The organism is Halomonas bluephagenesis (assembly GCF_054790765.1).
Window position 1 is genome coordinate 1,729,029 of sequence record NZ_CP133631.1, and the last position, 57,671, is coordinate 1,786,699.

Annotated in this window: 50 protein-coding genes and 1 pseudogene (2 of these 51 cut by a window edge); 31 read left to right on the forward strand and 20 right to left on the reverse strand. The window is 53.6% G+C overall.

What is annotated here, in order from left to right; genetic code table 11:
- Positions 1–2,055, reverse strand: partial view of a D-2-hydroxyglutarate dehydrogenase YdiJ gene (gene ydiJ, locus REH51_RS07580; protein ID WP_498937426.1) — the 5' portion only. 1,074 nt of this gene lie to the left of the window's left edge; the window shows 2,055 of its 3,129 coding nt (coding positions 1–2,055); the start codon lies at positions 2,053–2,055; the stop codon falls past the left edge of the window.
- Positions 2,052–3,332, reverse strand: a complete 1,281-nt coding sequence (locus REH51_RS07585) for a 2-aminoadipate transaminase (RefSeq protein WP_498937428.1) — start codon at positions 3,330–3,332, stop codon at positions 2,052–2,054. Before REH51_RS07585 ends, ydiJ begins: the two co-directional genes overlap by 4 nt.
- A 414-nt stretch (positions 3,333–3,746) precedes the next feature.
- Here REH51_RS07585 and REH51_RS07590 point away from each other — a divergent pair, with 414 nt between their 5' ends.
- The 3 genes from REH51_RS07590 (at position 3,747) to REH51_RS07600 (ending at position 7,747) form a co-directional block, all read left to right on the forward strand.
- Positions 3,747–4,772 carry a TAXI family TRAP transporter solute-binding subunit gene (locus REH51_RS07590; RefSeq protein WP_009723051.1) on the forward strand — a complete coding sequence of 342 codons (1,026 nt, stop codon included), beginning with the start codon at positions 3,747–3,749 and terminating at the stop codon, positions 4,770–4,772.
- A gap of 156 nt (positions 4,773–4,928) precedes the next feature.
- The gene (locus REH51_RS07595; protein ID WP_498937731.1) at positions 4,929–6,782 is read left to right on the forward strand and encodes a TRAP transporter permease; all 1,854 of its coding nucleotides are present in this window, start codon (positions 4,929–4,931) and stop codon (positions 6,780–6,782) included.
- 77 nt (positions 6,783–6,859) lie between these two features.
- On the forward strand, positions 6,860–7,747 hold the full coding sequence (locus REH51_RS07600; protein ID WP_009723053.1) for a LysR substrate-binding domain-containing protein: 888 nt from the start codon (positions 6,860–6,862) through the stop codon (positions 7,745–7,747).
- Between the two features lie 224 nt (positions 7,748–7,971).
- On the opposite strand, the gene REH51_RS07605 is transcribed toward REH51_RS07600, so the two are convergent.
- The 3 genes from REH51_RS07605 to REH51_RS07615 are packed head-to-tail and all read right to left on the reverse strand — an operon-like array spanning position 7,972 to position 11,695.
- A complete protein-coding gene (locus REH51_RS07605) occupies positions 7,972–9,078 on the reverse strand; it encodes a mandelate racemase/muconate lactonizing enzyme family protein (protein WP_498937430.1) in 1,107 nt (368 codons plus the stop codon).
- A 14-nt stretch (positions 9,079–9,092) separates the two neighbouring features.
- Complete coding sequence (locus REH51_RS07610) at positions 9,093–10,517, reverse strand: YfcC family protein (RefSeq protein WP_498937432.1); 1,425 nt, start codon at positions 10,515–10,517, stop codon at positions 9,093–9,095.
- A gap of 14 nt (positions 10,518–10,531) precedes the next feature.
- On the reverse strand, positions 10,532–11,695 hold the full coding sequence (locus REH51_RS07615) for a M20 metallopeptidase family protein (protein ID WP_498937434.1): 1,164 nt from the start codon (positions 11,693–11,695) through the stop codon (positions 10,532–10,534).
- Positions 11,696–11,942: 247 nt separating this feature from the next.
- Between REH51_RS07615 and REH51_RS07620 the strand changes: the two genes are divergently transcribed.
- The 3 genes from REH51_RS07620 to REH51_RS07630 all read left to right on the forward strand — a co-directional run bounded on the left by REH51_RS07620 (position 11,943) and on the right by REH51_RS07630 (position 13,332).
- Positions 11,943–12,209, forward strand: coding sequence for a LysR family transcriptional regulator (locus tag REH51_RS07620; protein WP_498937436.1), 267 nt, complete (start codon positions 11,943–11,945; stop codon positions 12,207–12,209).
- 63 nt (positions 12,210–12,272) lie between these two features.
- Entirely contained in the window at positions 12,273–12,824 is a 552-nt protein-coding gene (locus REH51_RS07625) for a LysR family substrate-binding domain-containing protein (RefSeq protein WP_498937733.1), read from the forward strand.
- A gap of 31 nt (positions 12,825–12,855) precedes the next feature.
- Positions 12,856–13,332, forward strand: a complete 477-nt coding sequence (locus tag REH51_RS07630; RefSeq protein WP_009723058.1) for an NYN domain-containing protein — start codon at positions 12,856–12,858, stop codon at positions 13,330–13,332.
- Positions 13,333–13,384: 52 nt separating this feature from the next.
- Here the strand turns inward: REH51_RS07630 and REH51_RS07635 are convergent, their stop codons facing one another.
- Entirely contained in the window at positions 13,385–13,738 is a 354-nt protein-coding gene (locus REH51_RS07635) for a hypothetical protein (protein ID WP_009723059.1), read from the reverse strand.
- A 213-nt stretch (positions 13,739–13,951) separates the two neighbouring features.
- Here REH51_RS07635 and REH51_RS07640 point away from each other — a divergent pair, with 213 nt between their 5' ends.
- Positions 13,952–15,031 carry an ADP-ribosylglycohydrolase family protein gene (locus REH51_RS07640; RefSeq protein WP_009723060.1) on the forward strand — a complete coding sequence of 360 codons (1,080 nt, stop codon included), beginning with the start codon at positions 13,952–13,954 and terminating at the stop codon, positions 15,029–15,031.
- A 6-nt stretch (positions 15,032–15,037) separates the two neighbouring features.
- On the opposite strand, the gene ovoA is transcribed toward REH51_RS07640, so the two are convergent.
- The 4 genes from ovoA to REH51_RS07660 all read right to left on the reverse strand — a co-directional run bounded on the left by ovoA (position 15,038) and on the right by REH51_RS07660 (position 19,322).
- A complete protein-coding gene (ovoA, locus tag REH51_RS07645) occupies positions 15,038–17,185 on the reverse strand; it encodes a 5-histidylcysteine sulfoxide synthase (RefSeq protein ID WP_498937438.1) in 2,148 nt (715 codons plus the stop codon).
- Between the two features lie 490 nt (positions 17,186–17,675).
- The gene (locus REH51_RS07650) at positions 17,676–18,089 is read right to left on the reverse strand and encodes a DUF1090 domain-containing protein (protein WP_498937440.1); all 414 of its coding nucleotides are present in this window, start codon (positions 18,087–18,089) and stop codon (positions 17,676–17,678) included.
- Positions 18,090–18,224: 135 nt separating this feature from the next.
- Positions 18,225–18,608 carry a histone-like nucleoid-structuring protein, MvaT/MvaU family gene (locus REH51_RS07655; protein ID WP_009723063.1) on the reverse strand — a complete coding sequence of 128 codons (384 nt, stop codon included), beginning with the start codon at positions 18,606–18,608 and terminating at the stop codon, positions 18,225–18,227.
- Between the two features lie 195 nt (positions 18,609–18,803).
- Positions 18,804–19,322: an AmiS/UreI family transporter gene (locus REH51_RS07660; protein WP_498937442.1), complete on the reverse strand. Its 519-nt coding sequence runs from the start codon at positions 19,320–19,322 to the stop codon at positions 18,804–18,806.
- 538 nt (positions 19,323–19,860) lie between these two features.
- On the opposite strand from REH51_RS07660, the gene paaX reads away from it, so the two are divergent.
- Positions 19,861–20,787 carry a phenylacetic acid degradation operon negative regulatory protein PaaX gene (paaX, locus tag REH51_RS07665; protein ID WP_498937444.1) on the forward strand — a complete coding sequence of 309 codons (927 nt, stop codon included), beginning with the start codon at positions 19,861–19,863 and terminating at the stop codon, positions 20,785–20,787.
- 1 nt (position 20,788) lies between these two features.
- Here paaX and paaY read toward each other — a convergent pair whose 3' ends face one another.
- Together paaY and paaN are read right to left on the reverse strand one after the other, a co-directional pair.
- Positions 20,789–21,403 carry a phenylacetic acid degradation protein PaaY gene (gene paaY / locus REH51_RS07670; protein WP_009723067.1) on the reverse strand — a complete coding sequence of 205 codons (615 nt, stop codon included), beginning with the start codon at positions 21,401–21,403 and terminating at the stop codon, positions 20,789–20,791.
- Positions 21,404–21,414: 11 nt separating this feature from the next.
- The gene (paaN, locus tag REH51_RS07675; protein WP_498937446.1) at positions 21,415–23,091 is read right to left on the reverse strand and encodes a phenylacetic acid degradation protein PaaN; all 1,677 of its coding nucleotides are present in this window, start codon (positions 23,089–23,091) and stop codon (positions 21,415–21,417) included.
- Between the two features lie 368 nt (positions 23,092–23,459).
- On the opposite strand from paaN, the gene paaF reads away from it, so the two are divergent.
- The 12 genes and pseudogenes from paaF (at position 23,460) to paaZ (ending at position 35,936) form a co-directional block, all read left to right on the forward strand.
- Positions 23,460–24,233, forward strand: coding sequence for a 2,3-dehydroadipyl-CoA hydratase PaaF (gene paaF / locus REH51_RS07680; protein WP_009723070.1), 774 nt, complete (start codon positions 23,460–23,462; stop codon positions 24,231–24,233).
- Positions 24,234–24,249: 16 nt separating this feature from the next.
- Positions 24,250–25,041: a 2-(1,2-epoxy-1,2-dihydrophenyl)acetyl-CoA isomerase PaaG gene (gene paaG / locus REH51_RS07685; RefSeq protein WP_009723071.1), complete on the forward strand. Its 792-nt coding sequence runs from the start codon at positions 24,250–24,252 to the stop codon at positions 25,039–25,041.
- Between the two features lies 1 nt (position 25,042).
- Positions 25,043–26,581 carry a 3-hydroxyacyl-CoA dehydrogenase PaaH gene (gene paaH / locus REH51_RS07690; RefSeq protein ID WP_009723072.1) on the forward strand — a complete coding sequence of 513 codons (1,539 nt, stop codon included), beginning with the start codon at positions 25,043–25,045 and terminating at the stop codon, positions 26,579–26,581.
- A complete protein-coding gene (gene paaI, locus REH51_RS07695; RefSeq protein WP_009723073.1) occupies positions 26,574–27,056 on the forward strand; it encodes a hydroxyphenylacetyl-CoA thioesterase PaaI in 483 nt (160 codons plus the stop codon). Before paaH ends, paaI begins: the two co-directional genes overlap by 8 nt.
- The gene (gene pcaF, locus REH51_RS07700) at positions 27,053–28,258 is read left to right on the forward strand and encodes a 3-oxoadipyl-CoA thiolase (protein WP_498937448.1); all 1,206 of its coding nucleotides are present in this window, start codon (positions 27,053–27,055) and stop codon (positions 28,256–28,258) included. The genes paaI and pcaF overlap by 4 nt, the downstream gene beginning before the upstream one ends.
- Positions 28,259–28,325: 67 nt before the next feature.
- A complete protein-coding gene (gene paaK, locus REH51_RS07705) occupies positions 28,326–29,639 on the forward strand; it encodes a phenylacetate--CoA ligase PaaK (protein WP_498937450.1) in 1,314 nt (437 codons plus the stop codon).
- 304 nt (positions 29,640–29,943) lie between these two features.
- Positions 29,944–30,930, forward strand: a complete 987-nt coding sequence (gene paaA, locus REH51_RS07710; RefSeq protein ID WP_009723076.1) for a 1,2-phenylacetyl-CoA epoxidase subunit PaaA — start codon at positions 29,944–29,946, stop codon at positions 30,928–30,930.
- A gap of 103 nt (positions 30,931–31,033) precedes the next feature.
- Positions 31,034–31,315, forward strand: a complete 282-nt coding sequence (gene paaB / locus REH51_RS07715) for a 1,2-phenylacetyl-CoA epoxidase subunit PaaB (protein WP_009723077.1) — start codon at positions 31,034–31,036, stop codon at positions 31,313–31,315.
- Positions 31,316–31,329: 14 nt separating this feature from the next.
- Entirely contained in the window at positions 31,330–32,139 is an 810-nt protein-coding gene (gene paaC, locus REH51_RS07720; protein WP_009723078.1) for a 1,2-phenylacetyl-CoA epoxidase subunit PaaC, read from the forward strand.
- Positions 32,123–32,722: a 1,2-phenylacetyl-CoA epoxidase subunit PaaD gene (gene paaD, locus REH51_RS07725; protein WP_009723079.1), complete on the forward strand. Its 600-nt coding sequence runs from the start codon at positions 32,123–32,125 to the stop codon at positions 32,720–32,722. The genes paaC and paaD overlap by 17 nt, the downstream gene beginning before the upstream one ends.
- A 19-nt stretch (positions 32,723–32,741) precedes the next feature.
- Positions 32,742–33,824, forward strand: coding sequence for a 1,2-phenylacetyl-CoA epoxidase subunit PaaE (gene paaE / locus REH51_RS07730; RefSeq protein ID WP_498937452.1), 1,083 nt, complete (start codon positions 32,742–32,744; stop codon positions 33,822–33,824).
- 69 nt (positions 33,825–33,893) lie between these two features.
- Positions 33,894–35,936: pseudogene (gene paaZ / locus REH51_RS07735) on the forward strand (phenylacetic acid degradation bifunctional protein PaaZ).
- A 320-nt stretch (positions 35,937–36,256) separates the two neighbouring features.
- On the opposite strand, the gene REH51_RS07740 reads toward paaZ, so the two are convergent.
- From REH51_RS07740 to REH51_RS07755, 4 genes are all read right to left on the reverse strand, one after another.
- On the reverse strand, positions 36,257–37,552 hold the full coding sequence (locus tag REH51_RS07740) for a TRAP transporter large permease (protein WP_498937454.1): 1,296 nt from the start codon (positions 37,550–37,552) through the stop codon (positions 36,257–36,259).
- A complete protein-coding gene (locus REH51_RS07745; protein WP_009723083.1) occupies positions 37,545–38,087 on the reverse strand; it encodes a TRAP transporter small permease in 543 nt (180 codons plus the stop codon). The genes REH51_RS07740 and REH51_RS07745 overlap by 8 nt, the downstream gene beginning before the upstream one ends.
- 30 nt (positions 38,088–38,117) lie before the next feature.
- The gene (locus REH51_RS07750) at positions 38,118–39,191 is read right to left on the reverse strand and encodes a TRAP transporter substrate-binding protein (protein ID WP_498937455.1); all 1,074 of its coding nucleotides are present in this window, start codon (positions 39,189–39,191) and stop codon (positions 38,118–38,120) included.
- A gap of 358 nt (positions 39,192–39,549) precedes the next feature.
- Positions 39,550–40,038 carry a MarR family winged helix-turn-helix transcriptional regulator gene (locus REH51_RS07755; protein ID WP_009723085.1) on the reverse strand — a complete coding sequence of 163 codons (489 nt, stop codon included), beginning with the start codon at positions 40,036–40,038 and terminating at the stop codon, positions 39,550–39,552.
- A gap of 493 nt (positions 40,039–40,531) precedes the next feature.
- Here REH51_RS07755 and REH51_RS07760 point away from each other — a divergent pair, with 493 nt between their 5' ends.
- The 7 genes from REH51_RS07760 to REH51_RS07790 all read left to right on the forward strand — a co-directional run bounded on the left by REH51_RS07760 (position 40,532) and on the right by REH51_RS07790 (position 47,959).
- On the forward strand, positions 40,532–41,500 hold the full coding sequence (locus REH51_RS07760) for an MBL fold metallo-hydrolase (protein ID WP_009723086.1): 969 nt from the start codon (positions 40,532–40,534) through the stop codon (positions 41,498–41,500).
- 75 nt (positions 41,501–41,575) lie between these two features.
- The gene (locus tag REH51_RS07765; RefSeq protein ID WP_498937457.1) at positions 41,576–43,306 is read left to right on the forward strand and encodes an FAD-dependent oxidoreductase; all 1,731 of its coding nucleotides are present in this window, start codon (positions 41,576–41,578) and stop codon (positions 43,304–43,306) included.
- Positions 43,293–43,490: a DUF2783 domain-containing protein gene (locus REH51_RS07770; protein WP_009723088.1), complete on the forward strand. Its 198-nt coding sequence runs from the start codon at positions 43,293–43,295 to the stop codon at positions 43,488–43,490. The genes REH51_RS07765 and REH51_RS07770 overlap by 14 nt, the downstream gene beginning before the upstream one ends.
- Before the next feature lie 117 nt (positions 43,491–43,607).
- On the forward strand, positions 43,608–44,915 hold the full coding sequence (gene hmgA / locus REH51_RS07775) for a homogentisate 1,2-dioxygenase (protein WP_009723089.1): 1,308 nt from the start codon (positions 43,608–43,610) through the stop codon (positions 44,913–44,915).
- Positions 44,916–44,951: 36 nt separating this feature from the next.
- A complete protein-coding gene (locus REH51_RS07780) occupies positions 44,952–45,971 on the forward strand; it encodes a fumarylacetoacetate hydrolase family protein (protein WP_498937459.1) in 1,020 nt (339 codons plus the stop codon).
- Between the two features lie 36 nt (positions 45,972–46,007).
- Positions 46,008–46,652 carry a maleylacetoacetate isomerase gene (gene maiA / locus REH51_RS07785; RefSeq protein WP_498937461.1) on the forward strand — a complete coding sequence of 215 codons (645 nt, stop codon included), beginning with the start codon at positions 46,008–46,010 and terminating at the stop codon, positions 46,650–46,652.
- A 116-nt stretch (positions 46,653–46,768) separates the two neighbouring features.
- Positions 46,769–47,959, forward strand: coding sequence for a multidrug effflux MFS transporter (locus tag REH51_RS07790; RefSeq protein ID WP_498937463.1), 1,191 nt, complete (start codon positions 46,769–46,771; stop codon positions 47,957–47,959).
- Between the two features lie 72 nt (positions 47,960–48,031).
- On the opposite strand, the gene REH51_RS07795 is transcribed toward REH51_RS07790, so the two are convergent.
- A complete protein-coding gene (locus REH51_RS07795; RefSeq protein WP_498937465.1) occupies positions 48,032–51,562 on the reverse strand; it encodes an indolepyruvate ferredoxin oxidoreductase family protein in 3,531 nt (1,176 codons plus the stop codon).
- A gap of 177 nt (positions 51,563–51,739) precedes the next feature.
- Here REH51_RS07795 and REH51_RS07800 point away from each other — a divergent pair, with 177 nt between their 5' ends.
- Together REH51_RS07800 and REH51_RS07805 are read left to right on the forward strand one after the other, a co-directional pair.
- Positions 51,740–52,222: an Lrp/AsnC family transcriptional regulator gene (locus tag REH51_RS07800; RefSeq protein ID WP_009723095.1), complete on the forward strand. Its 483-nt coding sequence runs from the start codon at positions 51,740–51,742 to the stop codon at positions 52,220–52,222.
- Between the two features lie 266 nt (positions 52,223–52,488).
- Positions 52,489–53,544: a TRAP transporter substrate-binding protein gene (locus tag REH51_RS07805; RefSeq protein ID WP_498937466.1), complete on the forward strand. Its 1,056-nt coding sequence runs from the start codon at positions 52,489–52,491 to the stop codon at positions 53,542–53,544.
- 116 nt (positions 53,545–53,660) lie between these two features.
- Here REH51_RS07805 and REH51_RS07810 read toward each other — a convergent pair whose 3' ends face one another.
- Complete coding sequence (locus tag REH51_RS07810) at positions 53,661–53,888, reverse strand: hypothetical protein (RefSeq protein WP_143759727.1); 228 nt, start codon at positions 53,886–53,888, stop codon at positions 53,661–53,663.
- 5 nt (positions 53,889–53,893) lie between these two features.
- Entirely contained in the window at positions 53,894–55,573 is a 1,680-nt protein-coding gene (locus REH51_RS07815; protein ID WP_498937468.1) for an FAD-dependent monooxygenase, read from the reverse strand.
- A 170-nt stretch (positions 55,574–55,743) separates the two neighbouring features.
- Between REH51_RS07815 and REH51_RS07820 the strand changes: the two genes are divergently transcribed.
- Positions 55,744–56,529 (forward strand): helix-turn-helix transcriptional regulator, encoded by a 786-nt coding sequence (locus REH51_RS07820; RefSeq protein WP_009723099.1) that lies wholly within the window; start codon positions 55,744–55,746, stop codon positions 56,527–56,529.
- Positions 56,530–56,683: 154 nt separating this feature from the next.
- A complete protein-coding gene (locus REH51_RS07825) occupies positions 56,684–57,130 on the forward strand; it encodes a DUF6455 family protein (RefSeq protein WP_498937470.1) in 447 nt (148 codons plus the stop codon).
- 105 nt (positions 57,131–57,235) lie between these two features.
- On the opposite strand, the gene REH51_RS07830 is transcribed toward REH51_RS07825, so the two are convergent.
- On the reverse strand, positions 57,236–57,671 hold the end of the coding sequence (locus REH51_RS07830) for a sodium-dependent transporter (protein WP_009723101.1). Its footprint extends 1,025 nt past the window's final position; only the last 436 of its 1,461 coding nucleotides appear in the window; its start codon lies beyond the right edge, outside the window; the stop codon is at positions 57,236–57,238.

The following is a 57,671-nucleotide window of genomic DNA, read 5'->3' on the forward strand; positions in this document are numbered from 1 at the left end:
GCAGGATTTACACGCTAAACAGCCCGCCATGGCATCGTAAACTTCGTGAGAATAGTCGTGGTGTTGCTGCTTGCTAACGGTGTTCATGACCCGGCGGGGAAAGCTTTTAACAAAGCCCCAGCCGTTTTCGGCTTTTTTCTTGCGCGACTCTTCCACCACATCGATACCCGCCTGGGTTTGTAGGCGTAGCCACTCACGCATCAAGCTGGCGCGGCCTTTGGGCGAATGACGACGATCGCGGGTAGCCTTCCAGGAAGGGCACATGGGGTCATCAAGGTCGTAGTTATAACAGGCACCGTTGCCGTTGCAATACACCGCCGCGTCGTAGGCCTGCCAGGCGCGTTCGTCGATGGTGCGATCCAACTGGCCGCGCATAGTGACGCCATCGATCGTTAACAGTTCAGGATCGCTGTCTTTGGCAATCAGGTTATTGCTTTCGGCGGGCGACGCAATTTTTCCTGGGTTTAGCTGGTTATGCGGATCAAACGCGGCTTTAACGCGCTGCAGGCTGGGGTATAACTCACCAAAGAACTTGGGGCCGTACTCCGAGCGCACGCCTTTGCCGTGTTCTCCCCACAACAACCCGCCGTACTTCTGGGTCAGGGCTGCCACTTCATCGGAAATCTCACGAATCAGTTTTTCCTGCTCGGGATCTTTCATGTCCAGCGCCGGGCGCACGTGCAGCACTCCCGCATCCACATGGCCAAACATCCCGTATGCAAGTTGCCTAGCATCCAACGCGGCACGAAACTCAGTAATAAAGTCAGCCAAGTGCTCCGGTGGTACGGCAGTATCTTCCACAAACGCAATCGGGCGCTTTTCGCCCTGCACATTGCCCAGCAAACCCACCGAGCGCTTGCGCATGGCGTAAACTTTTTGGATCTGCGGGCGACCTTCGGCCAGGGTGTAGCCTAAACGCTCGACGGTAGCGTCTTGGCTCAAATGGTCAGTGAACGCCTGTACCCGTTCCGCCAAGCGCTCAGGATCATCGTCATTAAATTCGATCAGATTAATGCCACGAATCGGCGTACTACCGGTGGCGGGGAAAAACTCAGCTACGCTGTCCCAGACAAAGTCTTCCATGGCCAACTGCAACACGGTGTCGTCAATGGTTTCAATCGAGGTGGGCCGAGCGCTGCTGGCCATCAATGCCTTAGCATCACGCAGGGCGCCCATAAAGCCTGGGTAGCGCACATTAACCAAGGTGGCGTGCTTGGGAATCGGCAGCACGTTCAATACCGCTTCATTCAAAAAGCCCAACGAGCCTTCCGAACCACACAGCAGGCTGTTCAGGTTCAGTTGGCCTTGCGCCTCCCGCAGGTGCGCCAGATCGTAGCCGGTTAAGCAGCGGTTGAGCGGCGGAAATTTCGCCTCAATCAGCTCACGCTGCTGGTCGATAATCTCAGCGGCAGGGGTATGCACCTGGCCGAGAATGCCGGAGTGGGCAGCGGCCTGCTGCTCTTCGTCAGCGCTAAGCGCGCGGCTATGCAGATGCTGGCCTCCCAGCAGAACCGTGTCCAGTTCCAGCACATGGTCACGGGTTTTGCCGTACTCGCAGCTGCCCTGGCCGCTGGCATCGGTGGAGATCATGCCGCCGATGGTGGCGCGGTTAGAAGTAGACAGCTCCGGGGCAAAAAACAACCCATGGGGCTTCAGCGCCGCGTTGAGTTGATCCTTCACCACGCCCGCCTGAACGCGCACCCGCCGCGCCTCTACATCAATCGATAGGATCTGGTTCATATGGCGGGAAACATCCACCACGATACCGTCGGTCAACGACTGGCCGTTAGTGCCCGTGCCGCCGCCCCGAGGCGTTAGCACGATATCGCGGTGGGGCAGCTCAGCGGCTAGCTTGGTAAGGCGTTCAAGATCTTCCGCGTGCTTAGGAAACACCGCCGCCTGGGGCAGACGCTGGTAAATCGAGTTATCCGTCGCCAGCACCGTGCGGTTGGCGTAGTCAGGGGCAATCTCGCCTTCAAAGCCGCGAGCGCGCAAGGCGTCGAGAAACGCCACATAGCCACTTCGCACTGCCACTTCGCTGACCATTGCGATCATGCCTTGAGCGTCTCCAGCGCCTGCTCGATAAGCCCTAGCCCTTCTGCCATGACGTCTGCTTCAGTGGTCAGCGGCGGTAATAAGCGTAAGACATTACGTTTGCGGCCACTGGGCATTAACAAAACGCCAGCATCACGTCCGGCGGATAACAGGTTAGCTAAGTGCTCCGCCCCCCTGGCGTTTTCAGTGTCTTCAAAGACGATACCGCGCATTGCACCAATACCGGTCATGGCCCCTAGCATGGGAAAACGCTCGCTTGTCTTCCAGCGTTGGTAAGCACTCACAATCGCCGCTTCCTGGGCATCTCCCCATGCACTTAGCGCGTCATCCTGCATGATATCCATGACTGCCAACGCGGCTGAGCAAGCCACCGCATTACCTGAATAGGTGCCTCCCAACGCGCCTTTGGGTAAGGCATCCATTAACTCTTTACGCCCGACCAGGGCAGCAAGCGGAAGACCTGAGGCAATACTTTTTCCTAACAGAAGCAGGTCGGGCTCGATGCCGAGGTGACTGAAACCAAAGCGCTTACCGGTTCGTCCGAAACCTGATTGGATTTCGTCACAAATCAATAAAATACCGTGCTGATCGCAGATTTCCCGCAGCGCTTTGGCAAACTGGGGGCAAAGTAAACGAAAGCCGCCTTCCCCTTGAATGGGTTCAACGACGACACACGCTACTTCACTGGGGGCAATCTCGACGTCAAATACGCGCTCTAACGCAGCCAGCGATTGCTCAGCGGATACCCCACTGTCCTGACTAGGAAACGGCACGTGATACACCGGGCCAGGCAACGCGCCCAAGCCTGCTTTATAGGGCTTAACTTTGCCGTTCAAATTGAGTGCTGCCAACGTGCGGCCATGGAAAGCATCGTCAAAGGCAATCACGCCTTGGCGACCCGTAACGCCACGGGCGACTTTCAGGGCATTTTCGGTCGCTTCCGCACCGCTATTTGTCAGCATACAGCCCAACGGATAAGAAACCGGCACAAACTGATCAAGACGCTCTACGACAGAAAGGTAGCCACGGTGAGGCAAGGCATTAAACGCTGAATGCATGAGGGTATCGACCTGGGCCTTGACGGCCTCGACCACCGCTGGATGGCCATGCCCCAGGTTAAGCACACCAATACCGCCAATAAAGTCGATATAACGCTGCCCCGCCTCATCCCATACCTCTGCATTCCGCCCTTTAGTAATACAAACGGGATGAAGGATGCCTAATGCACTGCTGACGTAGGGAAGGTCCATCGTCGTAAACGCTCCTGAAATTGCCATGTGTTCCCTTATCAAACAGGTTCATATGGCAGATCACAAACGAAAAAAAAAGCTAAATACATGCCAAGCAGGAATGCATTGGGTGTGAACACTTAATCAGAAGCAGAAGCCCAGCATAGCCCACTCATTGCTAGCACATATTCCACTAGGCAGACTATAAAAAGAAAACGTCGTGCTGGGCATGCAGATAAAAAGAACAAATTATTGATTACATAAGGGATTTCTTAAAAGCTTTTGGCATGACAAAATGGAATGCGTACGCAACTTAATTTCTTTTGTCTGTCGAGCTGCATACGTGAACAATAGCCAGCTATCTTTTTCGCGACATTTTTACTGATCGATCCCCAGACGGTCGGATTGCGAAAATTGCTAAACATAATTTTATTATAAATAATTTAATTAGCAGGAGTTAACATGAAAAACATTCCCTCTAACGTGTTTCCAACAAAAGTGCTATCACCAAAAGTGCTATGCGGCGTAGGTGCCACTCTTTTGTTGGCAGGCTGTGGTGGCGAGAGCAAACCTAATATCGCTATTGGCCCCCCTGCCAGTACCACTCAAAGCGTTTCTCAACTACTTTTTGATGCCTACGGGATTGGTAGCGATAAGTACAATACCTATCAGGAAGGGTTTGGTGCTGCACTCGATGGCGTACAAGATGGCAACATCGATATTTCTATCGGCATTCTTGGTTTGCCTTCTGGTAGCATCGAGAACTTACAAGCCTCGAGTGGCGATGCACGCTTGATTAGTTTAAGCGATGACGCTATTGACTATATTGAAGAAAATAGCGCTTATCAGCGCTTTACGATTCCTGCTAATAGCTATGCTTTCCAAAGTGAAGATGTAAATACTATTACTGCTTATGCCATTTTAGTTGGCAACACGAATACTATTGATGAAGAGCTAGGTTATGAACTAGCGCGTTTAATGCATGAATATGCTGAAGAAAACACGCACTCTCAGTCTGCGTTTATTACCCTTGAAAATGCACTGAATGGCTCAGAAGGTCTGCCCATTCACCCCGGTGCTAAAAAGTATTACGAAGAGCAAGGCCTCACCGTAGACAACCCTGTCGCTGAGCTTAGCGAAACAGACGCCAAAGAAGAGTTTATTTTAGGTACCGGTAGCCAAGGGGGTACTTACTACCCACTGGGTGGTGAGATGGCCACTATTTGGAACCGGTATCTGGAAAATCAAAACTTCACCAATATTGAAACTGGCGCCTCAATCGAAAACTTAGTGAGCATCCGTGATAACAATATGGATCTCGGGATGACCGTGCACGCACCGGCGCAAGATGCCGTTGCAGGAAGCGGAGAGTTCGAAAGCGGTGCTATTGATAACGTCGCCTTTATCGGACACATCTACCCTGAAGTCATTCAGATTGTCACTCGTGAACGCTCCAACATTGACAGCCTAAGTGATCTAACCGATTGATGTTCCCTTTTCGCCGCTGGCTAAGCCAGCGGCGTTATATGTATGAGGTTTAATCGTGGATAAAAAAAAACTCCTGACGAAGCGGCGCTGTTAGAAAAGTATGATCGTGAGTCACAAGTACGTTCGGCACTTCAGCTAGGCAAGTGGGGATGGCTGATCACCCTAATGGGTGTATCACTGACGTGTTTTCATCTCTACACCGCTTATTTTGGTACGCTACCGTCACAGCAGCAAGGCGCCGTCCACTTAGGGCTTGCTTTGGGGATGATCTTTATTCTATTCCCTGCAACGCGAGGCGCAGGCAGGCGCAATGGAGTGCCGTGGTACGACGTACTACTCGCCTTCGCAGCAACCTTTGCTGCCTACTATAAAATCCTGTTTTATGAAGAAGTCCTGCGTGCAAGGGTCACGGGCTATTCAGCCTTTGATCTAACGATTGCCGCACTCGGCGTGCTGTTTGTACTAGAAGCAACTCGCCGTACCGTTGGTATGCCAATCGTTGTCATGGCCACGCTGGCAATTCTTTATGCGCTGTTTGGCAATCTAATACCCAGCCCTTTGCTTTCCCATCCTGGCTTCTCTCTTGAGCAGGTGTCTCCCTACTTATGGTTCAGGGAAAGCGGCGTTTTTGGTACGCCTCTGCAAATATCGGCGCGCTTTATCTTCTTGTTCTTGTTTTTCGGCGTTGTCCTGATGCATACCGGAGTAGGTCGATTCTTTAATGACTTAGCCTTTGCACTAACTGGGCGCTTTACTGGTGGTGCCGGCAAAGCCGCTGTCATAGCAAGTTCGCTGCAGGGCATGATTTCGGGAAGCTCTATCGGCAACACCGTGGCCTCTGGCTCTTTCACCATTCCTATGATGAAAAATGCCCGTTTTAAACCCGAGGTAGCGGGAGCAGTCGAAGCGTCAGCCTCTACGGGTGGTCAGATCATGCCCCCCTTAATGGGCGCAGCGGCCTTTATCATGGTGGAGTATGTAGGCGTTTCTTATCGCGAAATCATGTTCTCGGCGCTGATTCCCGCCATTCTCTATTTTGCGGGTATTTTTATGGGGGTTCATTTCGAAGCCAAACGTCATCGCATTCTCGGCCTTCCTAAAGATCAATTGCCCAGCAAGCGTAAGCTCATGCTGTCAAAAGGCTACATGCTACTGCCTTTGCTCGTCATTATTACGACCATTAGCGTTGGCTTTACCGCTCAACGAGCAGCACTACTGGGGATAGCATGTGCGTTTGCTGTCAGTTTGGCGCGCAAAGAAACACGCCCCTCATTAAAAGATATATTGGTTATTTTTGAAAAAGGCGCGCGCGTGGCACTGCCAGTGATCGCTGCAGTCGCTTGCGCAGGTATTATCGCTGGCGTGGTAGGCATGACAGGAATGGGGTCAAAATTTGCCGCCGGCATTATTAGCTTGGCTGATGGCGTTTTGATACTTGCCCTGTTATTCACGATGATTGCCTGCATTGTTCTGGGCATGGGATTACCCACAACAGCAAACTATGTCGTCACTGCCACAATTGCCGCACCGGCGCTTATTAATGAGTTTGGCCTTCCGCCAATGGCAGTGCATTTGTTTGTCTTTTATTTCGGCATCATCGCCGATATTACGCCTCCCGTTTGCTTAGCCGCCTTTGCGGGTGCGGGTATTGCGCAAGCCAACCCAATGAAGACCGGCTTTACGGCGGGTAAATTGGCGATTGGTGCGTTTATTATTCCTTATGCCTTCATTTATAATCCCATGCTGGTACTAGTCGAACCTACGCTGCTGGGTCTTTTAAGCGCGTTGTTCTTTTCACTCGTAGGGATTATGGGCGTCAGCAGTGCGCTACTCGGCTACTTTGTGCGCGATTCCTTCTTCTGGGAGCGTCTGGTACTGTTAGTTGCAGGGCTTGCCATGGTGGTTCCTGAGTTGCTAACCAGCGGCTTAGGCTTACTTGCCATGGTGACGGTGGGCTGGCTTCAGTCGCGCCGTCCTGACAAATATCAGGAAGCCGCGTCGCTCGCCTAATGAGCCATTATAAAAGCCTAGCTTCCCCCCGGCGCTTAGTCGCCGGGGCGGCTTTCAGGTCATCAGGAGCGCCAGGTTTGGCATCACGTAATCTTCCTTCTACGGCGGCTATGCAGTGCTTTGAAGCGGCCGCACGTCATATGAGTTTTACTCGGGCAGCAGACGAGCTAAACCTCACGCAAAGCGCTGTCAGCAAACAAGTTGCACACCTCGAAACCACCTTGCAACACAAGCTATTTCGTCGCGTGCGTCGCAGCCTGCTGCTAACCCCAGAAGGAGCTATTTTTTTAAGTGACGTACGTAAAGTGCTCACTCAAATTGAGATGTCGACGCAAGCGATAATGACCTACAGCGGTAATAGCGAGGTTCTTAAAATCGCCACATTACCTAGCTTCGGTAGCCGCTGGTTAGCCAATAAGTTACCTACCTTTCTGGCCGCGAATCCCGGCATTAGTTTGGAGTTTCATGACCGCGTAAAAGATTTTGATCTTGAGCAGCAAGATATCGATATTGCTCTGTTTTATGGACATGGAAGTTGGCCAAGCCTAGCTTGTCATAAGCTTATTGATGAGGATATGGTCGCGGTTGCTTCTCCAGAATTACTGGCTCAGCACCCCATTCATTCAGTGGATGACTTAACACGACTGCCGCTGCTTCACCTCTCGACACGCCCTGACGCTTGGCACCACTGGTTTGCAAACCAAGAGATCATCACTGACCGTAGCTATCATGGCACTCGCTTCGAGACATTTCCTATGCTGGTACGAACGGCAATGGCAGGGGGAGGTGTCGCACTGGTTCCTCACTTTACCGTCGATGAAGAGTTGGAAGGTGGCCGACTGACAGTTGCTTGGCCATATAGATTACTCAGCGAGAGTGCTTATTATCTTGTTTACCCTGAACACCTAGGGGAGCTCGCCAAGGTGCGACGTTTTGTAGAGCATATCATCCAGTTCAGTGATTGATACTGGCACAGTACTACGCTCTGCTATGTGATAGCTAAACAACTAGCCATTGCTTTGTGCCAAATAATTACCTCATTTAATCCCTATTAAAAGCTTAGCGCTATTAATATGTTTATATGTTCATACGCTTGAGATTTTATAACAGCATTGATAACTATCGGGCAGAAGCACCAAAGAAGAAAACATCTTTTTTACGTCACTCCCACCCGAGAGTACACCTTAGGTCAGTCAATGGTGTCGACAAATTCGCTGAGATCCCGCACTCGACTCTTGTCGATAGTCACGCCAAGTCCAGGTGAATCGTCCAACACAATATGCGTTTCATCTCCCGGCATCTGGGCAACATCTTCCCCAATCATGGCAGGCCCCACCAAGTCATTCGCAATAATATTGGGATGCGCCAGCGCTAAGTGGGCACCCGCGAGCGTCGCGATCGAGGACTCCACCATAGAGCCTATCTGGCAGGGTATATCAGCCGCCATCCCGACCTCTGCCATCGCCATAGCAGGACGTAGGCCAGAGGATTTCATTAACTTGATGTTAACCATGTCAGCAGCGTTTAGTTGAATCACATCCAGCATCTCTTTAACACCGTGAATAGGCTCACCAGCCATAATCATGGCATCAGTTGCCTGAGTCACACGGGCCATGGCTGCGAGATTCTCCATAGCGACGGGTTGCTCAAACCAATCCACTTGATAGGGCGCTGCATGCCGAATGACCTGAAGCGCTTGCTTAGCACTCCATCCTTGATTGGCATCCACGCGCAACGCAATCGATCGGTCTAGCGTCTCTCTAACGCGCGCAATCCGCTCAACATCATGCTCCGGCGTATCTCCCAGTTTGATTTTGATGGACTGATACCCGCGCCGAGCAGCCTCTTTCGCCTGACGTGCCATCTCCTCCGGCGCTAACATGCTGATAACGTATGGAAGTTCCAATCTAGCATGGCTACGCCCTCCTAGCAGCGCATAAAGCGGCTTTCCGCACTCACGCGCCACTAGGTCGTGAAGCGCAATATCGAGAGCTGCTTTAGCCGAGGGATTATGGCGAATTTTACGGTTGGCGGCATGATGGAATTGCGCAATATCACTGGCGTTGGAGCCCATTAGTAAGGGCGCTAGCTCACAGGTTATGATTTCTCGTGCGCCAAGATACGTTTCTCCAGACACATGCTGATCTACCACGGCTTCCCCCCAGCCAATCTGGCCAGAAGCAGTCTCGATACTGACGATCAGGCTGGCGATATCGTGATAAGTGTCATAAGCAATTTTAAACGGTTGCTTAAGTGGAAGACGCACACCATATACCGTGATTTTGTTAATACGCATTATTGATGCCTTATTTATGTCCAGGAAAAGATCTGAGCCAGAGTAATCATGAGACTTGCCATACCCAGTTGAAGAATCGCTAATGGCAGTATCCATTTGATCCACTTACTCCACGACACACCTGCCACCGCAAGCCCTGCCATGAAATATCCCGACGTTGGGGTAAGAATATTGGAGATGCCATCACCAAACTGAAACGCAAGAACAGCCGTCTGACGGGTGACTCCCACAAGATCTGCAAGAGGCACCATCAAAGGCATGGTCAGTGCTGCTTGGCCACTGCCAGAAGGGACTAAGAAGTTCAGGATAAGTTGAACAAAAAACATACATACAGCAGTAACCACCGCGGGCATTCCACTCAGCAGCCCTTCGAGATGATAAAGAATGGTATCTAGGATTTCCCCATTTCTCAGAATCACCAGGATGCCAAAGGCAAAGCCCACTACCAGTGCCCCCATCGCAATTTCCTGAATGCCTTCAACAAAGTGGTCGGCAATTTTATTCGGGTTCATACGCGCGAATGCACCGATTAAAATAGCCATCAAGAGAAAGGCGCCGGACATCTCACCGATATCCCAGCCGTGACGTATCACCCCATAAGCAATAACAAGAATAGTGCCTACGAAAGCAGCGAGGACGAGTTTGTCGGCAACTGATAACGCACCTGGATCTTCATTGGCTTGCGGTTTGCCAAATTGACGGCGGTCACTATTAAAGACAGGACTTGCCTCGGGGTGAGCTTTGACTTTGGCCGCATAGCGAGTGACGAAAGCAATACTGACGCTGACAAATATTAGCCAGTAACAGGCCCGCAGAGTCATTCCAGAAAACATCGGGAGTTCAGCGATATCCTGGGCAACGCCAACGGTAAAAGGATTCATAAACGCTGCAGAGAAACCGGCACCAGCACCTACCAGTGGCACCGCTGCGGCCGTAATAGAGTCATACCCCAGCATACGCAGTAACGGTGCGAGGATAATGATAAAGGCGATTGTTTCTTCTGCGAGCCCGAAGGTTGCTCCCCCCATTGCAAATAAAAGCATCAGTAAAGGGATGAGGATGAGATCACGCCCAGTAAGCGCATTACTGATACTGGCAACGACTTTTTGTAAGACCCCGGTTGCTTTAAGAACGCCAAACGCGCCGCCTGAGATGAAAATAAAGAAGATGATGCTACTGCCTTCCCCCATCCCCTCAAAGACCGCCATGAAAGGACTTAACCAGCCAGCCTCCTGAGCTTCAACCGCCGCATAACTGTCTGGCACCACGACCGTACGCCCTTGCTCATTTGTTACACGCTCATAGCTACCCGCCTGAAGAAAGTAGGTTGATAAAGCAGCGAGACAGATAAAACTAAATAACACGACAAAAATATGCGGGAAGCGAAACGTTGCTCGTGAACTCTTCTCGCGTGTCATTGTTTTTTCGAGAGGTGTCATGGGGTATCCCCAGTTTATTGATGGTTATCGAGAAACTGCATTGCCACACTTGTCAGGAAGTCGCTTCCAATCGACAGAATGGCATCGTTAAAGTCATAGTCAGGCTGGGGAAGTTTCGGTGTTTGTGGCCCTGAACCATTGCCAATCCATGCATAGGCACCAGGAATATGCGTAAGAAAAGCCCCCATATCATCAGCTCCCATGCTGACTGGGTGCTCTACCAGCTGTTCATGCCCCCAACGCTGCACCACCACATCGCGGCACAGTTGGGCGCAACCGTGGTCATTGGCAACCGCCGGTGTTGAAGGAACATAATCGAGTGTGACGTCGCATCCTGTTGTCTTGGAAATCCCTTCTGCAACGTCGGTAATCCGCCTCTCAAGACGTTTACGTAGCTCGGGTTTAAAGCAGCGCGCGGTGCCCGTCAGCCGAGCAGTCGCCGGAATAATGTTGCTAGCATGGCCGCTTTGCAGGCTGCCGAGACTAATAACAGCGATGTCCTGGGGATCAATATTACGACTGACAATCTGTTGAATGGCGGTTGTAAATAGACTGGCCGCGACGATGGGGTCTGTCGTGAGGTGAGGCATCGCTCCATGCCCCCCTGTGGAGTGGAATGTCACCTCAAAATCATCGCTTGATGCCATGTGAGGGACGTCATGGATGACAAAACGCCCGGCGTCTACACCTGGCCAATTGTGTAGTCCAAATATCGCGTCGAGGGCGAATCGCTCTTGAAGTCCCTCCGCAAGCATCGCTTCAGCACCAGTACCAATTTCCTCTGCAGGTTGAAAAATCAACACGACAGTTCCCTGAGCTGGGCGCTGGTTAACCAACTGTGCAGCAGCAGCCATCAGCATTGCCGTATGTCCGTCATGTCCACATGCATGCATTACATTTGACTGGCTGGAGCGATGCGAAAACTGATTAGCTTCCTCGAGTGGCAAAGCATCGAAGTCGGCTCGAAGCCCAACGGTTGCACCAGTGCTAGCGCCTTTGATAACGCCGACCACACCGTTGCCTCCTATCCCCTCATGCACCTCATCTACCCCCAGGTCACGTAGCGTCATTGCAATACGCTCAGCTGTCATAAACTCCTGGCCAGATAACTCTGGGTGCTGGTGGAGATCCCTACGAAACGTGATCATTTTCTCAAGCTCAATGGCTGATAACGTCATGAGAGGTAGAACCTTGTTGTAAAGTGGTAAATAACGCACTACCTAGGCGGTCTGCGATAACACATGCTTATGCAACATGAATCGCATACGCCGTTATGCGCTTAGCCAAGTTGTTTTTGAGTATGTTGTAACGCTTAACGCGAATAAAATACTTCTTCCCGATAGCGTCATACCTTTATGGGATGAGGCTTTAGTTGTATTTTCTGTACAAAATGAGACGCGCATCGTGACGTCATCGGGAGCAGACATGAACACAAAAAAATTGAGGTACTTCATGGCAGTGGTCGAAGCGGGTTCGATATCGTCTGCTGCAAAGCAGATACCGATCGCTCACCCCGCCTTGACGCGACAGATACATCAACTTGAAGCCGATATCGGGGCAGTCCTGTTTCATCGTGACCGCAAAGGGGTATCTCTGACCCAAGCGGGGCATTACCTATATGCCAACGGGCAGCGTCTACTGTCAGAACTCGAAAGTGTCGCGAAAAAAACACGCGATATCGCCAATGGCTAACGCGAAAGCCTCTCGCTCGGGATTAGCACCATACATCCCTATATTCCCAGCATTACAGCACTCATCAGCAGGTTTAGATCACGTTACCCATCGACGCAGTTAACGCTGGAATCAATGTTGTCGGGTCCTCAGACGGCAGCGATTCTGGCGGGTCGGCTCGATGCAGGCATTTTGTTCATTGAACGAGAAGATGAGCCACGGCTCGATTACTATCCGTTAGCCAGTTTTCGTATGGCGGTCTTCACCAGTAGATGCCACCCTCTCATTGCAACCGCCCCGACTTCGCTTAAGGATTTTCACGGCGCACCGTTCATTCGGTTTAGTCGAACCTCAACGCCTGGGAGCTTCGACCGCTTAGATAGATGCTTCCAGAAGGTAGGCTTCATACCTAATACCGTTCAGGAATGTCGCGATGACATAACTATTCGCAGTTTGGTCGCTACAGGGATGGGGTATGCGATTATGCCAAGCATTATGGCACTGGGGGACAAAGACATTGTCGCCTATGAATTAGAAGACTTGCCACTAGCCACAGACCTCATGCTTGCTTGGCAAAAAGGTCGCCAGCCAGAGGCAGTAAAAACACTATGCCAGCTCGCCGAAGAATCAAACTAACTTCATTATTAATGAAAAAAGATTACATCTTATGACAAAAGTTGCGATATTTATTGATATCCAAAATATATATTACACCGTGCGTGAAGTGTATGGTAAAAATTTTGATTACAACAAATTTTGGTCGCAAGTAACTGCTAATAGAGACGTTGTGGCCGCTTTTTGCTATGCCATCGATAGAGGTGACCAAAAGCAACGGGAGTTTCAAAATATACTCAGAGCGATTGGTTTTAAAGTAAAGCTAAAACCTTTTATTCAACGTTCAGATGGTTCTGCGAAAGGCGACTGGGATGTTGGCATTGCACTCGATGCAATGGAATACGCTGAACAGGCAGATGTTATCGTATTAGTGTCAGGCGACGGAGACTTCGATATTTTGGTAAATAAAATTCGTACTGTGCATGGCAAAAAAGTTGAGGTATATGGTGTCCCTCAGTTAACTGCAGCGTCATTAATAAATGAAGCCAGTGAATTTATAGCGATAGATCGATCACTTTTGCTACGTTAGCTTTATAATAAAGTCGCTTAACTGCAGAAACAGTTAGCATAGTGCCTTTCCACTATTCGCGTTGTAACTGATCGACCCGCGCTAGGATCAGCCGTCGCCCCTCATGTGGAGAGAAGTGAAACTGGCCTTCTACCTCCACAGTTTCACCTAGGTACGGGGCTATCTCCTGATGGGGAAATATCTCAACTCGATTAAGATATTCGTCTTCTATCCAATAATGAAGAGGGTCATTAAAATGCCGCACAACGCCCTGGGTAACGATTTTTCTGTCGTCGAAATCAGCAGGATTGTTCACCAACATGGGCAGTGGCACCGTCACTGTTAGTTGCCCGCGACATCCGCTGATCAGGGTTACCAATAGCAGCATGACTGCCATAAGACCGATGCGTTTTTGGAGTGACTCCATTGCATTGCTCCCATTCATTATTGATTGTTATTGGATCTCTTTGGGCGTCGCTAGTATTAGTTTCGCACGCATCCCGCATCCCCGCCATTCTCTCAATTTCTTATACATCCTTTATATCCCTGAAGGCTCACGGTAATGTAAATACTCAGCTTTTTCCTTGGGTTACTTGATATTGCATTTCCACAGCGATACATAACGTTAGAGGGCCTACCCATGACCAATAATGTTCCAGCAAGAGCGACTGCCGCGCTTAAAAATCTGTTTATTGGCGATGCACTGGCTATGCCTGTGCACTGGTTCTATAACGTTCACGATATCGATCGTGCTTTTCCAGGTGGGATAAAAACGTTTGAAGCGCCTCCCGAATTTCACCCTTCATCCATCATGTCGGTGCACTCTACCAGTGGCGGTGGTCGCAAACGGGCGGCTAGTAGCCAACAGCCTGAGATTGTCGGCGGTGTCATTCTGAAAGGAAAACAGTCGTACTGGAATCGCCCAAACGTACACTATCACCAAGGCATGGCTCCTGGAGATAACACGCTCAATGCGCATTGCGCGTTAACGCTCATGGAAACCATGGCAGAGCCAGACCAGCACTATAATAGCGACACCTTCCTCCAGGCTTATATCCGCTTAATGACGGCGGATACGCCAGCCCACCCAGATACCTACGCCGAATCTTACCACCGCGGCTTTTTTGCTAATTTTGAAAAGGGTTTGCCGCCCAAACAGTGTGGTGCGGTGACTCACGATACGCCTTCCATCGGTGGCTTGGTGACAATTGCCCCACTTGTGATTGGCGAACGTTTGAAGGGGCTTTCGTTGTCGGATACCCGCAAGTGTTGCCGTCAGCACCTCGCCCTGACCCACCCTGACAACTTTCTCGCCGAGGTTTGCGACGCCTACGTCGAACTAATCGACGGGTTACTGTTTCGCGATCATGAAAGCTCGGTTCAGGAACTTTTGCTACAGGCCACTCGTGGCCTATCGAAGCGTGACCTGAAAAAACTAGTTGCCAGTCAATACAAAGAGCGCGAGGTGATCGGAAGTGTTTTATCCACAGCCTGTTACATTACTGACGCCTGGCCAGCGGTGCTATACCTTGCCTGCAAACACCAACAGAATCCTCTGAAGGCCTTACAGATCAACGCGGAAGTTGGCGGTGACAACGTTCATAGAGGTGCCGTGCTGGGCGTATTGCTAGGGTTGATCAATGGTGAAGCCGACGAGGGCTTGTTCACCCGGTTAACCGAACATGCGTCGATTAACCGGGCCATTGAGGGTCTTTTTTAAACCTCGCTAGGAGCGACGCTCCCATAGCGTGACTTCCGAGAGGCTATGCTGGTATTTATGCATGGTCTCACGGATCACAAAGGGTACCTTTTCAGGGGCGCTAATCATCCGGAAATTGGGTTCAAGCAGCGCTTTAAGGCCATCCAACGTGCTAACGTTTTCACCATCTTTCTTGACCCCACCAATCCACTCTTCCTTGGGCGTGTACTCTTCCAGCCAAGTATAAGGCGAGGCGATCATCAAGATGCCGCCTGCATTGATGCGCTGATGGACCGTTTGCAGAAACTGTGCAGGTTTATAGAGCCGGTCGATCAAATTGGCGGCCAGCACTAGGTCGTAATTGCTGAACTGCGGCTTGAGATTGCACGCATCACCTTGATGAAAGCTAACGCGGCTCGCCGACTTTTCCAGCCCCAGGCTCGCCAGCGTACGCTCCTGATAACTGACCAGCTCACCCTCCTCCACTCGGGTATATCGCAGCACTTTCTGTTCGGCCATCTCCACGCCCTGGCGAATAAAATTGGCTGAGAAATCTACGCCGTCAACGTGCTCAAACTCACGGGCCAGCTCAAAACTGGAGCGTCCGCTGGCACATCCTAGATCCAGGGCGCGTTTCTTCTGTTTACCGGCCAGACTGGCCAACGCCCGGTTAGCCAATGCTTGCGGGAAGTTGGCAATGCCAAACCAATCATCGCCGTAATGAAACTCTGCATACTCAGCCATGCGGGCATCGCTTTCATAATAGGCGCTGGGCAACGTAACCTCGGCATCCGACACCACATAGCGGAAACCCGCATGCTGGAAAAAATGACGCCGGAACGCATAGCGGGCACTAAGACGCGTTTCGTTACCACACGATATCCAGGAACCACCCTTGATCAGGTTATGCTGATTGTCGAAAGTCGGTGTGGTGAAGTCATCGTATAGCGGATGCACGTCAAATCCTGGAAACGGATAGGGGGGAGTTTCCACCCATTGCCAGACGTTGCCCACGACATCAAACCACTGACCGTGCTGGAATCGGGTCACTGGGCAGGAAGAAGCGCCATGATCCAGATGCAGGTTGGCGTTGGCAGGCGTATCGCTCTCAAGTTCGGTGACACCTGCCTCCTCAACCAAGCGATGCCATTCATCTTCTGTCGGCATGCGCACAGGCTGACCAATCTGCTCGCTTTTCCAGTTGCAGAAGGCTTTGGCTTCGTGGAAGTTAACCTCCACCGGCCAATCCCAGGGCATTTCAACTTCTTCTGTCATCAAGCGCAGAAACCATTCGTTTTTCCACACCCAAAACGTGGGATGCGTCGCTTTAGCAAAGTTGCGCCAACCCAACCCTTCTTCAGACCAAAACGTATCGCTCAAATAGCCGCCAGCTTCTACAAACTCAAGAAACTCACTGTTACTCACCAAGAACTGGCTAGCCTTGAACTCATCCACTTCAGCCTTGTGATGGCCGTACTCGTTATCCCAGCCGTACCAAGGGTCGTCAAAGGACTTGCCTAAGGTTACCCCTCCCCCTGGCACTGTGATCAGGCTGTTTTCCGGTGGCTCTCCGCTAATGCTCACCGGCTCCCATTCTCTCTGGGGGGGTACCAGATGAAGCTGCTGTTGACGGATTAATACTGACGACGTTTCCAGGTGAATCCGCTCGTGCTCGATACCCATGACGATTGGCCAGAACGGGCTATCCCAATCGACTGGCAGCGAAAGCGGTAGTTCACGGATCAAGGTGAGTACCGCCGCACGAACCATGGCGCGGTAGCTCATGACCTCACTGACTGACGGCCACTCATAGTGATCATCATTCAGGTCATCCCAGCTCATCTCATCGACGCCCACAGCGAAAATAGACTCCATATTGGGATCGATACGGGTGGGCAGAAGTTTAGCCAGCACCAACTTGTTGACGAAAAACGTCGCGGTATGCCCGAGGTAGAATATCAGCGGGTGCCTAAGCGGAATGGACTTCCTTACGTATGCTTCCTCGCTCACCAGCGTGGTAAAAAGCGACTCGTAGCGGTCAAACGTTGCGATAAAGCAGGCCTCAATATCCCGGCGTGTCGCGTCAGGATCATTACCAGCCAGCATCACGGTACGGGGGAAAAGGCCGAATGATGTCGATTCCTGCAGCCCAGCGGGTGAATTGGTGGAAGTCATCTCTTAGAGCACCTTTTTATCTTTAAAAACGTGAGTTTTCTCGCACCCCGCCCAAGCTCGGCGGCGTCTCTGTTACCACCGCTGAATTGCAGTTGCACGAAGCAGATAGTTCTCATCATTAAAAACCATAAACTTGTACAAAAGCTACCTCAGTTATACAAAAAGTTAGCCGCAACTCATTCGTCACAGCTACGGGGCAATAAAAAGAAGACCTTACAATGGGGCGACGTCACACTCATTGATTGAGTATCACTGCTTGCAACACATGCTTGCTTAGAAACGCGAGGACGATGCTAAGGCCTAGTCCAGCAACGATGTGCTTAGATCTGAGCCATTGATGCAAGATTCAAAACTTATGGAGGAAGGGATAAATGCAGGTAATGCTAGAGATGAAAAAGCGCTGCCAGCTGTCAGCATTTCATCGATATTAAAAAGATGCTGACTGGAATGAACGCCGATTTTGCGGCTAAGCAATGAAGCCTCGTGCAGATTATTCGTTGATACGGTGCTGCAGTGAATTGAGTTCCTGAGTGTGCTCTTCAAGCTCACGCACTTCTTCTTCTAATTTTTCACGTCGTTTCTGAATATCATCTTCGTCGCCCTCTCTAAGAGCCTCCTCAAGCGCTAACTCACGCTCACGTACCTCTTCCTGGCTCTCCCGCACCTCTTCGGCAGACTCTGCAAGAACTTGCTCATTCGTGCAATTCTCTTCAATGGATTGCAACGCACGCTGCAACCCTCGAACACGATGGTGATTATCGTGTGCTTGGGCTTGTTCAAGCTGTTGTCGTAAGACACTCTTTTTGTCCTCGCACACCCTTTCTGCTGCGTGCGCTACCGGTAGCAACAAAATCCCAGCGGTTGCCGCTAAACTTAAATAACCTAGCCACGTTTTTTTCATCATTCACTCCTAGTGCGTGACGAGCTTTGCAAGGTAAGCATAGAGAAACATAACGGCTTAATAAAGATACAGGGAGTATTGGCAGGTAGTAAATATTCGCCGCTCGCGGAGTAACCAAGCGAGCGACGAGTGAACATATTAGGCTCGTTCTTCTACGACCCAACTGACCACTTCTTCATTGCCAAACTCAGCTTTCCACTCTTTAATGACGTTATGGTTGCCGCCACGCGTTTCGACGACTTCCCCTGTGTGCGGGTTCTTATATACCTTTAAAGGACGCTTTTTGCGACCATCGGTACTGCTTATCTTGGTGCCTTTAACTGATGAGGAACGATATGATGGATCAAGCATTTCGCATACGTCGCGGACTAACTTGCCATGCTCTGTCATGAGAGCTTGTAGTTTCTCCTTGAACTCCAGCTCTTTCTTCAACTCACTATTACTTTCAAGCGCTTGCAGCTCTTCCTGTAGCTGCTTTAACATCTGCTCTTTTTTGATGTAGTCGCTCAGTACTGATGCCATGTTTTCATCTCCATGATTTTTTAATTTCTTCGCCATATACTGATAGCACGGTAAAACATGTCAAGAGCGCTACTGCAGCATGGCAAGCGTGCTCATAAATAGGCGCAGCCATTTAGCGATTATATACCGCGTGATTTCTCAATGTGGACGTTCTCAAAATATTTTTCAGTATTATTTACGTTTAGTAACGAACTGTTATGTATTGATTATGCCCAACAGTATCATAACGCCAGGAATCCAACCTGTAAAAACAGCGCAAAAGAGCGTGTAAATTGCGACTGAGCGCTGTATTTTTTTCGCCAACGCTAGCAGGCAGAAAAAACTGAACCACAAAGCAGACCATGCAAACCAGCTAAGTGTATTCCACAGCTCAAAGTTGAGTCCTATATCAGCGATAGAGTTCACCCCAACAAACGCGGCCGTAATACTAACAAAAAAGCAGACCCATCCAAGCCCTATTCCATCCGCCTTTAAAAACTGGTTAGCACCAACCCAAAGATAAGTAAAAGCAAATAGCAAGGTAAATGCCCCCGTACTAATCGCAGCAGGATTATTAGGCTCTCGAAAAATCAAATAGACAGCAATAATAAAGCTCAATACGCCAACCATTATGTTGATGACTGATACCTCTTTGTCACCAATTTTGCCTAGAAGCCATATCCCATTCACAAAAAGAACTGCTCCGACATATAGCAAGGTAAGACCTAAAATCATTTCAACCATTCCTGTAGTTATTTTTTTAAGTTTTCTGGCGTTTTCACTATGCTTTCTCTATTACTTCGTTGCGTATTTAATAAATATCAACAATCCTCCTCTCTAGATACATCAGCGCTTTAAAAATGGAAGTAACTTCCAATAAACAGGGCCGACGGCGTGCAAGCCTATAACTGCTTCTTTTTATTTTATTTTCAGGAAATACTTCATTTTCCTTCAAACGACAGCCAAGGCCTAGCAGCACATCATGTGGGCTAAGAAAGGCCGAAAAGGCACCAAGAAACTCTATTTTTTTAAAACCGGGGGAGTATAGCAGGGGTTGCGTAAGCAACCATTGAAATTAGTGTCATATCTTCATAAGAAGCCGCAACGAAATGCTAGCGTCAACGACCTACGCGATACTGAATCGTTCTTCATGATTCACTGATAACCCTGCAGGCCAAATCACAAAAAAACGTGATACGATAATCTTCTATATTGGCTATATTTTCTGTCGTTTTTAGCGACAACATCATCGCAAAGGGAATCAACATTCACCATGTCGTCAGCTAAAGACTGCGTCGCTACGCTTATTGATGACTTCCAGAAGCGTCGGCCAATTCGCGCCGGTTCACTGATTATTACCGTCTATGGCGACTCTATCGTTCCGCGGGGCGGTACTGTGTGGTTGGGCAGTCTGTCGAAACTGGTGGAGCCCATCGGTATCAATGAGCGGCTGGTGCGTACATCAGTTTACCGGCTGACCCATGAAACCTGGCTACGCGGTGAAAAGGTCGGTCGTCGCAGCTACTACCGGTTGAGTGGCCCTGGGCGACGCCGCTTTGAACAAGCCTTCAAGCGTGTCTATCACGGTGCCCAGCCGCCCTGGTCGGGCCAGTGGACGTTGGCGCTGCTGACGCAGCTGCCTGCAGATCGACGCCAGCAAATTCGTGATGAGCTTGAATGGCTCGGCTTTGGTAGTTTTGCTCAGGGCGTTCTGGCACATCCCACGCTGTCATGCGCGGAAACCATGGTGGCCTTGCAAGAGCTTGATGCCGCCGACGACACGATCGTAATGCAGACACAAACCATGGAGCCCATGACCAGTAAGCCGCTGCGCCTTCAGGTCAGAGATAGCTGGAATCTCGACGAACTCGCCGAGCTGTATCAGCGGTTTCTGGTTAAGTTTCGCCCACTGTGGAATGCGCTCAACGCAGAGAACCATTTAGGGCAGGAAGAGTGCTTCATTGCTCGTACTTTGCTGATTCACGAGTATCGCAAGGTTCAATTACGTGACCCCCTACTGCCTGACGAACTGCTCCCTACGGCGTGGGAAGGCCGCTATGCCCATCAGCTCTGTCGCAACCTCTATCGGTTGCTCTACGAGCGCGCAGAGCGCTGGCTAGACAGGCACCTAGAAACTGCCGAAGGCCCATTACCAGCCCCCCGCCCCAGCTTCTACCAGCGCTTCGGCGGGCTGGAATAGTTCATGGTTGTGGCGACTTATCCAGCGTCTGCTGCTTAGGTTGTGTATCACCGGCCAGCAAGGTTGGCCGGTCAGCATCAAGTTCTGCCAGCGGTTCACAAGGTTCCAAGCTGTCACGGCAACGGGTCACTAAACGCTGATACTCTTGAGTACCCTGTTGCTTCCAAGCAAACTCCTCATCACTCAGCGGCCGTTTAACCTTTGCAGGAGCCCCCATCACCAGCGACTGTGGCTCACACTCGAAGCCTGCCTTGACGAATGCTGCTGCCGCAACAATAGAGCGCTCAGCAATGTGAGCACCGTCCATCACTACAGCGTTCATGCCGACCATGGCATCACGCCCAATCACGCAGCCATGCAAAACCGCGCCGTGGCCGATATGGCCATCCTTTTCGACCTTAGTGACGCAGCCCGGAAAGCCGTGCATCACGCAGGTATCCTGAAGGTTCGCGCCCTCTTCCAGCACCAGGCGACCGAAATCACCGCGCATCACCGCGCCGGGGCCCACATAACAGCCGGGGCCCACAATCACATCCCCGATCAACACCGCTGTCGGGTGAACATAAGCCGTCGGGTGCACCACCGGCGTCACCCCTTCAAGTCGATAGTAAGGCATCACGTTCTCCGTTAGTTGGATTGGCTGTGGCGACGGCTTTGCACCACCACGAAACGACTGGCGACAAAGGCTTGGTTACATAGGGAAGCATTGGCCGCCGGATTACCGCCTGTGGCGTGAAAGTCACTGAAAGCAGCCGACTGGTTGACGAATATCCCCCCATCCAGATTCAGAGAAAGCGGAGCGGCCACATCCATCGCCAGCTCTTCGAACTGCTCGGCCACTGCCTCATCAGTCGTATAGCCACCTAGGGTTATCGCGCCTTTTTCCCGAATCACGTCACGCGCCAGCTCAATGCTATGCGCGGTGTTCTCAGTCGCGATAACAAAGCTGATGGGCCCGAAGCGCTCCTCACTATAGGCAGCCTTCTGCTCTGCATCCACCTTAAGGATAAGCGGCGTGTGAATACGAGCGTCGGGGAACTGAGCGTGCGCTCGCGGCTCGCTATCCAACGCTATTTCGCCCAAACCACGGCACTTATCAATCCGAGCTTGTGTGTCCATCGATTGGAGAGTACCCAGCACCGTACAGGCTCGGTCGTTGTCGCTCAGAAACGCTTGGACGGCTTTGGCAAGCGCTGCCGCCACGTCGTCAAAACTCAAATGGCCATCCGCTGTTTCAATACCGTTTCTGGGTACATAAATAGCCTGAGGGGTTGTGCACATCTGTCCAGAATAAAGGCTCAGCGAGAAAGCAAGATTCGCCGTGACCGCTTTGAGGTTTTCCACGCTGTCGATAATGACCGTGTTGACACCGGCTTTCTCAGCGAACACCTGAGCCTGAGTGGCGTTCTCTATCAGCCAATCACCGAAGGCATTGGAGCCGGTGAAGTCGATCAGCTTTACCGCAGGGTCAAGCGCCAGCGTTTTCGTCAGCGGCGCATCGACAGTGTCGGGTACCAGGCTAACCAGACAAGGGTCAAAGCCCGCTTCCTCCAGTACCTGTTGAACAACCCGTGCGGTCATCGCCACAGGCAAAATAGCGCCAGGGTGCGGCTTAAGAATGACGGGGTTGCCCGTCGCCAGACTGGCAAAAAAGCCAGGATAAGTATTCCAGGTGGGAAAAGTAGAGCAGGCCACTACCAACGAGATACCCCGCGGCACGATGTGAAAACGCTTATCCATGACAATGGGATCATGCTTGCCCTGGGGCTTAACCCACTGTGCGGTAGCGGGAATCTGAGCCATTGCTTGCCAGGCGTACGCCACGGCTTCAAGACCGCGATCCTGAGCATGCGGACCACCGGCCTGAAACGCCATCATCGGCCCCTGGCCGCTGGTATGCATCACTGCCTGGGCGATCTCTGGGCTCATGGCATTAAGGCGCGACAGGACTTCCAGACACACCCCCACGCGCGCTTGCGCCCCGGCATCCCGCCAGTTACGCATTGCTACTTGCATGGCCGCTATCAGCTCGTCGGGGTTTGGCTGGTCATAAGTAATGCCGAGTTCAAAACCATAAGGTGACACTTCGCCACCCACTTGCTGGGTGCTGCCAACACCGTTAAGTGTAAATGGCTGATTAAGTAGTGACTCGAATGTCGACGGCGCCGCTTTAACGGCATCCTCAGGGGATTTCCGCATGCTTTCTGGATAGGGCGTCCAGAAATTACGGCTAGAAATGGCGTCGACAGCCTGATCAAGAATCTCACGATGAAGGTCGAACATCTGCTGCGCTGATTGCGTCATGGGGCGCTCCTGCACTCACTTATTTTTTTGATACGCTATAGGCAAGAAGACTATCTTTTCCGTAACAAAACATCAAACGCTTTCCCTGGCACCGCTTGCTTAAGAATTAGCCTACCACGATCAAAAAACTCGATGCATACTGGCTAAAGATCACTTTTTTAGCCACGCGCCCGCCTTTCATACCATGGTCTAATAACACTCTTGCATTCGCTAAAAACACAGACAAGCTGTTGTTAAAAAGGAATAAATTATCAAAAACAACAGCAAGCGACACATTAATAACAACCAAACAATATTGATGCGTATCAAAATAAACCTATACTCGGCAGATATTCATCCTGTGCGCCACAGGCCGAACTGAGGTAAAAATGCCCACTACGCTAAAAATAACCCCACCCCAGGAAGGCGTTTTATGCATCACGCTGAATCGTCCAGAAGCACTGAATGCGCTTAATACGCAACTTCTCGGCGAGCTCGCCGACACCTTGAACAACGCTAATAGTGACAACAACGTTCGCGCCGTAGTGATTACCGGCAATGCGAAAGCGTTCGCCGCCGGTGCGGATATTAACGAAATGGCTGAACGCGATCTGGTGGGCATGCTGGAAGATCCCCGCCAGCACCACTGGGCCACCATTACGCGTTTTCGCAAACCGATCATTGCCGCCGTCAATGGCTACGCGTTGGGCGGTGGCTGCGAGCTGGCTATGCATGCCGACATCATCATCGCCGGTGAAAACGCCCTGTTCGGTCAACCGGAAATCAACCTGGGCATCATGCCAGGCGCTGGCGGCACACAGCGTCTGCTTAGGGCGGTGGGTAAGTCACTGGCCACCCAGATGGTGCTGACCGGCGAGCCTATTTCCGCTCGCCACGCCCTCGAAGCTGGCCTGATTAGCGAGATTACCCAGCCCGAATTAACGCTAGAGCGCGCCATGGCAATTGCAACACGCATTGCCGCCAAGGCACCGCTGGCCGTGCGCTTGGCACGGGAATCGTTACACAAAGCAATGGATACCGACCTAGCCACCGGCCTGCGCTTTGAACGCCATGCGTTCACCTTACTGGCGGGAACCGCCGACCGCGAAGAGGGCATTCGCGCCTTCCAAGAAAAACGACCTGCCACTTTTCAAGGGCACTGACACAAGGATATTACCCATGAGCCAAGCGCCCCTGCTTTACACCGTGGAAGATGGCGTCGCCTGTATCACGCTGAACCGCCCCGACAGCCTGAACAGCTTCAATACTGAAATGCATGCTGAAATGCGCAAAGCACTTAAGGCCGTGCGCCAGGACTCAAGCGTTCGCGCTTTGTTACTGACCGGCAACGGCCGCGGCTTCTGCGCCGGTCAGGATCTTTCCGACCGCAGCGTCGCGCCCGGCGAGCAAGCCCCCGACCTCGGCGAGTCGCTTGAAAAACGCTACAACCCTATGCTGCGCGCCCTTAAAGATATGCCGTTCCCGACTATTTGTGCGGTGAACGGCGTGGCCGCAGGTGCCGGCGCCAACATCGCCCTGGCCTGCGACATCGTATTGGCTGCTCGTTCGGCAAGCTTCATCCAGGCCTTCTGCAAGATTGGATTAATTCCAGACTCCGGCGGCACCTGGACGCTGCCTAACTTGGTGGGTATGGCGCGCGCCAAGGGGCTGGCAATGCTTGGCGACAAGCTTCCCGCCGAGACCGCCGAACAGTGGGGCATGATCTGGCGCTGCGTCGATGATGAGGCGCTTCAGGAAGAAGCCATGAACATGGCTCGCCACCTAGCCACTCAACCGACGCGCGGCTTGGCACTGATCAAACGCGCCCTGCATGCCAGCAGCGATAACAGCTTCAACGAGCAACTCGACCTGGAACGCGACCTGCAGCGCCTTGCCGGGCGCACTGAAGACTACCGCGAAGGCGTCAGCGCTTTTATCGAGAAACGTCGCCCCACCTTCAAGGGAGAGTGATATGCCAGCCCTTCCCACGTCTGCCGTTATTGGTGTGATTGGCGCAGGTGCCATGGGTGCCGGTATTGCTCAGGTTGCTGCCCAGGCTGGCCACTCGGTGGTCTTGCACGACAATCAGCCGGGTGCCGCCAAAGCAGGCATCGATAACATTCGCCGCCAGCTGGAAAAGCGCGTCGCCAAGGGCAAGATGACCCAAGGCGATGTGGATAACATCGTCGCTCGCCTGCAGCCCGCCGATGCTATCGATGCCTTGGCCGACAGCCGCTTGGTTATCGAAGCTATCGTCGAGAACCTTGAGATCAAACGTCAGGTGTTCGCGCAGCTCGAAGCGTTATGCTCACCGGATACCTTGCTCGCCAGCAATACCTCGTCACTATCGATCACCTCCATTGCAGCGAACCTTGAACGCCCTGAACGCATGGCGGGGCTGCACTTCTTCAACCCCGCCCCCGTAATGAAGCTGGTAGAAGTGGTGTCGGGTTTAGCGACCACCACCGACGTTGCCGAAACCCTTTACGCCACTGCTAGCGCCTGGGGCAAGGTCGCGGTACACGCCAGCTCCACCCCTGGGTTCATTGTTAACCGCGTGGCACGGCCATTCTATGCCGAAGGGCTACGACTGCTGCAGGAAGGTGCCAGCGATGCCGCCACGATAGATGCGCTGCTGCGTCAGGCGGGTGGCTTCCGTATGGGGCCTTTCGAGCTAATGGATCTGATTGGTCATGACGTTAACTACGCGGTGACCCGCTCGGTGTTCGATGCCTACTACGGCGATACCCGTTTCGAGCCTTCCTTAGTACAGCAAGCGCTGGTGGAAGCCGGACGCCTGGGGCGTAAGTCCGGCCAAGGCTTTTTTGACTACGCGGGTGAAAACACTGCGAAGCCACAGCCTAAGTTTGCCGCACCAGCAAACGCGGAACTACCAGCACTTGTCGTACAGGGCGACCCTGGTGTGATCGCTCCGCTGCTGGAACGCGCCCAGGAAGCTGGGCTCGACGTAGCTCGTCGTGAATCACTCCAGTCAGACGGCACGCCTCGCTTATATCTGGGCGATCTGGTGCTGGCCCTTAGCGACGGGCGGTGCGCCGCCGAGCGCGCGGTCAATGAAGGGCTCGACGCCCTGGTCCTGTTCGACCTGTGCCTGGACTACCGCAGCGCCAGCGCTATCGCGCTTGCTGCCAGCCACATGACATCGCCCGAAGCTCGTCAACTGGCGACGGCGTTCTTCCAACGCCTGGGGGTGGACGTGACTTGGCTAACCGACACCCCGGGGCTGGTGGTACTGCGCACCGTGGCTATGCTCGCCAATGAAGCTGCCGACGCCGTACTGCAAGGTGTTTGCAGCGCCCAGGATGGCGACCTGGCCATGCAGGCTGGCGTCAACTATCCCCGCGGCCCCTTGGCCTGGGCAGACTCACTGGGCCTGCCTTTCGTTCACCGTACCCTGACGCATCTACAGCAGAGCTACGGCGAAGAGCGCTATCGCAGCTCGTTTCTGCTGCGGCGCAACGCCTTGAGCGAGGAAAGCTTTCATGAGTGATACCCAACTGACCCCACAACAGCTGGCGGAAGCCTGTGCAGACGCGATGTTTTCCCGCGACCATGCCAGCCAAGGGCTGGGCATGCGTATTACTCGCGTGGCCCCCGGCTTCGCCGAACTGACCATGACCGTGCGTCAAGACATGGTGCAAGGGCACGGCAACTGCCATGGCGGATTTCTATTTACCCTGGCCGATTCCGCCTTTGCGTTTGCCTGCAACAGTTACGATGAAGCCACCGTCGCCGCTGGCTGCAGTATCGACTACCTCGGCCCCGGCCAGCTAGGCGACGAGATCACCGCCACCGCCGAAGAGCGCAGTCGCCGTGGTCGCACCGGCATTTACGACATTACGTTGCGCAATCAACACGGCGATACCGTTGCCTTGTTCCGCGGACGCTCTTACAAAATTCGCGGCAGCGTACGCCGCCTGGAAGATACTGACGCAGAAAATACTGCTGCTGGAGATAACCGATGAAAGACGCGCTGATCATTGATGCCATTCGCACCCCGATAGGTCGCTACGGCGGTGCGCTTTCGAGTATGCGTGCCGATGACCTGGGGGCCATTCCCATGCGCACCCTGATGGAACGCAACCCAGGTGTCGATTGGTCGCTGATTGACGATATCTTTTACGGCTGCGCCAACCAGGCGGGGGAAGATAACCGCAACGTGGCGCGCATGTCCGCGTTGCTTGCCGGGCTTCCGGTTGAAGTGCCCGGCACCACCATTAACCGGCTGTGCGGCTCTGGTATGGATGCAATAGGCAATGCCGCCCGCACCATTAAGACCGGCGAAGCGGGGTTGATGATCGCCGGAGGGGTGGAGTCGATGTCCCGGGCGCCCTTCGTGATGGGCAAGGCCGAACAAGCCTTCTCACGCCAAGCCGATATTTTCGACACCACCATCGGCTGGCGCTTCATCAATCGTGCCATGAAAGCCCAGTTCGGCGTGGACTCCATGCCCGAAACCGCTGAAAACGTGGCGGAACAGTTTGGTATTTCCCGGGAAGACCAGGACGCCTTCGCCCTGCGCAGCCAGCAGCGTACCGCCGCCGCTATCGAGGCTGGCCGCTTGGCCGAAGAGATTGTTCCGGTCGAAATCCCCCGCCGCAAACAAGACCCGCTGGTGGTGGATACCGATGAGCCCCCGCGCCCTACCACAACTGCCGAGCAGCTTGCCAAGCTACCCACGCCTTTCCGCGAAGGCGGCAGCGTGACAGCAGGTAATGCCTCTGGGGTTAACGATGGCGCCTGTGCGCTGCTGTTGGCATCTGCCGAGCAGGCTGAACGTTTCAGCCTCACGCCACGCGCTCGTGTGGTGGGTATGGCCACCGCTGGTGTGGAACCGCGCATTATGGGGTTCGGCCCCTCTCCCGCCACTCGCAAGGTGCTTGCCCAGACCGGGCTTACCCTCGACCAAATGGACGTGATCGAACTCAATGAAGCCTTTGCTGCTCAAGCATTGGCAGTCATGCGCGACTTGGGACTAAGCGATGATGCCGAACACGTCAATCCCAACGGAGGTGCCATTGCACTTGGCCACCCGCTGGGCATGAGCGGCGCTCGATTGGTAACCACCGCCCTGCATGAACTCGAACGTCGGCAAGGGCGCTTTGCGCTATGCACCATGTGTATTGGTGTCGGACAGGGCATTGCTCTGATCATTGAGCGCTTATAAGCCCCTTATCCTGACCATGGCTCATAAAACGTAGCCCAATAACAACTTGCTTGACCGGAGACCCCTGATGAATCAGCCCGCTACGCGTATCGACACTGCGACTCTCGACCCCTTGGAAACCGCCAGCGTCGACGAGCTGCGCGCCACTCAGGTCAAGCGCCTGAAGTGGAGCCTGAAGCACGCTTACGACAATGTGCCGTTCTACCGTCAGTCTTTCGACAAGGCTGGAGTACATCCCGACGATATCCACACGCTGGCAGATCTCGCCAAACTGCCGTTCACCACCAAGGCCGATTTGCGCGACAACTACCCGTTTGGCATGTTGGCCACGCCGATGAGCGAGATCGTTCGCATCCATGCCTCCAGCGGCACCACCGGGCAACCGACGGTGGTGGGCTACACCCAGAAGGATATTGGTGTGTGGTCCGATGTGGTGGCGCGCTCAATCCGTGCCGCTGGCGGCAGCCGCAACGACAAGGGGCATGTCGCATATGGCTACGGCCTGTTCACCGGCGGGCTGGGCGCGCATTACGGTGCCGAGCGGCTGGGCTGCGCGGTCATCCCCATGTCGGGCGGCCAGACTGAGAAACAGGTTCAGTTAATTCGTGATTTTCAGCCGGACATCATCATGGTCACCCCCTCGTATATGCTCAACATCGCAGACGAGATGGAGCGCCAAGGCATCGACCCGCGCACGCTGCCCCTACGCACTGGCATTTTCGGTGCCGAACCCTGGACCGACAGCATGCGCACGGCCCTAGAGCAGCGCCTGGGCATTGACGCCCTCGATATTTACGGCCTCTCTGAAGTAATGGGGCCCGGCGTGGGCATGGAGTGCCTGGAGACCAAAGATGGCCCGACCATCTGGGAAGATCATTTCTACCCCGAGATCATCGACCCAATCAGCGGTGACGTCCTGCCAGACGGCGAATACGGCGAGTTGGTGTTCACCACCCTAACCAAAGAAGGCCTGCCGGTGATTCGCTACCGCACCCGCGACCTGACCCGCCTGCTGCCGGGCACCGCGCGCCCCATGCGCCGCATCGACAAGATCACTGGCCGCAGCGACGACATGCTGATTATTCGCGGGGTTAATGTGTTCCCCACTCAGATCGAAGAGCAACTGCTCAAGATCGCGTCGCTTTCACCCCACTACGAGATCGAAGTCAGCCGCCAAGGCAATATGGACATGGTGCTTGTGCGGGTAGAGGCGAATCATCATGACATCGCCCGCGACCCCGTGGCCTGTGAACAAGCAGCGAAACAGCTTCAGCATGCCATCAAGACATATATTGGTATCAGCACCCAGGTTGAGGTGTGCCCAGTAGAGAGCGTTATGCGCTCTCTAGGCAAGGCCAGACGCGTCAAAGATCTTCGCTGATCCAGCTCTCTAACGCTTAGCGGCCTCTGTGAAGCTAAGCCGCGCCAACACAGCCCCTTTAGGAACTCCCCCTCAAGGGGCTTTTTCATACCCAAATAGCCAGATGAAACCAGAAAAAAAGTCACATTAAGAATCACTTAACTTTAGCCATTTTTCCTTTATAAAACAGCAATATTGGCTTTATCCGTAATCACAAAGTCTTAAAGTGACACACAAAAATACTTGTTGATAAAATATTTCGTGTCACTATACTTTAAACAAGATAAGTCACACTCCCTGATAGTCCGACGCCGCGGAGGTCTCTATGTACGCGCAGCTCGTTGAAACCGGTTCTAACAAACTCAAAACGCTTGATGAGATGAGCCCTGAGGAACGCCAGTTCCAGGAGCGCATCAATGATGAAATTAAAATAGAACCCAAAAATTGGATGCCGGACGCCTACCGCAAGACGTTGATCCGTCAGATCTCTCAACACGCCCACTCCGAGATCGTCGGCATGCTGCCGGAAGGTAACTGGCTGACACGTGCGCCGAGCCTTAAGCGCAAGTTGCAGCTAATGGCCAAGATTCAGGATGAGGCGGGTCACGGCCTGTACCTCTATAGCGCCATGGAAACGTTGGGAGCCGACCGCGACGAAGAGATCGACAAACTTCACGATGGCCGCGCCAAGTACTCCAGCATCTTTAACTACCCGACGCTTAACTGGGCTGATATGGGAACCGTCGGCTGGCTGGTCGACGGCGCAGCCATCGTCAATCAGGTACCGCTGCAGCGCACCTCTTATGGCCCCTACGCGCGCGCCATGATTCGCGTGTGCAAGGAAGAGAGTTTCCACCAGCGCCAGGGTTATCAAATTCTGTTGACCATGATGCAAGAGGGCACTGACGACCAGAAAGCCATGGTGCAGGACTCCATCAACCGCTTCTGGTGGCCAGCGCTAATGATGTTCGGGCCATCCGACGAGAACTCACCCAACAGCGCTCAGTCGATGGCCTGGAAGATCAAGCGCCACAGCAACGATGAGTTGCGCCAGCGCTTCCTCGACCAAACCGTACCGCAGCTAGAGCTGCTGGGCTGCACCGCCCCTGACCCGGATCTCAGATATAACGAAGAGACCGGTCACTATGAGTTCGGTGAAATCGACTGGCAGGAATTTTTCGACGTCGTGAAAGGCAACGGCCCCTGCAACCGCGAGCGCATTGAAGCACGTCGCAGCGCCATTGATAACGGTGCCTGGGTGCGTGAAGCCGCCGTGGCTTATGCCGCCAAGCGTCAACGCAAAGCCGCCTGACTTTCAAAAACTGTCTTTCAAAATCTAGCTTTTAAAACCCTAGCTTTTAAAACAATCGGAAGCCCCGCGTTACGGGGCTCCTCTGACCACTGAGGCATCTCTCATGGCTGACTGGCCCCTCTTCGAAGTTTTTATACGCAGCAAGCACGGCCTTAACCACAAGCACGTCGGCAGCGTACACGCCGCTGATCGCAGCATGGCAATCGAAAATGCCCGCGAGCTTTACACCCGTCGCAATGAAGGGGTGAGCATCTGGGTGGTTCCGGCCAGCGAAATCACCGCGTCTTCTCCCGACGAGAAAGAGCCGCTGTTCGACCCGTCTAACGACAAGGTCTATCGCCACGCATCCTTCTACAAACTGCCGAAAGAAGTCGGCCACATGTAAGGAGGGAGGCTGTGATGAAGAACATGGCTCTGAAGAACATTGCTCAAAAAACACAAACCCCGTTGACCGACTACCTGCTACGCCTTGGCGACAGCGCCTTGGTGCTTGGCCAGCGCCACGCTCAGCTGTGTGGAAAGGCCCCGGCGCTGGAAGAAGAAATGGCGTTGATGAACGTGGGTCTTGATCTGTTCGGGCAGGCACGCAACTGGCTTGGCTATGCGGCTGAGCTGATGGCTGCTGAACTGATGACTGACAAGATCGATGCCGATCATCTGGCCTTTCGCCGCGATGCCCAGGACTTTCGTAATCTGTTGATCACCGAGCAGCCCAACGGTGACTTTGCTGACACCATAGGACGTCAGTTCCTGTTCGATGCTTGGCACGTTCATCTACTTGATGGCTTGGCTGGGTCCAGCGACCCGCGAATTGCTGAAGTGGCTGCCAAATCGCTAAAAGAAGCAACGTACCACCTTCGCCGCTCCTCTGAATGGGTGATTCGCCTGGGCGATGGCACCGAAGAAAGCCACACCCGTATGCAGCGCGCGCTCGACAACCTTTGGCAGTTCACCGGCGAGCTATTGCAGGTCGACGAAATTGATCAGGCCATGATAGAGGCCGGCATCGCGCCTGACCCGGAAACCATTGCCGCTCGCTGGAAAGCGACGGTAGAAGAGGTGCTTGAGGAAGCTACGCTGGAGCGGCCTTCCTACGACGCCTGGATGTATACCGGCGGCAAAGTCGGCCATCACACCGAGCACCTGGGCTTTCTATTGGCGGAAATGCAATACCTGCCGAGGACGTATCCTGATGCAACCGTCTGGTAACCCACCGTCGACGCATATCGGTGACGGCCCTATCGATGACTGGCCTTCCAGAGACCTGATCGGCAGCGACCGCAGCGGCCTGCCACGAGCGGGTGAAAAAGGCGATGTCGACGCCGTGCTGGCCGTTTTACAGGAAGTGCCAGACCCAGAAGTGCCGGTGGTCAGCGTGGTTGAGCTGGGCATTGTGCGCGATATCGATTGGGTGGACGATCGGCTGGCGGTCAATGTGACTCCCACCTACTCCGGATGCCCGGCGACGGAAGTTATCGAACAGCATATCCATGAAGCGCTGGTGGCCGCTGGCTACTCAGACCCGCTGATTCAGCGTCGCCTGTCCCCCGCCTGGACCACCGATTGGTTGACCGAAGCCGGGCGCGAAAAATTGCGCGCCTATGGCATCGCACCTCCGGTAGGAAGTGCTAGCAAACGTAGCCTGACGGGGCAGTCTGACCCGGTAGTGCCCTGCCCTTTATGTGGTAGCAACGCGACCGAACGCGTCAGCGAATTCGGCTCTACGGCTTGCAAGGCGCTCTACCGCTGCCGCGATTGCCTGGAGCCTTTCGATTATTTCAAGTGTCTGTAAAACGACGAGACCATTTCCCATGAGCCGATTTCACGCCTTGACCGTCAAGGATGTACGCAAGGAAACCCATGATGCCGTTTCCATTGCTTTCGACATTCCCGACGACCTGCTGGACGCCTTTCGCTTTACCCAAGGGCAGTACCTGACACTGCGCCGCGACATCGAAGGTGAGGATGTCCGCCGCTCTTATTCAATCTGCACCGGCGTTCACGAACATGAGCTGAGAGTCGCCGTTAAGCTGGTGCCAGGCGGTAGCTTTTCCACCTTTGCCAACCAGCAATTGCAGCCTGGGGAGCAATTGGAAGTGATGCCGCCACAGGGCAAGTTCTTCGTGCCTCTCGACCCCAGTCGTGAAGGGCACTATCTGGCGGTGACAGCAGGCAGTGGCGTCACCCCCATCATGTCGATTGTTGCCACTACGTTGGAAAGCGAGCCGAAAAGTCGTTTTACCGTGATTTATGGCAACCGCTCTACCACGGGCACGCTGTTTCGCGAACGTCTGCAGGATCTCAAGGATCGTTACCTCGAACGCCTCAACATCATTTACGTGTTCAGCCGCGAACAACATGAAATCGATCTTTACAACGGCCGTATCGATGCCGATAAGTGCAACGCCCTGTTTGACCGTTGGGTAGACGTACCCAAGCTCGACGCTGCGTTTATCTGTGGGCCGCAAGAGATGACCGAGATCGTGCGCGATGTCCTGACCCAACATGGAATGCCAAAGGAGAAGGTGCACTTTGAGCTGTTCACTACTGGGCTACCAACAGCAGGCGCCAAACGCCGCCAGGCAACCAGAGCCAGTCAGCTTGAAGCAGAAACTTCGCACATCAAAGTGATCATCGATGGCCGCACCATCGAATATAACCTGCCCCGCAATACCCAGAATATTTTGGACGCGGGTAACGAGCACGGCGCCGACCTGCCGTTCTCATGCAAGGCTGGCGTGTGCTCCACCTGTAAATCAAAAGTGATCGAAGGTGAGGTGGAAATGGATGCCAACTATGCCCTGGAAGATTACGAAATAGATGCCGGCTACGTACTGCCCTGCCAGTGCTATCCGATCAGCGACAAAGTGGTGCTCGATTTTGACGAGGTATAACCCCTAGTCCACCCACTTCCAAGCCGGCGACTGCGTCGGCTTTGTTTATGTTGTACGGGAGAACACGCAATGCCAGTTTTGCAAAGTTACATCTCAGGCCAGTGGTTCGGACAAACCGAGTCCAAAGCCCTTATCAGCGCCATCAACGGCACCACCATTGCGTATACTCACCAAGAAGAGATCAATTTCCGCGAAGCGGTGGCGTACGCCCGCAACACCGGCGTGAAAAACATTCTGGCACTGGATTTTCAGCAGCGGGCCGCCATTCTTAAGGCGCTGGCCGCCTATATCCAAGAGCGTAAGCGTGAGCTTTATGCCATTTCCCACCACACCGGCTGCACCAAGGCCGACTCCTGGATCGACATCGACGGTGGTTTCGGCACCCTGTTTACCTACGCTTCCACGGGCCGCAAGGAACTGCCCTCAGGCAATGTGGCCCACGAAGGCCCGGTGACACAATTAGGCAAAGAGAACCACTTCAACGGCACCCACATTCTGGTACCCCGCCGCGGTGTCTCTGTGCATATTAATGCGTTCAACTTTCCTATCTGGGGCATGTTGGAGAAGTTCGCGCCCGCCTTTCTGGCAGGCATGCCGTGTATCTTCAAACCGGCAACGGCGACTAGCTACCTAACCGAAGCAGCCGTGCGCGTCATCAACGAATCTGGCCTGCTGCCGGAAGGTGCCCTGCAACTGGTGATCGGTGGAGCCGGTGACTTACTGGACCACCTGGAAGAGCAGGACTTTGTCACCTTTACCGGATCAGCAAGCACCGCCCTGAAGCTGAAAAGCCACCCTAATATCATGGCGAAGAGCATCCCCTTCAACGCCGAGGCGGACTCGCTCAACAGCGCCATCATGGCCCCGGATGTTAGCCCAGAAGACGAAGAGTTCGAGATCTTTGCCAAAGAAGTCGTCAAAGAGATGACCGCCAAGTCAGGCCAGAAATGTACCGCGATCCGTCGGGTGTTAGTGCCCGCCGAGCATCTGGATGCATTAGCGGGCCTGATTAAAGAGCGCCTTTCCAACATCGTGGTCGGTGATCCTCATCAAGAAGGCGTGCGCATGGGTGCACTCTCTTCCCGTGACCAACTGAGAGACGTTAATCATGCTATCGAACAGCTGCTAGAAACCAGTGAGTGCGTCTTTGGCAGAGACGGCAGCTTCAAGCCCGTCGGCCAGGATGTGGAAAACGGCGCGTTCATCTCCCCCCACTTACTGATCAACCGTAACCCGTTGAACGACGGTGGCGCGCACGACATCGAAGCTTTCGGCCCCGTCGCGACGCTAATGCCCTACAGCGGCATCGACGAAGCCCTGACCATCGCCGCCAAGGGCAAGGGCAGCCTGGTGACCACACTGACCACCAAAGACCCTGCCATTGCTGCCGAAATGATCCCCGTCTTAGCCGCCCAGCACGGCCGCCTGCAGATTCTGGATGCCCAGGCAGCAAAGAAATCCACTGGCCACGGCTCTCCGCTGCCGATGCTCAAGCATGGCGGGCCCGGCCGCGCAGGCGGTGGCGAGGAGCTCGGTGGCATTCGTGCTGTTCACCACTATCTACAACGCACCGCTATCCAGGGCTCTCCGACCATGCTCGCGGCAGTCACAGGGGAATATGTGCGTGGCGCGAAGGTGATCGAGAACGATATCCACCCGTTCCGCCGCCACTTCGATGACCTGCAGGTTGGCGAGTCACTGCTAACCCACCGCCGTACCGTCACTGAAGCCGACATCGTCAATTTTGGCTGCCTTTCCGGCGACCACTTTTACATGCACTTCGACGACATTGCCGCGAAAGAGACCCAGTTCGGCCAACGCATTGCCCACGGCTAATTTGTACTGTCGGCAGCCGCTGGCTTGTTCGTCTACCCAGGCGAAGGTCCCGTATTGGCTAACTACGGCCTGGATACGCTGCGCTTTATTACACCTGTGTTGGTCGGCGATACCATCCGCGCCCGCCTCACCTGTAAGCGTAAGATTGACCAGGGCCGGGCATCACCTGATGGACACCCTCAAGGCGTGGTGATGTGGGACGTGGCAGTGACCAATCAACATGATGAGCTGGTCGCCAGCTATGACATTTTAACGCTGGTCGCTAAACGGCAGTAACGGCTCAGCCACCGTCGCGGGTGCCTTAAGGCTCGTCCCTCGCCATGCGTTACCCGCGCTACGATGTATACAACCCTCGAACTTTTTCAGAAAGTGTAGTGCGTGGTAAGCGAAGCGCACCCGCAGCGGCGGCCCGGCGCAAAAGCAGCGCGAAGCGCTGCTGGGTTGGGTTGGGTGTGTGCGAAACGGTTTAGCCTACACCGCTTTCCTCGCCTAATACCTGCCGAATAGTGACAACAAAAAAACGGATGACAGGGCACTTACCCTGTCATCCGTTTGCTTAGCGCGGACGTTAATAGAACCGCATGAATAGCGCAGCGTTAATACAGCAACTGCGGTAGGAAAAGCACGATCGCTGGGAAGATAAGCACGAGCAGTGCGCGTATGGTACCCGCGACCCAGAAAGGGGTGACGCCACGGAAGATAGTGCCCGTTGATACATCCGGCAATACGGCTCGCAATACAAACACGTTCATACCGACAGGGGGTGTTATCAAACTGATTTCGATAACGATGACCACAAGAATACCGAACCACACCAAGTCGTAGCCTAATCCCGCGACGACTGGGAAAAATACCGGCACGGTCAGCAGCAGCATCGACATGCTTTCAAACACACATCCCAGCACGACGTAGATAGCGATAATCACCAGGATGACCACAAAAGGCGCCACATTCAGGCCGTTAACCAGTGCTAGAAGGTCGCCAGGCAGCCCTGCTCGGTTGATGAAGTTGGCAAAAATCAGCGCCGTTAGTACCACTGCAAACAGCATCGCGGTGGTGCGCACGGTGTCCATTAATACATTCATCAACACTTGTGGTGTCAGCGCCCGGTGCATTAGCGCGATCAGGAATGCACCCATCGCGCCGATACCGGCTGCTTCTGTGGGCGTAAACACGCCAAGGTAAATACCGCCAATCACCAGCACGAACAGCGCTAACGTGCTGCCCACGCTTTTCAGTGCTTGAATCCGCTCTGGCCATGGCACTTTTTCTGCGGCAGGGCCGGCACTCGGGGCACGCCAGAGAACCCATTTGATGGCGCCAATATAGAGAAAAATGCCAAGAATGCCGGGAATAAAGCCAGCCGCGAACAGCTCACGAATACTGGTTTCGGTCAAGATTCCATAAATCACCAACATGACGCTGGGTGGTATCAAGATACCCAAGGTGCCACCCGCAGCGATGGAGGCGGCGGCAAGCGAATCCTTATAGCCATACTTGCGCATTTGCGGCATGGCGACTCGGCCCATGGTGGCACACGTCGCTAAGCTCGATCCGCATATCGCGCTAAAACCGCCGCAGGCAACAATCGTCGCCATTGCCTGACCACCCTTGCGGTGACCTAGAAAGCCATTAGATGCTCGAAACAAGGCATCGGATAATCCTGCATGGGAAACAAAGTTGCCCATTAGAATAAACAATGGAATAACGGACAGGCCATAATCCATGGCGGTATCGACCACCCGGCGCGCCGCCATTGCTTCAGCAGCATTCCAGTTACCCGTTAATAGGTAGAACCCGGCGAAACCGACAATCCCCATCGCGAACGCCAGAGGCACACGCAGGAACACGAGTATCAGCAATACTGCGAAACCGTACAACGCTTCAGTCATGGGGCGCTCCTATACTCAATGGGCCACCTTTTTCGATTACCTTAAGTCCCTCAAGCAAATAGAAAACGGCTCGTACGAGGGTCAGTAGCGCTGAAAGCGCTAGCATGCTGGCGATCAATCCGATCAGATAGCCATGAGGTATGCGCAGAAATTCCGTCACATCTCCCCATGAGAAAGCGCGCTCAGCGAGTGCCCATACGCGCTGAGCCATCACCCAAAGAGCTGCCGTCACGATCAGGTTAACGATCACTTCACGTATCCAGATAAGTTTCGCAGGGAAAACAGCATCGAGCAGATCAACACTGACATGCTCTTGACGCCAACAAACGACCGGCAGCGACAGGAATACCAACGCTGCCAACATCAGTTGGGTTAATTCAACAGCACCAAGAATGGGGGAATTGAAAAAGTAGCGGCCGCCTACGTCAGCAGTGGTCAACAGCATCATGCCGAAGAGGGTAGCGCCTGCCACCCCCTCCAATATCTGCTGCAGAACCCGACTAACGCGCGTAGCACGTGCCATTTGGGTTTGCATGGTCGCTCTCCGTCCAGTGCCAATGGGAACCTACTCGGCGTTATCTGGTACTAATCCGTCCGGCACTAGGCTGCTAACGCTCTCCTCCTCCGCTGCAGCGATAAGCTGCTCGCGATAGAATTCGATAGCGGCCATCGCATCAACGTTGCGGTTTTCTGAAACAGACTCAGCCCACTCAGCGATCATGCTGTCACTCATGCTTTTCAGCGTGCTGAGGTCATCGTCACCGAGTTCGGTAAAGGTATGACCAAGCTCTTCTGCAAAGTCGACGCCACGCACATCCGATACATCCATCATGTAGCCGAACAAACGGGACAAACGCTCACCAGAGACTGATTCAACGGCCTCACGATCCTCAGGCGACATTTCATCCCAGATCATTGGGTTGACGACGATGGTGAACCTGCCGCGATAAAAGCCGCCATCGACTTTGAGGGTATAGGGGAAAATCTCCGCGACACGGAAGCTGCGCAGCCCTTCAGGAACAAGCATGGCCCCGTCGATGACGCCCTGAGAACCGGCTTCATAAACCCCTGTCGGCGGTAAGGCAACGCCGGTCAATTCCAGGGCGTTGGAGAGATCCCCCATCACACCACCACCGACTCGAATACGCTTACCTTTAAGGTCTTCTAAGGTTTCATACTTTTCACTGCTGAAGATCCAGCCAGGCCCGTGGACACCGGCAGCAACAACATCTACACCACGGTGTTCACCGGCGGCTTCCAGGGACTCTTGATGCGTATGCCAATAGGCACTGGAGGCATTTTCTGATGAAAACTCTTGAAAGGTGGGAAACTCTGGAAGCTTGGTTAGCTGGAAGCGGCCCGTGTTGTAGCCGTGGAAAACCCAGGTAGCATCGGCGATACCATCAGCGACCATTTCCATTTGAGAAACAGGAGGCCCCATATCGTGTATCACGTCTACGGTTACGCGACCTTCCGTTGCCTCTTCAATCCACGCTTTCCAGGTTGGCCATACAATGGTGTTGATGCCGTGATTAGGGCCAGCCCAGGTACTCACGGTGATTGTTGTTTGTGCAAAGGCGGAGGTGCTCAGCGTTGCGGCGGCAATAGCGCCAATCATCAGGTTTGTTGTTTTATTCACTTTTCTTTCCTCTGGTCGTCACGAAGTGGAAGCGCAAAACGTGATACTTTATTCTTATCATTTGCCGATTACGTGAATCACGTTATTTATCACAATGCCTGCAGATGCGTGGATCATGCAACGATCCATCGACTAATAGATGCTAATACTTAAGTATTAATCTATATATATCATTTAATTTACAATTACTTATTAGAAGAACGCCGTCTCTTTGAGTCACTATCAATGGCTATTGGGAGATAATTCATGGCCCGCCTTTTCGTTACACAAATCACATTATTTTTGCTACCAATGACACGCCACTGACAAAGTGCGGGCGCCCTCTGCCATCTTGGTTTGTCTTTGCTGTGTCTAGCCTTTAACCAATCCTCTCCAACTGCCGCTCAAGCTTGCGCATGGTATTGAGCAAGTCACGATATTCACCAACGCTCAGGGTCGACACCAGATTGGCTTCCCACGCCTGAGCTTCAGGCACTAATTTATTGAGTAGCGCTTGCCCGGCGTCTGTCAGCTGTAAGTCATGTTGGCGCTGGTCCTGCTGTGACGGCGTGCGGCTTATCAGTCCACGGTCCTCCAGCGACTGAATAGCGCGAGACACGCGAGCCTTATCCATATTGGTGTAGGCACAGACCTTCTTAGCGGTTAAATCATCACAGTGGCTAAGCCACGCAAGCACGCGCCACTGGGCGATGTTGAGATCATAAGACTCGGCATATAGCTTCTCTAGCGCCTGACTGATGCGGTCAGCTAAACGGTTAAGCTGATAGGGTAAAAATTGGTTAAGATCCAGTTCTGCCCTGGCTGAAGATTCCAGAGATGCATCACCGTCTGCTTTATCCATCGTCATTGTGTTTCTCCTAGAGCCACCGTTTATCAGGGGTGGTGATGACAAAAATCAGCACGATAGCTGGGAATGTGGGCACCAGCAACGCACCTATCATACTGACCACCTCGAGGAAGAGAGTCCTCTTAGCTCCGTCCGATAACATTGTTTGCAATAACGCTGTTTGCAATAACACGACTCACTGCTTATTAACCTTCACTAAACAAGGGTGACATCAGTTTTAGGTTGGCCTATCTCAGAATAAGCCCTGTCAGGATAAGGCAGAACACTGCCGACAGATACTCTCTCTTGCAACTAATTTACTGATTTTAATTATTATACTTAGGTATTAGTTTGCAATAATTATCTGATTTATTAAGAGTTATTGATAATTTCATGCAAAAGCTAGGCTGACTCGCCGATGGAGCACTGGACATTTAGTTTCATTAGAAACTATCCTCCTGGCATACAACATTCCAATGAATACCTGAATCACCCTGACAGCACCGGAGATATCATGAGCAAGAAATTCGCGTCCCATGCCGATACCGAAGAGAAACAGATCAGTTTCACCAAGCTGGCAGAAGGGCTCTATGCTTACACGGCTGAAGGTGACCCCAATACGGGCATAGTGATTGGTGATGACAGCGTGATGGTCATCGACACTCAGGCAACGCCCATCATGGCTCAGGACGTCATCCGTCGTATCCGCGGGGTCACTGACCTACCGATTAAGCATGTGGTAATGACCCATTACCATGCCGTGCGTGTTCTCGGTGCTTCCGCATACGATGCCGAGAATATCTACGCTAGCCAGAACACCTATGACCTGATTGTCGAGCGTGGTCAGCAAGACTATGAATCTGAGGTTGGCCGCTTCCCGCGCCTGTTCAAAGGGGTCGATTCTGTCCCTGGTTTGACCTGGCCAACCATCGTCTTCCAGGAAAAACTGACGGTGTTTATGGGCGAGCGTGAGGTGCAGATCATTCACCTTGGCCGCGGACACACCAAGGGCGACACCGTTGTCTGGTTACCGAAAGAAAAAATCATGTTTTCCGGTGACCTCGTTGAGTATGGCGCTACCCCATACACCGGCGATGCTTACCATGAGGACTGGCCTACTACGCTTGATCGCCTGCAGGCCATGCAGCCTCAAAAGCTGGTGCCCGGCCGCGGCGATGCGCTGCAAACTGCCGAGCAGTGCCAGGAAGCGATTCAAGGCACCCGCGACTTCTTGAATGACATGTATGGAAGCGTCAAAGCGGGCAAGGCGGCGGGCAAATCGCTCTCCGAGTGCTACGCCGAGACTTACGCGGTCCTTAAGCCGAAGTATGGCCACTGGGTTATTTTTGATCACTGTGTGCCTTTCGATATCACTCGCTGCTACGACGAGGCAGGCGGCGAATACCCTGATCCACGTATCTGGACGGCAGAGCGCGATACCGCTATGTGGCACTCCCTGCAGGACGCCGTCGAAAATCAGTAAGTGCTTACTAGAGACACCCACTGATCATGCCCAGCTGTCGGGTGTAACGCCCCCGACGCTGTAGGGGAGCAATAGATGCCAACAACCTATAAAAATCCTGTCTATCCTTACCGACGCCCGTCTGACCTCGATGTTAAAGACTTTCGCCATTGTCCAGTGGTGATTGTCGGAGCTGGTCCTAGCGGCCTCGCCGCCGCCATCGATCTGGCTAAGCAGGGCATTCACTCAATTGTCCTGGACGATAACAACACCGTAAGCGTGGGGTCGCGAGCGCTGTGTTTTGCCAAGCGATCACTGGAAATTATTGACCGTTTAGGGTGCGTCGAGCCGATGCTTGAAAAAGGCGTCACTTGGCAACATGGCCGCGTTTTCTTTCAGGACCGCGAGGTCTATGACTTCAACCTGCTGCCAGAAGATGGCCACCGCATTCCCGCCTTTATCAACTTGCAGCAGTATTACTTTGAAGAGTTTCTGGTCAACCGCGCCCACAACTTTGCTGAGCAAATTGATCTGCGCTGGAAACATAAGGTCATTGATGTCGATGCTCAGCCTGACAGCACCGCTCTCACAGTCTCTACTCAGGATGGTGATTACTCGCTGACCTGTGACTACCTGCTTGTCTCGGATGGCGCCAACAGTCGCATCCGCGACATGCTAGGCCTTGAGTGCAAAGGCCAGGTATTTCAGGATCGCTTCCTGATTGCTGATGTGGTGATGAAGGCTGACTTCCCAACAGAGCGCTGGTTTTGGTTTGATCCGCCCTTCCATCCCAATCAGTCGGTGCTGCTGCACAAAGAGCCGGACAACGTTTGGCGTATCGACTTCCAGCTAGGCTGGGATGCTGACCCGGAAGAAGAAAAGAAAGAAGAGAACATTCGCCCACGCGTGCAGGCAATGCTTGGCCAAGACGTGGAGTTTGAGCTTGAGTGGGCCAGTGTCTACACCTTCCGTTGCCGCAAGATGGATAACTTCATTCATCACAGCGTGATATTTATGGGCGATGCGGCTCATCAGGTATCCCCCTTTGGTGCCAGGGGCGCGAATGGGGCCCTGCAGGGAGTGGACAACCTAGTCTGGAAACTGGCTCGCGTTGTCAAACAGCAGGCCCCAAAAACGCTTTTATCCACGTACAACACTGAACGCCAGCATGGCGCGGCAGAAAACATCCTTAACTCTCCCCGCGCCACTGACTTTATTACTCCGAAGAGCCATATCAGCCAAGTGTTCCGCGATGTGACGCTGGAGCTGGCTGAGAAACATGCCTTCGCTCGTAGCTTAGTCAACAGCGGCCGCCTTTCCATGCCGTGTCGCTATGACAACTCACCGCTTAATACCCCCGATGTTGATGGTGGCCCAAGCGAGGTGCGCCCTGGCAGCCCAACCAAAGACGCGCCTATTCGATTGGGCGAACAGAACGCCTGGCTACTCAACCAGTTTGGCGATGGCTTTACGTTGCTGCTTGACGGCCGCGTTGAGGATGAACATGCCGCCACATTATTCAAAGACTTGGGTGTCCTGCTAGACCGCTGCTTTGATATAAACCTAGTGATCGTTGGCCCCACGCCACATGTGCTTAGCACGCTACCGCGTACTACCGTTATAAACGATACCCAAGGATTAGTGACGCAACGCTACGGCCTGAAAGCAGGTGCCGGATACCTTATCCGTCCTGACCAGCACGTTGCTGCTCGCTGGCACGCTATCACTGCCCACCAGGTTGAAGACGCACTAGACCGCGCGCTAGGCGTTTATCTTGCGGGTCCCGCTGACACTACCTTTCAGGAAAGCTGCCATGCCAAAGCTTGAATTAAATCCCAACTTCACTGACCCGGATGCTTTTTACGCGGCACTCACCGCGCTACATCGCGACCGCAGCGAGGCTGAGAGCGAGCGCATCAATGCCCGCCTGATTCTGCTACTGGCTAACCACATCGGCGAACAAGCCGTGCTTGAAGAAGCAATTTCCCATGCGGTTGGTGATGGCGATTAATCGCCGCTTCTTAGATCTATAAAAAGATAGATCTATAAAAAGATAGATTTATAAATAGATAGGTTTAACAAAATACAGATTTAACAAAATAACGTTCAAATAAAGCAGGCCTTAACAATGACTGAACAATTGAAATATCAAAATGGCTTTCATAATCACTTTTCAAGCGAAGCGCTGCCGGGTGCACTGCCGATTGGGCAAAACTCACCGCAAAAGTGCGCTTACGGCTTATACGCAGAACAACTCACTGGTTCCGCATTCACTGCGCCCCGGCATCAAAACTTTCGTAGCTGGCTTTACCGCATTCGCCCTTCGGTTGTTCAGAGCGCGTATCAGCCACTGGAAAATAACAACGTACACACAGCCCCGCTAGACAAGCCCGCAGCGGACCCTAACCAAATGCGCTGGGATCCCGTTTCGATACCGGATGCACCGACTGATTTTATTGATGGTTTATTCACCATTGCGGTCAACGGGGATGCGGGAACCCAAGCTGGTGTGGGCGTGCATGTTTATACGTTCAATGAAGACATGACCGAACGTTTTTTCTACAACGCGGATGGCGAACTGCTCTTCGTTCCGCAAATGGGCGCTATTCGTTTACGCACCGAGTTTGGTGAACTCGAGATCGATAACGGTGAGATTGCCGTTATTCCTCGCGGTGTGAAATTTCAAGTGCGTAAAGCGCAGGGTGTTGACGCTGCACGGGGGTATATTTGCGAGAACTACGGCAGTCCTTTAGAGCTACCCGGCCTCGGCCCCATCGGGGCCAACGGCTTAGCCAACCCGCGTGACTTCCAAAGCCCCGTGGCAGCCTATGAAGACCTGGAAGGTGATTACCGTTTAGTCGCTAAGTTCTCTGGCCGTTTCTGGGAAACTAAACTAAACCATTCGCCGTTAGATGTGGTGGCGTGGCACGGCAACTGCGCGCCGTATAAATATAATCTCGCTAATTTTAACACCATCAATACGGTGAGCTTCGATCATCCAGATCCGTCAATCTTCACCGTATTAACGTCCCCCTCCGATACGCCGGGAATGGCCAATCTTGATTTTGTGATCTTCCCGCCGCGCTGGATGGTTGCCGAGAACACCTTCAGGCCGCCATGGTTCCATCGCAACCTGATGAGCGAGTTTATGGGGCTTATTCATGGCGAATACGATGCGAAAGCGGAAGGCTTCACTCCAGGTGGTGCCAGCCTGCACAATTCAATGTCACCACACGGCCCGGATGCTGAGACATTTGAGAAAGCTTCCAACGCTGAGCTGAAGCCACAGTTCCTGGGGGATACCCTGGCCTTCATGTTTGAAAGCCGCTACTTCTTCCACCCAACCCCTGCGGCTCTGGATGCTGACTTCCGCCAACGTGACTATGTGGATGTTTGGTCAACGCTGCGTTCGCACTTCAACCCAAACCAGCCCTAAAACTTATCGCCCCCTGACGACAAGGATTGAATGACCATGAAACTTGCAACACTTAACAAAGGCCGCGACGGCGAACTTATCATCGTCTCCCGTGACCTCTCCCGCGCGGTGAGCGCTGTTGATATTGCTCCCACGCTTCAGGCGGCCCTTGAAAGCTGGGAAGCCGTTAGCCCTCAGCTCGAAGAACGCTATGCACAACTGAACGGTGGCGATGCCGACGGTGCTTTTGAGCTTGACCAGCGTGCCCTGCACTCTCCTTTACCGCGTGCCTATCAGTGGGCTGACGGCTCCGCCTATCTGAACCATGTCCAGCTGGTACGCCAGGCGCGCAATGCCGAGATGCCCGAAACCTTCTGGACCGATCCGCTCATGTACCAGGGCGGTAGCGACTGTTTCCTGGCGCCCACCGAAGATATCGAGGCGGTGAGTGAAGAGCATGGTATCGACTTTGAAGGCGAGATTGCGGTCATTACGGATGACGTGCCGATGGCAGTCACTCCCGAGGAAGCCGCCAAGCACATTAAGCTAGTAATGCTGGTTAACGATGTGAGCCTGCGTGGCCTAATTCCAGGTGAGCTAGCGAAGGGCTTCGGCTTTTTCCAAGCCAACCCCGCCTCTTCTTTCTCGCCCATCGCGGTGACCCCCGATGAACTAGGCGATGCTTGGCAAGAAGGCAAGGTACCCCTGCCGCTGACCGTGCATCTGAATGACGAGAAGTTTGGCGAGCCAGAAGCCGGGCCGGATATGATTTTCAGCTTCCCTCAGTTGGTTGCCCATGCCGCCAAGACCCGTTATCTCGGCGCGGGCGCTGTGATTGGCTCGGGCACTGTTTCCAACCCAGACCCCGATGGCGGCCCTGGAAAGCCAGTGGCTGACGGTGGCGTAGGCTATAGCTGCTTGGCCGAAGTGCGCATGGTCGAGCAGATACTGTACGGCCAGGTGAAAACCCCCTTTATGCGCTTTGGTGACCGGGTACGCATCGAGATGTTTGACCGCGATGGCAACAACCTATTCGGTACCATCGATCAGCAAGTCGTAAAGTACCAGCCCAAATAAAAAGCAATATGAGAAAGACAACATAAGGAAGGCAACATGACGACGCTTTACGGCTATTTCCGCTCGTCGGCTGCTTACCGGGGGCGTATCGCCTTGAACCTTAAGGGCTTGGACTATAATCAGGTTCCGGTCAATCTGGTGAAAGGCGAGCAACGTGGTGGCGAGCATCTGGCTCGCAACCCTCAGGGGATGGTGCCTAGCCTGGTACTGGACGATAGCTCAGTAGTTAACCAGTCGCTGGCGATCTGCGAGTATCTCGATGAGGTACACCCAGAGCCCGCGCTGCTACCGGCTGATGCGTTAGCACGCGCCAGGGTTCGCGCGCTTGCCCAGTCGGTGGCTTGCGAGATTCACCCACTCAACAACCTGCGGGTACTCAAGTATCTCGTGGGTGAGTTGGGTGTGGATGAAACAGCTAAGCTAGCGTGGTATCGCCATTGGATTACCGAGGGCTTCGCAGCCCTGGAAGCGACGCTCTCTACTGACCCCAGCAGCGGCGACTTTTGCCATGGCGACACCCCAACGCTTGCGGATATCTGCCTGATTCCCCAGGTGTATAACGCAGAACGCTTCGAGTGCGATTTGTCAGCCTACCCGACGATCCAGCGCATCGCTGCCAATTGTCGTTCGCTGCCAGCCTTCGAAAAAGCAGCACCCGAGGCACAGCCTGACGCCAGCTAAATCAAGCAAAAACACGCTATACTAAGCAGGCTAACATAAGCGGGCGTCTTTCCATTCGGGAAGGCGCCCGCCTCGTGTCCGAAGGGGCATCACGTCCAACCATAAGGAGTTAAGGGGTGCTAAAGCTGCCCTCTACCGCCACCGTCATGGCCCTGGCCGCGGTGACTGCACTCGGTCCGCTAGCGACGGATATGTACTTGCCAGCCATGCCCGCCATGGCAGAAGCGCTGAATACTGGCCCAGACCGAATACAGCTGACCCTTAGCCTCTATATGGCTGGATTCGCTCTGGCCCAACTAGTGTGCGGGCCAATCTCTGATCGCTTTGGCCGCCGACCGGTGATGATCGCGGGTTTATCGCTGTTTCTCGCTGCGAGCCTACTGTGTGCCTGGGCGCCGAGCGTCGAGTGGTTGCTGGTAGGTCGCTTTCTACAAGCCTTCGGCGGTGCTGCTGGACCGGTATTAGCACGGGCATCGGTGCGTGATATTCATGGCCCCATCGAGGCAGGGCGCATTCTCTCCTATATGGCAAGCACGATGGCCCTCGCCCCTGCTCTGGCCCCTGTGGTGGGCGCAGGGTTACTGCTGTTTTTTGGCTGGGAATCGGTGTTCGTGGTGCTGGCGCTCTACGCGGCAGTGATGCTGGCGGGGCTCATTTTCATGCTGCCCGAACCCCTGGCGAAGGAGCAGAGGCAGTCGATCCATCCAAGAACAATACTGGCAAACTTTCGCCTACTGCTAAGCCAACGCGCCTTTCTTGGCTACACCTTGGTGAATGCGGCCGCTTTTTCCGGGCTGTTCGCGTACCTTTCTGGCTCATCCTTTGTACTCATCGAGTACATGGGCGTCGCTCCTACGTTGTATGGCGTGCTGTTTACGCTGATTGTCGCGGGCTTCTTCGCCGGTACTCTGGTCAGCGGCCGCTATAGCCACCGCTTGGGTCGCGATCGCCTTATCACTCAGGGAACAGTGGTCTGTGCAACGGGAGGCATCGTCATGGCGGGGTTGGCTGCCGTTGGCGTTCATCATCCGTGGGCGGTGGTGGGGCCGCATATGGTGTTTATGCTGGGAGTAGGCATTTTGATGCCGCAAACAATGGCCGGTGCACTGGCGCCCAACCCCCAATGTGCAGGCGCGGCGTCTTCGTTGTTTGGTTTCCTGCAAATGACGATTGCCGCTGTGGTAGGTGGATTAGTCGGGCAATTTCACGACGGCAGCTCGCGCACCATGGCTCTGACGATCGGGCTGAGGGGGCTGCTCGCCCTGCTAAGCCACTGGCTGCTGGTACGCCGCCAAAAAGAGGCGTAGTTGAATCAACTGTATCGCTACCTAGCAAAAGGCCACGCATTGCGTGGCCTTTTTTACCTATATTGAGTTGCCTTAAGCAGCTTCGACAGCGATGGTCTTCGAGCGACCTTCACGTAGTTCCTTCAACAACGTCTCGCGGCGCTCGTTGGCTTTCTCAGCGGCAGCTTCGCGAACGGGCCCGAAACCACGAATCTCTTCTGGCAGCTTAGCAAGCGCTAAGGCCGTGGCGTGATTCGTGCCATCAAGACGAGCCACTAACTCATCAATCAACTGCTCATAGTCAGCCAATAAAGCACGGTCGAGCTTACGATCAGCGCTGAAGCGGAAAGGGTCAAGCGCGGTATTGCGCAAACCGCGCATCTTGGCCAGCGCGCCCATTGCCTTCAGCACCCAGGGGCCAAAACGGCGCTTCACCGGACGCCCTTGCGCATCTTTACGACCACCCAGCAGCGGCGGTGCCAAATGGAAAGTTAGCTGGTAATCACCTGAGAACGTCGCTTTGACCTCATCCAGAAAATCGCTCTGGGTGTAAAGGCGCGCCACTTCATACTCATCTTTATACGCCATCAAACGATAGAGCTGATGGGCGACGGCTTCACTCAATGATTGACCACCGTTTAGCGCGGCTTCTGCTTCACGCACTTTCGTTACTTGAGTAACGTAACGCTCAGCCCAGGCACGGTTCTGATAGCGCTCCAGGTGGCGACTATTACGCGCAACCACGTCGTCCAGTGTGGCATTCGCGGACAGCGGCATCGTGTCCAAATGCTGCTGAAGGTAGTCGGGCTCCACTGCTGCCAAGCGGCCCCAGGCAAATGCCTGACGGTTCTTCTCCACAGCGACGCCGTTAAGTTCCAGAGCACGCTGCAGCGCAGGTTCAGAAAGCGGCACCAGCCCCTGCTGCCAGGCAAACCCGAGCATCATCATATTGGAAAATACCGTATCGCCTAGCAGCTGTTCGGCTAGGCGATTGGCATCCAGAGACGCAAAGCGTTCATCTCCTACCGCTTCACGCAGCATGTTAAGGCGCTTACTGGGCTGCATATCCGCATCGCGATAAAGGACATAATCCGCCGTGGCCAGCTCGGCCAGATTCGCCACGATACGGGTGGTCGGCTGCAGCACATTCAGCGCCTTCTGCGAACTGGCCACGACCATATCGCAAGCGATCATCGCATCGGCCTGACCGGCTTCGATGCGTACCTGATTCAGTTCACTGGGCTGAGATGCCAGACGCACATAGCTAAGTACTGCCCCGCCTTTTTGCGCAAACCCCATGAAGTCGAGCACGCTGCTGCCCTTGCCTTCCAGGTGGGCTGCCATGGTGATCAACTGCCCAACGGTCACCACGCCTGTGCCGCCAACGCCCCCCACCAGCAAGTCATAAGGAGCCGCCAAAGGGGCAATAGCAGGGCTAGGCAAATGCGCTATACGTTGCCAAAAGGCGTTATCGGCAGCGACCCCTTGGCCTTTACGCAGCCCGCCACCTTCAACAGTGACAAAACTGGGGCAAAAACCACTGACGCAGGACATATCCTTATTGCAGGACGACTGATCAATTTTGCGCTTCCGACCTAGTTCGGTCTCGCGAGGCACCACCGATAAACAGTTGGACTGTACGGAACAATCACCACAGCCTTCACAAACATGATGGTTAATGAATACTCGGCGGGCTGGGTCTTCCATCAAACCACGCTTGCGCCGACGGCGTTTTTCAGCCGCGCATGCCTGGTCATAAATCAATACGGTGCAGCCGGGGATCTCGCGCAGTTCACGTTGTAGCGTATCCATCTCTTCGCGGCCATGGAAGGTGACTCCCTTAGGGAATTCCTTTTCATGCCCCCGGTACTTCTCCGGCTCGTCACTGACCACCATGACTCGGCGAACGCCTTCATCCAGCGATTGCCGAGCAATCATGGGCACGTTGATTTGCCCATCCACAGGTTGGCCGCCCGTCATGGCGACTGCGTCGTTGAACAGAATTTTGTAGGTAATATTGACGTTGGCAGCCACTGCTTGGCGCACCGCCATTGAGCCCGAGTGAAACCAGGTGCCTTCGCCTAAGTTCTGGAAAATATGACCGTTGCCGGTAAAGCGGCTCTTGCCCACCCAGTTAACACCTTCGCCACCCATCTGAATTAACGATTCGGTGCTGCGGTCCATCCACGACGCCATAAAATGACAGCCGATCCCCGCCAGGGCTTTACTGCCTTCCGGCACCTTGGTCGAGCTGTTGTGTGGGCAACCAGAGCAGAAATACGGCATGCGGCGTACACCACCAAGCTCTTTAACTCCTGCCTGACAAGCATCAACGGTTGCCAGCTTGTCGCTAAAATCAATGTTGAAAAAGCGCGCTAAACGCTCGGCGACAAAGCCTGCCAAGAGGCGCGGGCCCAGCTCTCCCACAAAGGGAATCAGCGGTTTGCCAGTTTCATCCTGCTTGCCGGTAACGATGACCTCGCCTGGATGGTCGGGTTCCGACATGTACTCCTTCAACTGGCTTTCAATAATGCCGCGCTTCTCTTCAATGACCAGCACTTCGCGCTTGCCATGAATAAACTCAAGAATGCCGGGGCGATGGAGCGGCCACACCATCCCGACCTTGTATATTTCTACCCCCAATTCACGCAGCTTCGCTTCATCCAGCCCCAATAAACGCAGCGCCTCAAGTAAATCCAGGTGGCCCTTGCCTGTGGTAACCAGCCCAAATGTCGCCTGTTCTTGGCGAAATAAGTACTGATCAATCGGGTTGGCCGTGGCAAACGCCTGAACGGCGGCCAGCTTGTGCTCAAGACGGGTCTCAAGCTGCGGCCCCGGCAAGTCAGGCCAGCGATAGTGCAGCCCGCCTTCCGGCATTTCGAAATCCGGCGTTACATATTTCGGCAAAGGTGGCACGTCCACCGATGCGCCGCTCTCTACGGTTTCAGAAACGGCTTTGAAACCCACCCAGCAACCCGAAAAGCGTGACAGTGCATAGCCCCACAGCCCAAAGCGTTCATATTCCGCCAATGACGCGGGACTCACGACCGGCATGAACCACGCCATAAAGGCGACATCCGACTGGTGTGGCATTGAGGATGACACACACCCATGGTCATCACCCGCGACCACCAGCACACCGCCAGTCGGTGAGCTGCCGTAGGCATTACCGTGCTTTAACGCGTCGCCCGCACGATCAACGCCTGGCCCTTTGCCATACCACATACCGAAGACACCTTCGACTTGTCGCTCAGGATCTGTCTCCACCTGCTGGCAACCGAGCATCATGGTGGCAGCCAGGTCTTCGTTGATCGCAGGGACAAAATCGATGTGATGCGCTTCCATAGCGGCTTTCGCCCGCCAAATCTCTTGGTCCACACCGCCCAAGGGCGAGCCACGATAGCCGCTGATGAGCCCTGCCGTATGGCGGCCATCGCGACGATCCAGCTCGGCTTGGCGTAAGGCGATGCGCACCAATGCCTGGGTGCCGGTTAGAAAGACGCGACCTTCTCCGCGGGTATAGCGGTCAGCCAATGCATAGTCATCAAGAGCATCGTTATCAAGAGCAATGTCGAGAGGCGGGGGAATAGAACCCGCCTGCTCAGCGGTTGAGGGGGTTGTCATGAGAGATCACCAGTACGGTTGAAGAGTTATGGTTGTAATACGCTTGAGTCTAGCCAAGAGCGCACTAAAGGTGCTTGCTAATTCACTCTTCAAAAGCTTGGTTATTAATCATTACTTTCATTTTTTTAGTTTTGACGCAATGATATTCAACAAACCACAAATAAATGAAATGGCACTATGAAAGAAACAACCAAAGAAATTACCTTAGACAGACATGATCAGCGCATTCTTACCCTGCTTCAGCAACAGGGGCGCATTACCAACAATGAGCTTGCCGAACAGATCGGGCTTTCCCCTGCCGCCTGCTGGCGACGTGTAAAGGCCTTGGAAGAGAGTGGCGTTATTCGTCGTTTTGCGGCGTTGGTGGAACCCAGCCTAGTGGGCCAGCCACTATCAGCACTGGTCATGGTGACGCTAGTTCGCCACCACATCGACAATACTGTCGAGTTCGAAAACCGTATCCTGCAATATCCAGAAGTGCTGCAGTGCTATGCCACCACCGGCAACGCCGATTTCGTATTGCGGGTAGTGATCGAAGACATGGCGGCTTATGACCGTTTTCTGAATGAGAAACTCTTCACCCTGAATGGTATTTCCCAGGTCAGCTCCAATTTCGTGCTACGTAATATCAAAGAAGAGACGGCTATCCCGATTCGTTGAATCAGCCAACCAGAACCACCAAGCTTTTTTAGCCGTTAGCGTTAACATCCAGGGCCTCAAAAATTAAGACTTAAGTATCAATTCAATCAATCTCAAATTAGTTGCTATTGAAACTATCTAGAGGCATGGTAACCGGTGTGATTTACGCTGCCCGAGAAGGCGCCACTTGCTCGGGGTTAGGCGTTACTAATAACAACGTTACCAACAACAACACAGGTGCTAGGTTTTCGTACGAGGACTAATAGCGCCGGTTCTGGAGCTTTGAAATGAAACAACCAGCTCGCTTACTAGTGGGTGCCATCGCTATTTCAAGCATGGCGTTCAGTATGTCTTCCTTTGCCCAGGCAACGATCACCGTTAGCACGTGGGGCGGGCCTAATCACGGTGTTAATACCATTGTTTGGCCGACCTGGAAGGCATGGATCGAAAAAGCCACTGATGACCGTGTCACGGTAGAAGTGGTGCACGACATGGGGCCTCCTCCTGCACAAATGGAGATCGTTGCTGATGGTATTGCGGACGCCAGCTGGATTTTTCACGCCCACATGGCAGGCCGCTTTCTAGCAACTCAGTTGCCTGAGTTCCCTACGTTTGAGGAGTTCTCCTCAGAAGATGCTTCCGCTGCTTATTGGCATACCCATCAAGAATATTTGCAGCAAGCTGACGAGCACCGTGGCGTTGATGTGGTGGCGATGGGCGTGCATGGCCCAGGCCAAATATTTACCCGTGATCAAATAAGCTCAATTGATGAGCTTGCTGGCAAGCGGCTGCGCGTGGGCGGCGGAGTGATGAGTGGCTTAGCCGAGGCAATGTCGGTGACCGGTGTTGCCATTCCTCCGACAGGCACCTACGAAGCGGCCTCCCAGGGCGTCGTTGACGGTGCGATGCTAACGCTTGAAAGCTTGCGCAGCTTTCGCGTGGCTGAAGTAGCCCCACACACCCTTACCGTAGACGGCGGTTTCTACCGCGGCAGCTTTGCGATTATTATGAACCCAATGTTCTGGGACCAAGTATCGGACGAAGACCGCGCGGCGATTGAAAGCGTATCGGGCGAGCGGCTTTCACGTCTGTTTGGCTACATGATGGATGTTTCCGACCAGCGCGGCGTTGAATTTGGTGAAGAAAACGGCGCGACCTTTACCCAAGCATCGGAACAAGACATTGATCACCTACGGGGCGTCGCTAGCAACTTGCAGGATGCCTGGAGCGAGTCAGTGAAGAGCCGTGATGTGGACGCGCCAGCAGCGCTTGCCTTCTTTCATGAGCAGTTAGTCAATGCAGCGGCCGAAGAAAGTATCGCAGGGAGTGTTGTTAGTCACTGAGCCGTTTCTTACTAAGCGTTTTTTATTAAACGTACTGCTAAACGCTCTTTATCAAACACGCTTCATCAAACACTCCTTATTAAAGAGGGGAAGCGCTTCTTTCCCCTCTTCTTTATTCACTCATCCAGGCTGGAACCTTCACGCGCCTCATTAATCGCCGTTACTACCTGATTGATATCGGGTATCCGATGGGCCAGTGCCAGTGCCAGCTGAGCCAGGAAGAGTGTTTGCTGCTTCTCAGGCATCGAATCCAGCGTGACGGCCAGCTGTTCATAAACCTGTTCAAGATCAGCAAACGGCAAAGCTGCTTGTGAAGAGGCGGTTTGTGTCGATATCGCTGTCATGAGCATTATTCTCCCAGAGCTGTCTTGAAAGCGGTGATGAGGAAAGCCGCTTCAAGTGCTTTCCAGCGGGCCGTAATATGACGGTCAGGTCGGACTAAGTAAGCGCTTCCAGAGCTGGCATCATAACCATCAAAGCAAGCACCCTGGTGATCAATCAAAGTGGTAAAAAGCGCCGGGCTGGCATGGCGAGCAATTACCAGCACATCCAGGCCACGGTAGTCCTCCTGAAGATCAGCCAAGGCGCTCTGTAGCTCAGGCGTTACGCTGCCGTCCTCACTAAACACTAACAGGTTAAACCCTACCCCCAAGTGGTCGAGCAAGAAGTTATTTTCGCCTAACCGGCGATTGATTAACGGTGCGCCAGGCATCGGACCAGCACTAAACCCGGCGTCATCCTCTGCCGTCACTGGGCTTTCAGCATAGGTGTAGGGCGTGACCTGCCTAGGGTCGGCAAAACGGCTTGCGTAGTCGTTACGTAGTGCCAGCGATAGCGCAGCATCTCGCATCAAACGATATCCCTGACTGGGTGGAGTCATGAAGCGAGTGCTCTTACCGGCATTCGCGAAGACATCCAATGTGGCACCGCGTCGTTCTGGACTGTAGCTATCCAATAGTTTCTCGGAAGCCTCACCTTTCAGCACCCACGCTAGCTTCCAAGCGGCGTTAACCGCATCGGCCAGCCCGTTGTTGAGCCCACGCACACCAAAAATGGGAACTAAATGGGCGCTGTCGCCAATAAATAGCACACGGCCATGGCGATAATCGTCGAGGGCCAGCGTGTAGGCTTTGTAAAGGCTCCACCACTCAAGCTGCCACTCTCCCTCTTCGCCTAGCATCTCGATGATCATGCCAACGCGTTCGCGAATAGCGCTTTCGGTAACGGCCTGGTCGGGGCTTTCATTCGGCAACAGTTGATAGTCGATACGCCAGATATCATCAGGCTGTTTATGCACCAGCAGAGTAGATTCAGGCATTACCGAAGGACTAAAAAAAGCCCTGCGCTCAGTTGGAAAGTCAGACGTCATGCGTACATCAGCAATCACATAGCGCCCTTCATAGGACTCACCGTGCAAGGGCAGGTCAAACGACTTGCGCACAACACTACGCCCACCATCCGCCGCCAGCAGATAGTCGGCCTCCAGCTGATACTCCCCCTCCGGAGTGGAAACACGTAGTATCACGCCGGTGTCATGCTGCGTGACATCGCTAACTGCCTGCTGCCAGCGCATTTCGATTAAGGGGCTTTCCATCGCCTTATCAACCAGAAACTGCTCAATATACTGCTGTTGCAAGTTATACATTGGCAGAAAGCGCTCGTGCTCTGAGTGTGGCATCTCAAAACGATAGACTTCCTGATCATGAAAATAGGAGCGCCCTTGTGTCCAGCCAAGTGCTTTGTCGATAAAGCGCTGCGCAACGCCTAATTGCTGGAGTATTTCCAAGCTATGGCGGGAAAGACAGATCGCCCTGGAACCGTCGTTGAGCGTCGCCTTATCATCCAGCAGTACTGACTGAACGCCTTGACGCGCCAGCTCCAGTGCGGCGGCGACGCCCACGGGGCCTGCCCCCACAATAGCGACCCGGTGCTGCTTTTTCTCACCTTTCAATTCATCGGGACATACAAAGGGGAAATGCGGATAATCGAAATACAACGAGTCAAGCTCACCTTTGCCTTCTGGTCGCATACCGCTCTCCTGCTAATGTTATTTTTAAAATTGGTGCTTTACGGAAGATGTATAGGCCGTATGGAGATAGCCTACACTGAAGGTTTTAAGGGGGTTGTCCCGTAAAAAACGGGACACGACTGCCTTTAGCCACCAGCAGCTTTAACTCATCTCGTTATGGCGGGGGACACGTGAACGAAACTGCTAACACCCAGCTAATCGAATGGGGAAACCTTCTGCCGAGCGTGGCGACATGCATTGAGGCAGTGGAAAGAGACAACTTCGAAAGCCAACTGCTTGCGTTACTGCATCAAGCCGTTGGTATCGAGCAATGTATGATTTTTGGCTACTCGACGAGCGGTAACATCGACTGCTTGCTGGCTGCCAATCATCAGCTTCCACGCGTTGCCGACCGCCTGGCTCAGATCTACGTTAGTGGCCTGTTCCGGCAGGATCCTAATTACCTGCAGCTAAGCCGACTGGCAGGCCAGCCGGAAAATACATCTACCGACGCCTTGACCACCATGCAGGTTGAGGCAATGTCACCGGCGTATCGTAGTCACCTGTTTGCGTTTCCAGATCTTGTTGACAAGGTATCACTCAACATTGCCGCCAAAGAGGGCGCTTATTATCTTAATCTTTATCGAGGTACTCGGAGAGGCCCCTTCACCTCAGCTAATCTGAATTGCTTAAATAGCTTAGCGCCACTGTTGACCAGTTTAATTCGCCGTCATTACAGCAACGCCCCCGCCAGACCCGAGCAGCTTAGTTCTCGCGAAGCCGCTGCGCTTGCCCCGTTATCTGAACGCGAGCGTCAGCTGTGTCTCTATTTACTACGTGGCCACACGCTCAAAACAGCGGCGGCCAAACTTGATATCGCTTTTTCAACCACTGAAACCTACCGCAAGCGTGCCTACGCCAAGCTGGGCGTAACATCTAAGGCAGGCTTAGTCGCGCTTTGCAAAGTAGGTACCTAGGAGAAGGCCTTCGTAACGCTGTCACCGCTGCCTAGCGGCAAGCATGCCCCGCCTCTCTGTTTCATTTGAAACCAATTTGATCCGCGTCAAGATAGTCCGTCTCCCGCCGGTTAATACTGATGTCATCATCAAGAACACCTGAGAGGGAATGACCATGGATACTGCCCAGAACACAGAAACCACCTCTTGGTGGGGACGCCTGACAGAACGCTGCTATGCAACGTCAACTGCGACGTTAGCCCGTAACGTAAAGCAGGAGGCAAGCGCTAGCTATGATGCGCTTATCAATGATTTGGAGAGACCGCTAGAGCCACGCTTTGAACAGGCAGTGGCAAGGCAACTGTCGGCAAGCCAACCGGCGCATTTCCGTCCAGCTAGAACCTTGATGCCGGTAATGATGCAACGCTTTGGGCTTAACGAGAGTGCGCTTGAAGAAGGCGGACTGATCAATCATGCCGACTATGCTGCACTGCGTGACACTTGCACCGCCTGCGCAGCCGTTGGCGATTGCTGGAAAGCGATGCGGGCCAGTGCCAAGCTTGATGAATGCCGCCGCTTATGCCCCAACGCAACTGCCTTTGATGCCTTAGCGGCACAGTGAAGCGGTGCTGATTGAAACTCCAGCAACGTATCCCTCTAACGCAAAGCGCTCCCATCAACAGTGGATGGGAGCGCTTTTTAACTTAGCCTTGTTTCTGAAATGACTTCAGGAAGCTTGGTGACGCAGTCGAGGGCTAGCCAATTCTCCCACCACGGTAATGATCACCAGCAGAGCTAGCAACCACGGCCACTGAGTGCCCACCTGGAGGGTGGCAAGGCCCAGCGCATCGATGAAAATTAACACGATGCCTAACGGGCTGACGTAACGCACCATAAACAGCCATAGCATATGCTGAGTGCGGGTGAGACCCAGTTCTTCCCTGAATATTTCATTACGCAGCAGGAAGCCTGCCATCAGTGCCATACCCAAGCCACCTAACGGCATCATCCAGCGGGAGGTTAGGTAGTCCAGCCAGTCGAAGAAGTTGCGGCCTGCAAACGACCAATCCGCTCCCATATTGAATGACAGCATTGCCAAGGTGCTCACCAACCACAGCACGATACCCACACCCCACGATGCCCGTTTACGCGTCATCCCTTTG

Bases quoted from the DNA above. Each gene is read 5' to 3' on its own strand.
- paaC (WP_009723078.1), top strand. From the start codon at position 31,330: ATGAAGAACATGGCTCTGAAGAACATTGCTCAAAAAACACAAACCCCG.
- paaX (WP_498937444.1), top strand. From the start codon at position 19,861: ATGTCGTCAGCTAAAGACTGCGTCGCTACGCTTATTGATGACTTCCAG.
- REH51_RS07795 (WP_498937465.1), bottom strand. From the start codon at position 51,562: ATGACAACCCCCTCAACCGCTGAGCAGGCGGGTTCTATTCCCCCGCCT.
- paaE (WP_498937452.1), top strand. From the start codon at position 32,742: ATGAGCCGATTTCACGCCTTGACCGTCAAGGATGTACGCAAGGAAACC.
- paaA (WP_009723076.1), top strand. From the start codon at position 29,944: ATGTACGCGCAGCTCGTTGAAACCGGTTCTAACAAACTCAAAACGCTT.
- paaF (WP_009723070.1), top strand. From the start codon at position 23,460: ATGCCCACTACGCTAAAAATAACCCCACCCCAGGAAGGCGTTTTATGC.
- REH51_RS07620 (WP_498937436.1), top strand. From the start codon at position 11,943: ATGAACACAAAAAAATTGAGGTACTTCATGGCAGTGGTCGAAGCGGGT.
- REH51_RS07585 (WP_498937428.1), bottom strand. From the start codon at position 3,332: ATGGCAATTTCAGGAGCGTTTACGACGATGGACCTTCCCTACGTCAGC.
- paaG (WP_009723071.1), top strand. From the start codon at position 24,250: ATGAGCCAAGCGCCCCTGCTTTACACCGTGGAAGATGGCGTCGCCTGT.
- REH51_RS07740 (WP_498937454.1), bottom strand. From the start codon at position 37,552: ATGACTGAAGCGTTGTACGGTTTCGCAGTATTGCTGATACTCGTGTTC.
- REH51_RS07655 (WP_009723063.1), bottom strand. From the start codon at position 18,608: ATGGCATCAGTACTGAGCGACTACATCAAAAAAGAGCAGATGTTAAAG.
- paaH (WP_009723072.1), top strand. From the start codon at position 25,043: ATGCCAGCCCTTCCCACGTCTGCCGTTATTGGTGTGATTGGCGCAGGT.
- REH51_RS07765 (WP_498937457.1), top strand. From the start codon at position 41,576: ATGCCAACAACCTATAAAAATCCTGTCTATCCTTACCGACGCCCGTCT.
- maiA (WP_498937461.1), top strand. From the start codon at position 46,008: ATGACGACGCTTTACGGCTATTTCCGCTCGTCGGCTGCTTACCGGGGG.
- REH51_RS07825 (WP_498937470.1), top strand. From the start codon at position 56,684: ATGGATACTGCCCAGAACACAGAAACCACCTCTTGGTGGGGACGCCTG.
- REH51_RS07660 (WP_498937442.1), bottom strand. From the start codon at position 19,322: ATGATTTTAGGTCTTACCTTGCTATATGTCGGAGCAGTTCTTTTTGTG.
- REH51_RS07805 (WP_498937466.1), top strand. From the start codon at position 52,489: ATGAAACAACCAGCTCGCTTACTAGTGGGTGCCATCGCTATTTCAAGC.
- REH51_RS07770 (WP_009723088.1), top strand. From the start codon at position 43,293: ATGCCAAAGCTTGAATTAAATCCCAACTTCACTGACCCGGATGCTTTT.
- paaN (WP_498937446.1), bottom strand. From the start codon at position 23,091: ATGACGCAATCAGCGCAGCAGATGTTCGACCTTCATCGTGAGATTCTT.
- REH51_RS07590 (WP_009723051.1), top strand. From the start codon at position 3,747: ATGAAAAACATTCCCTCTAACGTGTTTCCAACAAAAGTGCTATCACCA.
- REH51_RS07745 (WP_009723083.1), bottom strand. From the start codon at position 38,087: ATGCAAACCCAAATGGCACGTGCTACGCGCGTTAGTCGGGTTCTGCAG.
- REH51_RS07760 (WP_009723086.1), top strand. From the start codon at position 40,532: ATGAGCAAGAAATTCGCGTCCCATGCCGATACCGAAGAGAAACAGATC.
- REH51_RS07630 (WP_009723058.1), top strand. From the start codon at position 12,856: ATGACAAAAGTTGCGATATTTATTGATATCCAAAATATATATTACACC.
- REH51_RS07605 (WP_498937430.1), bottom strand. From the start codon at position 9,078: ATGCGTATTAACAAAATCACGGTATATGGTGTGCGTCTTCCACTTAAG.
- REH51_RS07610 (WP_498937432.1), bottom strand. From the start codon at position 10,517: ATGACACCTCTCGAAAAAACAATGACACGCGAGAAGAGTTCACGAGCA.
- REH51_RS07650 (WP_498937440.1), bottom strand. From the start codon at position 18,089: ATGATGAAAAAAACGTGGCTAGGTTATTTAAGTTTAGCGGCAACCGCT.
- REH51_RS07815 (WP_498937468.1), bottom strand. From the start codon at position 55,573: ATGCGACCAGAAGGCAAAGGTGAGCTTGACTCGTTGTATTTCGATTAT.
- pcaF (WP_498937448.1), top strand. From the start codon at position 27,053: ATGAAAGACGCGCTGATCATTGATGCCATTCGCACCCCGATAGGTCGC.
- REH51_RS07810 (WP_143759727.1), bottom strand. From the start codon at position 53,888: ATGACAGCGATATCGACACAAACCGCCTCTTCACAAGCAGCTTTGCCG.
- paaD (WP_009723079.1), top strand. From the start codon at position 32,123: ATGCAACCGTCTGGTAACCCACCGTCGACGCATATCGGTGACGGCCCT.
- paaB (WP_009723077.1), top strand. From the start codon at position 31,034: ATGGCTGACTGGCCCCTCTTCGAAGTTTTTATACGCAGCAAGCACGGC.
- paaY (WP_009723067.1), bottom strand. From the start codon at position 21,403: ATGCCTTACTATCGACTTGAAGGGGTGACGCCGGTGGTGCACCCGACG.
- paaI (WP_009723073.1), top strand. From the start codon at position 26,574: ATGAGTGATACCCAACTGACCCCACAACAGCTGGCGGAAGCCTGTGCA.
- REH51_RS07755 (WP_009723085.1), bottom strand. From the start codon at position 40,038: ATGACGATGGATAAAGCAGACGGTGATGCATCTCTGGAATCTTCAGCC.
- REH51_RS07800 (WP_009723095.1), top strand. From the start codon at position 51,740: ATGAAAGAAACAACCAAAGAAATTACCTTAGACAGACATGATCAGCGC.
- REH51_RS07615 (WP_498937434.1), bottom strand. From the start codon at position 11,695: ATGACGTTATCAGCCATTGAGCTTGAGAAAATGATCACGTTTCGTAGG.
- REH51_RS07780 (WP_498937459.1), top strand. From the start codon at position 44,952: ATGAAACTTGCAACACTTAACAAAGGCCGCGACGGCGAACTTATCATC.
- REH51_RS07635 (WP_009723059.1), bottom strand. From the start codon at position 13,738: ATGGAGTCACTCCAAAAACGCATCGGTCTTATGGCAGTCATGCTGCTA.
- ovoA (WP_498937438.1), bottom strand. From the start codon at position 17,185: ATGACTTCCACCAATTCACCCGCTGGGCTGCAGGAATCGACATCATTC.
- REH51_RS07640 (WP_009723060.1), top strand. From the start codon at position 13,952: ATGACCAATAATGTTCCAGCAAGAGCGACTGCCGCGCTTAAAAATCTG.
- paaK (WP_498937450.1), top strand. From the start codon at position 28,326: ATGAATCAGCCCGCTACGCGTATCGACACTGCGACTCTCGACCCCTTG.
- hmgA (WP_009723089.1), top strand. From the start codon at position 43,608: ATGACTGAACAATTGAAATATCAAAATGGCTTTCATAATCACTTTTCA.